28 protein-coding genes and 1 riboswitch (1 of these 29 running past the window's edge) are annotated in these 57,671 nt (G+C 37.2%); of the genes, 27 read left to right on the top strand and 1 reads right to left on the bottom strand.

The window, feature by feature from the left end; genetic code table 11:
* The 19 genes from LHV68_11290 to LHV68_11200 all read left to right on the top strand — a co-directional run.
* Positions 1 to 26,314: the 3' portion of a GNAT family N-acetyltransferase gene (locus tag LHV68_11290; GenBank protein MCB4792450.1), read on the top strand. The gene continues 9,317 nt to the left of window position 1, outside the view; 26,314 of the gene's 35,631 nt are visible here — the last part of the coding sequence; its start codon lies off the left edge, out of view; its stop codon occupies positions 26,312 to 26,314.
* Positions 26,315 to 26,543: 229 nt separating this feature from the next.
* Entirely contained in the window at positions 26,544 to 26,834 is a 291-nt protein-coding gene (locus tag LHV68_11285; protein ID MCB4792449.1) for a PilZ domain-containing protein, read from the top strand.
* Between the two features lie 113 nt (positions 26,835 to 26,947).
* Positions 26,948 to 27,922 (top strand): NAD-dependent epimerase/dehydratase family protein, encoded by a 975-nt coding sequence (locus tag LHV68_11280; GenBank protein MCB4792448.1) that lies wholly within the window; start codon positions 26,948 to 26,950, stop codon positions 27,920 to 27,922.
* Positions 27,923 to 28,031: 109 nt separating this feature from the next.
* A complete protein-coding gene (locus LHV68_11275) occupies positions 28,032 to 29,339 on the top strand; it encodes an aminotransferase class I/II-fold pyridoxal phosphate-dependent enzyme (GenBank protein ID MCB4792447.1) in 1,308 nt (435 codons plus the stop codon).
* A 4-nt stretch (positions 29,340 to 29,343) separates the two neighbouring features.
* Complete coding sequence (locus tag LHV68_11270; protein ID MCB4792446.1) at positions 29,344 to 30,453, top strand: hypothetical protein; 1,110 nt, start codon at positions 29,344 to 29,346, stop codon at positions 30,451 to 30,453.
* Positions 30,454 to 30,537: 84 nt separating this feature from the next.
* Positions 30,538 to 30,939, top strand: coding sequence for a hypothetical protein (locus LHV68_11265; GenBank protein MCB4792445.1), 402 nt, complete (start codon positions 30,538 to 30,540; stop codon positions 30,937 to 30,939).
* 102 nt (positions 30,940 to 31,041) lie between these two features.
* Positions 31,042 to 31,263 (top strand): hypothetical protein, encoded by a 222-nt coding sequence (locus LHV68_11260; GenBank protein MCB4792444.1) that lies wholly within the window; start codon positions 31,042 to 31,044, stop codon positions 31,261 to 31,263.
* A 201-nt stretch (positions 31,264 to 31,464) separates the two neighbouring features.
* Positions 31,465 to 34,932 (top strand): chromosome segregation protein SMC, encoded by a 3,468-nt coding sequence (gene smc / locus LHV68_11255; protein MCB4792443.1) that lies wholly within the window; start codon positions 31,465 to 31,467, stop codon positions 34,930 to 34,932.
* Between the two features lie 8 nt (positions 34,933 to 34,940).
* A complete protein-coding gene (locus tag LHV68_11250; protein MCB4792442.1) occupies positions 34,941 to 35,711 on the top strand; it encodes a WecB/TagA/CpsF family glycosyltransferase in 771 nt (256 codons plus the stop codon).
* Between the two features lie 58 nt (positions 35,712 to 35,769).
* Complete coding sequence (locus tag LHV68_11245) at positions 35,770 to 36,492, top strand: metallophosphatase family protein (protein ID MCB4792441.1); 723 nt, start codon at positions 35,770 to 35,772, stop codon at positions 36,490 to 36,492.
* A gap of 121 nt (positions 36,493 to 36,613) precedes the next feature.
* Positions 36,614 to 37,741 (top strand): DUF362 domain-containing protein, encoded by a 1,128-nt coding sequence (locus LHV68_11240; protein ID MCB4792440.1) that lies wholly within the window; start codon positions 36,614 to 36,616, stop codon positions 37,739 to 37,741.
* Between the two features lie 5 nt (positions 37,742 to 37,746).
* The gene (locus tag LHV68_11235; GenBank protein MCB4792439.1) at positions 37,747 to 38,628 is read left to right on the top strand and encodes a lysophospholipid acyltransferase family protein; all 882 of its coding nucleotides are present in this window, start codon (positions 37,747 to 37,749) and stop codon (positions 38,626 to 38,628) included.
* Positions 38,629 to 38,765: 137 nt separating this feature from the next.
* Entirely contained in the window at positions 38,766 to 39,263 is a 498-nt protein-coding gene (locus LHV68_11230; GenBank protein MCB4792438.1) for an NYN domain-containing protein, read from the top strand.
* The gene (locus LHV68_11225) at positions 39,254 to 40,429 is read left to right on the top strand and encodes a hypothetical protein (protein ID MCB4792437.1); all 1,176 of its coding nucleotides are present in this window, start codon (positions 39,254 to 39,256) and stop codon (positions 40,427 to 40,429) included. The genes LHV68_11230 and LHV68_11225 overlap by 10 nt, the downstream gene beginning before the upstream one ends.
* A gap of 2 nt (positions 40,430 to 40,431) precedes the next feature.
* On the top strand, positions 40,432 to 41,166 hold the full coding sequence (locus tag LHV68_11220; protein MCB4792436.1) for an RNA methyltransferase: 735 nt from the start codon (positions 40,432 to 40,434) through the stop codon (positions 41,164 to 41,166).
* A gap of 104 nt (positions 41,167 to 41,270) precedes the next feature.
* Entirely contained in the window at positions 41,271 to 41,717 is a 447-nt protein-coding gene (locus tag LHV68_11215; GenBank protein MCB4792435.1) for a transcriptional coactivator p15/PC4 family protein, read from the top strand.
* Positions 41,718 to 41,938: 221 nt separating this feature from the next.
* On the top strand, positions 41,939 to 42,739 hold the full coding sequence (cysD, locus tag LHV68_11210) for a sulfate adenylyltransferase subunit CysD (protein MCB4792434.1): 801 nt from the start codon (positions 41,939 to 41,941) through the stop codon (positions 42,737 to 42,739).
* Between the two features lie 7 nt (positions 42,740 to 42,746).
* On the top strand, positions 42,747 to 43,961 hold the full coding sequence (locus LHV68_11205) for a GTP-binding protein (GenBank protein MCB4792433.1): 1,215 nt from the start codon (positions 42,747 to 42,749) through the stop codon (positions 43,959 to 43,961).
* Positions 43,962 to 43,978: 17 nt separating this feature from the next.
* Entirely contained in the window at positions 43,979 to 46,429 is a 2,451-nt protein-coding gene (locus LHV68_11200; GenBank protein MCB4792432.1) for a sulfatase, read from the top strand.
* 60 nt (positions 46,430 to 46,489) lie between these two features.
* Here the strand turns inward: LHV68_11200 and LHV68_11195 are convergent, their stop codons facing one another.
* Positions 46,490 to 48,355 (bottom strand): alkaline phosphatase family protein, encoded by a 1,866-nt coding sequence (locus LHV68_11195; GenBank protein MCB4792431.1) that lies wholly within the window; start codon positions 48,353 to 48,355, stop codon positions 46,490 to 46,492.
* A gap of 342 nt (positions 48,356 to 48,697) precedes the next feature.
* Between LHV68_11195 and LHV68_11190 the strand changes: the two genes are divergently transcribed.
* The 8 genes from LHV68_11190 (at position 48,698) to LHV68_11155 (ending at position 57,649) form a co-directional block, all read left to right on the top strand.
* Positions 48,698 to 49,447, top strand: coding sequence for a sulfite exporter TauE/SafE family protein (locus LHV68_11190; GenBank protein MCB4792430.1), 750 nt, complete (start codon positions 48,698 to 48,700; stop codon positions 49,445 to 49,447).
* Positions 49,448 to 49,470: 23 nt separating this feature from the next.
* Positions 49,471 to 51,909, top strand: a complete 2,439-nt coding sequence (locus LHV68_11185; protein MCB4792429.1) for a sulfatase — start codon at positions 49,471 to 49,473, stop codon at positions 51,907 to 51,909.
* 85 nt (positions 51,910 to 51,994) lie between these two features.
* A riboswitch (FMN riboswitch) is annotated at positions 51,995 to 52,176 on the top strand.
* 139 nt (positions 52,177 to 52,315) lie between these two features.
* Positions 52,316 to 53,407, top strand: a complete 1,092-nt coding sequence (gene ribD, locus LHV68_11180) for a bifunctional diaminohydroxyphosphoribosylaminopyrimidine deaminase/5-amino-6-(5-phosphoribosylamino)uracil reductase RibD (protein ID MCB4792428.1) — start codon at positions 52,316 to 52,318, stop codon at positions 53,405 to 53,407.
* Complete coding sequence (locus LHV68_11175; protein ID MCB4792427.1) at positions 53,407 to 54,033, top strand: riboflavin synthase; 627 nt, start codon at positions 53,407 to 53,409, stop codon at positions 54,031 to 54,033. Before ribD ends, LHV68_11175 begins: the two co-directional genes overlap by 1 nt.
* A 107-nt stretch (positions 54,034 to 54,140) precedes the next feature.
* The gene (locus LHV68_11170) at positions 54,141 to 55,352 is read left to right on the top strand and encodes a bifunctional 3,4-dihydroxy-2-butanone-4-phosphate synthase/GTP cyclohydrolase II (protein MCB4792426.1); all 1,212 of its coding nucleotides are present in this window, start codon (positions 54,141 to 54,143) and stop codon (positions 55,350 to 55,352) included.
* Between the two features lie 88 nt (positions 55,353 to 55,440).
* Complete coding sequence (ribE, locus tag LHV68_11165) at positions 55,441 to 55,899, top strand: 6,7-dimethyl-8-ribityllumazine synthase (GenBank protein ID MCB4792425.1); 459 nt, start codon at positions 55,441 to 55,443, stop codon at positions 55,897 to 55,899.
* A gap of 27 nt (positions 55,900 to 55,926) precedes the next feature.
* On the top strand, positions 55,927 to 56,625 hold the full coding sequence (locus LHV68_11160; GenBank protein ID MCB4792424.1) for a TIGR00730 family Rossman fold protein: 699 nt from the start codon (positions 55,927 to 55,929) through the stop codon (positions 56,623 to 56,625).
* Positions 56,626 to 56,632: 7 nt separating this feature from the next.
* Positions 56,633 to 57,649: a bile acid:sodium symporter family protein gene (locus LHV68_11155; protein ID MCB4792423.1), complete on the top strand. Its 1,017-nt coding sequence runs from the start codon at positions 56,633 to 56,635 to the stop codon at positions 57,647 to 57,649.
* Positions 57,650 to 57,671 lie beyond the last annotated feature (22 nt).

The raw sequence follows: 57,671 nt of genomic DNA, 5'->3' as shown, positions 1-57,671 counted from the left end.
CGGGAAGGTAGAATTCCTTAAATTGGTTGAATTGATAAACGAAGGAATAAATAAAGGCATTATAAAAGATATAAATAGCATAAAAGGTTTATTGCAATTAAATCCAAAGATAGCAGGCGAGTTCTTGTCCTCTTCGAAGGAAGGCAAGATCTTAGGAGCATATATTGCAAATAAGTCTGCCTGGATAGAAAAAATGAACAAACTGAAAGCAGACTCGTTCATTATTTCGATGACCGGCGAGGAGAGGAAAGAGAGGGTAGCGAATTGGAAAAACTATCCACCCAACAATTTTGACGATTTCCTGAATTATTTAAGAGATACAAATAACACTAAGTCACTGGAGAAACTGGAGGGCCTTATAAAGAACGATTTCATGGTCTTTCTGGAATACAGGGATTTTATGGAAAGACTGTTGGAGGTAAGGCCGAAGCTTAAAGCCAATATCTTATACAGGATAAAAGAAATAATAAATATATTGCTAAGGAGAGAAAACCTTCTTTTGGATAATGTATTGAATTATATACCGGATGATTATCAGGGTTTATATATTTTCAAGATGATGTATGCAGATTATGCAAAGCGTGGATTTTTTATATTCAGTAAGGATAGGCGCAGAAAAAATGACGTTTTGGATGCATTGCGTTTATTGCGTAAAGACAAAGAGAATTTATCTGTCGAAGGAATAAAAGTAGATGTTTATTCCTATATTTTGGGACAGAAGTTGAGATTTGAGATAGTTGACGAGATAGAAGCCTCCGGGAAACAAAAAGATTACCAGATAGATGCACAAAACAGCAGGATTTCTATTTCAGCCAGGAGCATAGATAAATTTAATGTCTGGAAAGTAAAGAATTTAATATTGGAATCAATAAACGCTTTATTAATTCAAGAATATCAATTAGGAACTCTGTCATCTCCTGTAACTGAACAGCCAGCTGCAAGATCAAAAACAAGACAAAAACTAAAGAAGCCTGAAAAAGCGACTGCGGTCGGGGAAGATCTGAACAGACTGCTAAAAGCTGCAAAAACCACAGTTTTTCTAAGCCTATTTATTTCTAGTATTATCCATAAAGGATCAGTAATCCTTGCAAAAAAACTCATAGAGCTTTTTAGGTCAGGAAAGAATGTCACGGAAGATTTCGATTCAGCCCTTAAAGAGGTTAACTTGCCAGATATTAATAAACTGGCGGCATCTCTTAACACGCATGATATTACCGATATAGAAATATGGGACAGCCCGGACTTGATCCTGGATGAGAACGCTTATGCCCTTGCTACCATAGAAGACAATAAGCTCCTTTTAAATTCTGTCCTTGCATATTCACTCCTTCGGGCGCCTCCTGAAGGACAAACTATAGAAGACGCTCTAAGAATAATCGCTCAGCATGAGAAATTAGAATTTGATGGCATAAACGAACAATCCTCTCTAATATACAAATCATTCTCGGAATACCTATTTCAGCCAAAGATAAAAGATAACAACAGAACTCCAGATAACTTCCACAAATTCCTTTATTTTGTTGCCAATTCAAACCAGCCTATACAGGGCATCAGTAAGGAAGATGCTCAAAGTAATATCAATCTCTTAACTTATGCCAAGGAACTTATTATTGCCAATCAGGCCAAAGAAAATAAAGAGAAGCCTATACCGATGACAATCGCCAAAGCTATTGAAGCCATTAAATCAGGGGAATTTGATAATATCGATCAATTCATTTTCGATTATGACCATACCCTTTGGGAAGGCACTGCAAAAATGTCAGATAAAGAAACGGATTTACTAAAAGTATTAGCCGAGGGCAGACATTTGACAATTTTAACTGGCGGTATATACGAACATAAACTAAACGGGCTAAGGCCGCTTTTGGAAAAATTAGATGGGAAATCTATAAGACTTTATGAATTGAACGGGCTTAATGCTTATGAATTCACAATTGGAACAGATAAAAAGATACACAAAAAAGTTATTTATAAAAATAAATATTTGCCTGGATTATTAAAGTTTTTATATGTTTTATTAAAAATGCGCCCAAGTAAAAAAGATACAATAGTGAAGATGGCTAAATACTATGATTTCCCGTTAAATAAAGTTGCTTATGTTGGTGATTCTTTCGGCATGAAAAAGGTAGAAAAAAGTGTAATAAATAAAATAATTGAAGGTGAAACCACAAATGATTTACCTGTAGCTGATTTGATACCAGAAGGGGCAAAGGTCATCTGGACTCAAGGCACTGAAGACACAATACAATTATTGGATGTTTTAAATGAACGTATCGAAAAAACTTCTTCAATACCATCTATTGACCACGATCAAGCATCTTCAAGAGACGGTCATCCCAAAGAAGATATTTCATTAAAAGATGCAACACTTATTAATGATTTTAAAGAACTTGAAAATGCTTCAAACGGAGATTTACCCGACCTTGTACTTGTAATGACCGGGAATAATAAACGAATGGAAAACTATTATAGAGACTTTATTAAATCCGGCCTGGATCCATCCTTGTCAAATATTCCGTTTGATGTTGTACCAAGCGCACAAACTGGAGACGGCATAAGCCTTATAGATGCCTTAACCTATCAAGACTCTGAAAGAATGGAAATATTAAGAAGACAATATCCGCAGCTTGCCGGTAAAGATATTACTAAAATGAGAATCGTTGTGCTTAACATAAGCGAATCTGAGCCCAGTAGAATAACAAACGAACTGCCTATACAAATCAAAGGCAAAAAAATAACACCCTTAGAGCTCGCATTGCTTAGAGGGGTCAGGGAAACTCAAAGGCTCAAAGACAAAAACAGGTACGGCATTGTAGTTAAAGACCCAGGCAATATAGTCCTGGGCTATATGAATAGAGTCGGAGACGTAACCTGCGAACTGGCTAAAGTAAGCGATGACCAGATGGATGAACAAAAACATCCTACTGTGTTGAAGAACGGGAATGCAAGGATACTAAAATTATTTCCGGATTATGATACCGAAAAAATCGATGAAACCATAGAAAAGAGTCAGATGCCGCCAAAACTCAAAGACCCAAAAGTTGAACAAAACTATGCTTTTACAGGCAACCTGACAATCAGTTTTGAAGACACTGAAAAATACCTTTTCTTCCTTAAGTCGATGAAAAAGCTAAAAGCTGCTGCAACTGCAGGTTACGTCAATAGGTCGCCGCCGAAATTAGACCTTGTTAAACATATCTTAATACCTCTTGTAATGTTATCTAACAATGAAGACCCTTTCACCTATTTAATGCTATTTAGAAAAACTCTAAAAGGCAACAAGGATTATTACTTAAACATTTTCAGATTTTATAGAAACTTATTCAGAGACAGCCATTTCAGCAATTTTTCTTTGACTTCTTTCACTCCCGAAGCATCCCTTATTACCAGAAGCTATCCTGATACCGAGGCTATTCCTTCCAGTTGCAAAAAACAATTAGAAACATTCCAAAGAATATCAGAAAAGCCAGAGTATCCTTTAAGCGCAAAACCAAAAGATTCGATTCTAAAAAGAATTAGAACAAAAGTGTCATTAACATTATTCCGTTTAAAACCAACGATGGGCAAGGAAATTGATGAAGAATTGACAGCTGATATTTCGCAAATTGATCCCAAGTCAGGGGTAATATTTAAATCAGCCAAGACTTATTTGGATGAATGGGAAAAAACTCTTGAAGAATATAATACCACCGGTGATTTTGTAGGGCTTGAAAGAATTTTTGAAATTTCAAAAAATTTTATATCAATAACAAAGTTTTCAAATAAAATGTTTGGGTTTAATGCCAAATCCTCTGCACAGCTCTACAAAAAATTTACCGAATTATCTTTAAAAACAATAGAAAGTATTGATAATCAAACCATTGAAACAAATGCTAAATATATTGGATCAGAAAACCTGCAATTAACCTTATCAGCGCTTAATAATTTCAAAAATCGTTTTATTCCCTTGTCCTTGTATGGACTAGAGTACCTCCGCGGGCTTGATTTTGCCAGGAATCTGGATATTATGTCAGGCTATATTTTTAATAAGAAATCCTTTTTTGAGCGGACTGGGATCATGCCCTTGAATAGACTTGTATTTGGCATGGGATACGGCATCAGGGTTTCGAAAAATGACCTTAGAAAGCAGATAGATAAAATATCCGGTTTGGGGAACATGATTTTAGAATCGTTATACAATAATGAAGAACTAAGGTTAGATATAGAGCACTACATAAAGGATATGGAAAACCCGCCTGAACAAATCGCACTTGGAATGAATAAAGCATGGAATCAGAGAAAAGCTCTGCAAAGAACCTTAAATCTTTTAATTTCTTTGCAGTCAATCATAGCCACAATTGTTTGGAGTATCGGTTCGAATTATGTATCTACTCAATTAAGCACAATTATTCTATTATCTTTTATAATACCTTTTGTAACAGGCATTGGCTTATCCATGTTCCTGCACTGGACATTTATTATTATTGGCAGAGATAACTATTTTTATGACAGCCGCATCAAAACGATCAACGGTTATATAACGCCGGAATTAAAAGAAAATATAAGCAAAGCAATAACTAAGGCCGATGAAATAAAAACACTTATTGATTCGTCTATCAGCCTTATTGATAAATTATATCAGGCTAATAGATCAAACAAACTTGTTCTTAAAACAATAAAATCAGCAAAAGAAGATATTATTCGTTTATCCCATGCATTGATGAAAGCGCTGCATAATGCCGATGAGAAATTGGCTATTACTGCCTTAGATTCCATATTAGAGGCTGTCAAAAGACTGGAGAATACTAAAGATAATGAAGGTTCAAAGGATGCAACTAAACAACTAAGCGATAATAAAAATAAACTTGAAAAGATTATTTATGACTCTAAAATCCGCTTCCAAAACAAGATAAAATCAATAGAAAGTGAAACATATAACCCGGCAGATGTATTTGATGTATCAAACCATTACATCGGGCACTGGTATAGCGTCCTGGGAAATAATCAAAGCCTGTCAAGTGATGATATTGATTCTATGAGAGACGACCTTAAAAAAATTATAAAGATCACTCCTATTTCATTTAAAACTGAAGAAATTGCGCACAGAGACAAGATTATGAACCTCTACGGGCATCTCCAGATACTTTTAGATTTAACGTTTGATAAAATATCTGAACTAAATAGTGAAGAGAGTGTAAAATTAAATCCTGAGATCAAAGCCTTGGCTGAAATGTACAGCTATGTAATCGCCTATTGCAAAATCCACGGTTATATTAATAATATAGAAATTCTTTCAAAATATGAGATATCAAAAAACAGCACTTGGTATTTCTTGGAGAAAACACATCTGATGGATTTAGTAAGACTGATATTTGGCGTAAGCGTCGGCTCTGCCTTATCAAAGAGATACATATTAAAACTCATGCAAAATATTATTAATTCCGGGAATTATATTATCCTTGGTTTATATAATAAAGAGGAACTTGACAAAGAACAAGAAACTTATTTCAGAAGTAAAAATAGTCATACATATTTTGAACTGGGCATGTCAGAAGGGTGGAGAGTAAGAAGAATGCTTTCAAGGTTTTTGCCTTTAGTCCTGCTTTTAAAGCCCTTTGTAATATATTTTATCTGGGGTACCAGTATAACTGCCGCTGGTTTTCTTTATTCTTTTGTTACAGGAGTAGGCCTGTTAATTCTTTTCCATTGGACACCGATAATCCTGGGCTTGTTTACTAATAGTTATAGAAAAGGCGGCAAAATAATTAAAAAATATAAAGCTATGGGTGACAAAACCTCAACCGCAGCACCTTATCATAATGATATCCTGGAAAATGAGTGCGAACAACTAAACGAAGCAGTTGATGGCGAATTACCGGATTTAGTTCTTGTCATGACCGGCAATAATGCATCTGACACTGAATATTTCAACGAATTGTTTGAAAAAAGAAATCCAAAGCTGAAAGATACCCCTTTTGAATGTATACCAAGTGCCAGCCTGGGCAATGGGATATCGTTTTTTGATTCATTTTTCATAAATAATTTGACATCAAAACACCCTGCACTTCAAGGCAAAGACCCCAGCAAACTTAGAATAGTAGTACTTAATTGTGACGGTATAGACAGAAATATTTTAAATTCTAAATTAAATATTAAGATAAGAGGAAAATCTGTAACTCCGCTTGAATTGGCGCTTCTTAACGGTATAAAAGCCTTACAGAATTTAGGTTCTACAAAAGATGGTCCAAGAGGCGGCCGGGTAGTCATTGACCCGGGTTATGCTTATTTGGGGAAAATAAAGCGTACCGGCAATATTACACTAATAGGGTCAAATGTAAGTTATAGTCAAACAGTTTCACAATCTTTATCTATTATTATGCAAAATGGCCGTCTAAACAGGTTATTTCATAAGTTTAATACAGGATCTGATCTAGCCAATCAATTGACAAAACGGTCAGTAATAGGCTTATATGATTTTAATAACCCGGATATTAAACAAATACAGGCATATACAGGAATAACTCTTTTTAGTTTTGACGACCCTGCACAGTTTAGTTCATTCTGCAGCGTTATTTCAAAACTAAAAAATCAAATAGTCCAAGAATCCTCTGGAAGGTCCCCGCCCATGCTTGAAATGATAGCTCACTTCTTGATCCCGTATATCATATTATCGAATAAAGAAAATCCTTATACATTTTACGCCAAATTAATGAATTTCATGGAACAAAACGGAGAAGCGGAGCTGTCAGCACAAGACCAGGATTTTTACTGGACAATTTTCGATTCTTTGAAGTCTTTGTCAGGTGAATCAAGATTTCAAAAAGTTGAAGTTTATACTCCTCCTGAATCTATATTTACTTCCGCAATAGCCGGTACCCGAGACAATGCCGAGTTTGAAGGACAGATGAATGCCTTTTCTGATATATCTGAACAAGCAAATAAAAAACTCTATGATAATACAAGAATAATAGAATCTATCCCGATAAAAGAAAGGCCGATAGAAGACTTGCCTGTTGATTTTACGCCCACTGAAGTTGTGCCTGTTGATCTGAGCCAAGAAAAAACACTATTAAATGGTAATTGGGGTGTAATAGCAAAAGATGGAGATATTACAACTACTGCCATGAACCTGCCTACCAACTGGGAATTAGCAGAAGGTGTCCATAATTATGCAGGTGCGATGTTGTTCCATAAGAAGTTAAATATAGCCTCAGTACCTAAAGACAAACAGATATTGCTGCATTTTGACGGTGTTGATTATTTTACCAGAGTTTATGTTAACGGCCGCCTGGTTATTTCACACGAGGGATATTTCCAGCCTTTTGAAGTTGATATTGCTCCATACTTAGTAGCAGGAGACAATGATATTGTCGTAGAAGTCAATTCGCCGAATGAACAAGCAGGCTATGCACATACTTATTCGACAATCTGGCCTCAGATGAAAAGACTGCTAAAAGGTATATTCCAAATATGGGATTTAAGGCCTGGTTCCAGGTTGGTTCCATATACGGAAGACTGGAATCCCATGGACGGCCAGGATATGAATACCGGAGGTATATGGAATGATGTCACTCTAATTGTTAAAGATAAAGTAAGAATAGAGAATGCTAAGATTACTACTAATTTAAATAAGGGGCCAAAGGGAGATGCCAATATAGCTATTGAGATAAACGGAGAAAATAAGCTGGATGTAAACCAAACTGTTATATATGAAATAATAATCAGAGACCCGGATGGGAACATTTTAAACGAGGATGGGAAACCATTAACTCCACGTGAGAAAATATTTGAACCATATACTAAAAAAGTTACACTAGAACTTGTTCCGGGACAGAATAAACAAATAGTTGATGTCACTATACCGGACCCGCAGTTGTGGTGGACTTGGGATCTCTGTGACCCGGGTCATAAACCGGCTTTATATGATGTTGAGATAACTCTTTCTCAAGATTCTAAAAAACAACGTTTAGATTCTTACAAAAATCAAGTTGGCATCAGAGAAATTAAACAGGCTGATGACGGCACCTGGTATCTGAACGGAAGAAAAATTAAGCCCAGAGGAACAAGTTATGTTTCCAGCCTGATGCTTAGCCAGAGCAAAGGTTTTTTTGAAAGAGATATAGAACTATTAAAAAAACTCAATATGAACCTGGTCCGGGTCCATGCCCATGTAGAGCCGTATGAATTTTATAAGTTATGTGATGAAAATGGAATAATGGTCTGGCAGGATTTTACACTGCAATGGCAGTATTCTGATTCAGAAGAATTCAGACATCAGGCTGTAAAGCAGATAGCTGAAATGGTCAATATGCTCTATAACCATCCTTCAGTAGTATTATGGTGCTGCCACAATGAACCTGCCTTGTCCGGCCAGACAGATAAGTCAAAAACCTTAGACCAGCTGATGTTTGAAAAAGTCCGCAGATTAGACAGGTCAAGAATAGTAAAAGAGTTTTCCGGCCATGATGAACATATTTATCCTGAATGGTACATGCCTTCATTTATGTATCGCATATATAATACGGTTTTTCCATCTGAATTCGGGGCACAATCCCTGCCCTCAGAAGAGATGATAAGGAGAATGCTTGTAGGTGTAGCGGACGACAAGGATGAAGAAAATAACTGGAATATAATAAAACAAATGGACTGGAGAAGATTAAAAAACTACTATAAATTAATGAAATCGAAACCTGATGATCTGTCTCCAGAAGACCAGCTGGCAAAGAAGGTTCTCAAAAGGCTGATATATCATAATTTCCAGCCGTATTATATGTTTGGCATGGCAGGGGTTGAGCCTGCCAAGACCTTATCCGAATTTATAGCAAATTCGCAGGACTATCAGGGTAAGTTGATAAAAAGGTATACAGAAAAATTCAGGAGAGAAAAACATTTTAAAGGCCAGATAATGTTTACCTTTAATGATATATGGAATTCTATTACCTGGTCTGTGGTGGATTTTTTCAGGAATGAAAAATCTTCTTTCGAGCTGATGCGGTTGGCCAACCAGCCTTTAATGGCGTCTGCAGTTACGAAAAATCAGGACGAGAAAAGAATACATAGTCACTGGTTTGAAGAGCTGTGGCTGGTAAACGATTTAAACATAGTACCTAATTCAAAATTGAAGATAAGCATTTTTAAAGTTGACAAAACATCCGGAGCTAGAAAGGTTATAAAGGAAAAAACGATGGATGTTGTTATACCTTCAAATGATACTACCAAACTATCCCTAGATAAGTCAGCTTGGCAGATCGGGGATGACATAGAGGCAGGTGATTATGAGATCAGGTTAGATATAATTGATGGAAGCGGTAACATCATTTCAACCAACAAGGAAAGTGAAAAAGTAATAAGGCCGACATCTATGGAAGAAATAGAACTGCAGAGAAAACACTATCTACATAAATTGATACAGTACAAGATGACAGCAGACTGGATGATTTATGCTGTTGAAACATGGATCAATTTTACTGTTATGTTAGGACTTACATTTAAAACTGCAAAAAGGTTCTTATTGAATTTTATTAGAGACTGGGTCAAGAGAGCTGATTCTGAAAATAAACCGCTTAATTTATTAGCGATAACAGATGAAAAAATTTCTATAGAATTTAATGAGAGAAGGCTTGCGGGAAAAGAACTAAGAAAAGGGACTAACCTTGGCAAAGAAATTGATCTTAGGCTTAAGAATCCTGAACCCTTAAAAACCGCAAAAAATGTGACCCTGGAATGTGACATTGACAGCTATGATGATATAGTAACAATAATATTAGTTGCAGACATGTTGAAACTATATGCAAAAAAATATGGAAATAAAGATTTCAAAGTCATATTAAAATTAAGGAATGTGCAGGAATTTAAAAACGGGGTTGACAGGCTCCTAAGCCAGCATTGTGACATCATTTATAAACATTATGGAGACAAGGAACATGTTATTGAAAAGCCTATTGTACCGCTAACTCCTGATAAGAGAAAAACCTCTGTTGTATTGCAGGATGTTCTCTATGAACATACAAGACTGCGGTCTGATGCCGACATAGCAGCAAAAAATTTAAAATCAATTCAAAGCGAATGGATGACAGAAAACAAACGTTTCTTTGGCTTTTTAAGTGATGTACCCAAAAATGCGGAAAGGATTATAATAGAAAATAAAGACGACCAGAACCCCCTTAACTGGGTAATTAAGGTACCAAAGGATATAGCCGGAAAAAATATTGTTTTAATGCATAGTACTGAAAACAATAAGGATATTATGGAACTGTGGCTTATCCTTGTTGCTTTACGTGATGCGGGCGTAAATAGTATCAGCCTCATCAATGAATACGAAAGCTATGCCAGGCAGAATAAAGTGTCCGAGGATGAATTCGGGCACAGCGGCCTAGCGGCCGATACAATGCTGACAATGATAGACGCCTTGGTTGATACGCATGTGGTTTTAAACGCTCCTTATGGAAATGGAAAAAGCGGCCAGGTTACTTTTATGGGGCATGTTTTGTATAATTTGAATGCTTTTGTCCACGTTGCTGAAAAACAATTTGAATTACTTCTTAATTCGATCCCGGAATTAGAATTGTCCGAAGAACAGAAACAATTCCTTAAAGACGGCAAGAGCCTGACTCTGACTAATGAACAGAAAGTCAATATTTATCAGCATTTAAATTCTCATCCTTTATTATTGTTATCGCCGGATATGGGGTCTTCAAGCTATGCAGAAGAAGCAGCGTTATCGCTTAAAGACAGCATCGCTAACAGGTACGGCCTGGATATACCCGTTGTAATAGAAAGCGGTTTTTTAAATAAGGACAAATTAGCGGAATACAAGGACAATAAAATTTATCAAAAATTTCCTGCCGGCAGTAAAAAATTGCCATATAAGCTGTTCGGCTGGTTGTTAATAGACGTTCTAAAAATAAACTGGTTTGCAAAATATGTGGGAGTTATATTAGAAATTAACGGGGTACCTATAAGCAATGCAACTGTCTTCCTAATTGACGATGAAATTTCAACGGGTACTACCTTAACTGCTGCAAAAAATATTTTAGTAAAAAGAAAATTTGGTGAAAAACTGATATTCCGTGGAGTTGTTCACGGCAAATTTTCTGATAAAATAAGCGAAGAGGACTCCGATATAACATGCACTAATTCAATGGATATACCTAAAAATTATGATCCTAACAGGATAGCCAACATCGGGGCCGTACTTAAATACGTAGTCAACAACCTTATAGGTATCAGCTTGTTAAGGATCTCAGGAAAAACCGTAAGCATAAACGCCATAGAATTAGTGTTACAGGGGCATAAAATATATATTACAAGAGGACTTGGCCTAAAGGGTCTGGGAAATGTCGTGGCTTATGAGGTCACGGATAACGGCATTAAATATTTAACATCCAAGGACGTGAAAGAGTATCTGGCTTATACGTCTTATGACTTAGCCTATACAGTAAAAAGCATTATATCTAATAAAGGCGTATATAAAGGGGAACCGTTTGAAGCAGAATTAAAAAGCTCAGCTGACCTGCGGACTTCTTTAGCTGAAGTTATAAAAAACCTGGTTAAACAGCTGGAATCCAAGGATGATGTTATACAGACTCTGAAGGATAAAACTATTGTTCTTTCATCTGCCATTACAGAAGAAAATAAAACTCAACCGGATTACAGGATTGAAGGGATAAGACAAATTGGAATCCTGATGCGGCAATTCATTGATTTACGAACAAGTTCCTTGACAACCAGGTACAATATAATATCAAGGTTAACTAAAGAAACTTTGAAATATCTAAAATATTTAAATGAAGCCCTAAATGAGACATTTTTAGATTTTAACAAGGATGAAAACATTATTATTATGCCTGTTTTGAAAGGCGGCGTGGTATTACAGCAGGCTATCTATGATACTTATCCTAAGGCCAAAGTATGTCCTGTAACAAGTGAGCGATCTGCCAGCGGCCCTGTTCTAAATTATGGGATCGACTGGAAAGATAACCCGGGTAAACTTCAAATACAAGGGGGCAATATAATACTTGCCGACTCTCTCCTTGTAACCGGGAATACAATCATAGATATTATTGAAGATTTACTCCCGGAAAATCCAAAATCAATAACTATCCTTAGTATTTACGACCTACCTGACGGGATGGAATCAATAGCAAAAAAAATAAAGGAATGGGAAGACAGATTCCCTGATACTGATATCAGGATGCTTGTAGCTTGCCAGGCCGATGTCTCAAACGCGGGCAATGTACCATACCCGTATGCAGGAGATGTAGGAAATGAATTCAGTAAGGATGCTACAGATATCCTGCACAAGCTCATGGATGGTACTGGAATAGCAGGAATTATAAACGAATTTCAGTCCAAGTACACAGAAAAAAGAAACGAGCAGCTAAAAAGAGAGATTATAGTCAGACATCAAAAAACCCGGTTATTAAAGGAAAATGTTTTTACAGTTGATTTTTGGAACATTAACTTTAGATCTAACCTGGAGCAATTGATTGCTGTTTTGAGTTTAATAGGAATAAGTTTAGCCTTGGGTTCATATTTTACATTTGTTTTAAATAACGTTTTATTGATTATAACTTCTTCTGTTTTCTTTTTAACATTTGCCGTACTTCTATTAAAACCGATATATTCATTAATATCAAATATGTCGCTTGCGATAAATTCCGAAATAGCTTTAAGCCGTATGCCAAAAATTAATATACCTTCAACAATAAATGAAGTCTCCCTTGATATATACGATTCATCTAACTTGGACGGAAATGAACTTGTTAAATGGATTCAGGAACAGTTTAAACGCCAAATGAAGTTAGATGACGAAGGCTGGGATAATCTATCTTTAGATATTTTCCGTTTAATGGAATTCGTTATCAAAGCAAGGAAATCAGGTGTAAGAAAAATTAAGTTCAATGCTTATACGGCTAAGCCGACAATATTCAAGAATTTTACCGAATTGAGCCTGTCAGGAACATTGAAATGTTCAGTAAATATCTTTTTTAAGATGAATCAAAACCGCAGCGATATTGCAACAATTAACAAGATAACTGATTCAATATTGATAAAGGCAAGGCATAAACTAGCTTTCAGCTATAAGGCCTATATGTCAACAACAGATATCGTAAAAAATCACATAATAACGCATGACTTTAGCCGGAAAGATGAAGAAGCAAGAATGAGGGCAGAAGCTGATATTAAAAATTTAGCTGAGGAATTATCTAATTCAGCAGATATTTCAGAACAAGGTAAAGGAAAGTTATTTAGAGAAGCCATAGATTTAATTACTGAATATAAAGAGGGTTTTAATATTAAATTCTTTACTCCGGATAATCCGTTAAAATCAAATATAATGAATCCCTTTACTGACTCAAGTGTAATATTCATAGATCCAAAATTAGATGAAGGCAAGTACACCGTTTATATAGACCTTGATTTCTGGAATAGCTCTATTCTAGGCAAAGAAGATGAAAAGCGAAACGAGAATCTCAGGATTGTTTCTTTATTGGCTAATATTTCCAAACAGATTCATTACATGGACGTTATGCATCTTAGTCATTACCTTGATGCTAAGCGGTTTACATACGACGAGCTATCAATAATGGCAAGGATGAAATTAGTCACAACGATCAGAGAACATGTTTCCCAACAAACTAAAGACCAGGAGCAGTTAGGCCTTATAGAATTAGGAAGGATGAACAGAGAAGGAAATATGTATACCGCAAGTGTATTTGGCCCGATTTTTAACAGGTCTATTGAGGAATATATTCAGAAGACGCTGATAGAATCGGCTGACAAGAACCTGCTGATCACTTGTCTCCGGGACAGAGCTACACCTTTTAGGAGACTGATATTCGAATTTATCCAGACTAATATTGTAACAAGTATATATTATCTATTAAATAAGTTAAAGATTATGAATTTTATTTATTTTATAATAGATTTTCATAATAAGTTTTATTTCGCGCATAAGGATATAACGAAAACAATAGAAAAAGCTAAAAAGATTGAAACCACCATCCAAAGAATATCTTCAAGTTATTCTAAAGGCGAATCTAACGAACTGATACAAATGAGGTTAGGCGATGACTTCAGTAAACTTAACGAAAACCTTTTAGCCTTAAGAAAAGAATTGAATGGGCTGATGATACCTCTGGCTGATTGGCTGTTCATAAGGTCCATGGGAGAAACGAACTCATACGGGCTTACGGGTGAAGAACGTAAAATCTATGTTGAACAAATAAGCTTTGTGCTTCTTTGCCAGGTTATAGCACAGATAGAAGATGTTTTAAACAGTAAAGATACTGCTATAGATATAGAGCAATTGCAGATAAAACTTCAGATCTTAATTAGCAAACTAGAAACAGTTAATAAATTGGTGCAAAAAAGCAGAGAAAAAGACAAGCCTTCTCAGGTTAAGACAAAAATACCGGTATTGAAAAACATGCCCAATCCATTGGCTAAACAAAAAAAGGAACATACCGCTTCTTCTCCCGAACAACTTATTGAAGAATCTAAAGAGAAACTTTTCGATGAAGGCATTCTATCTGCAGTAAATCCAGAACCCGGTATTCTTTCGCAAACTAAAAAGAAAAGAAAAGATAATTTGGGTAAAGGGCCTGTTGAAGTTGCTCCTATACTATTACCCGGTACTGCCGCAGAAATTGTGGACCAAGCCGTTTTAATTAGTAAAATACGATACCATATAATTATAAAAGGGGTATTAAATAGCCTTAGGAATGAAGACCTTCCCTGGCCCAAGTACCTGGTAAACAGGACGTTTTCTGAACTTTACAAAGAATTGACAGATTATTTAGACACTGTTGACCTAAAGGACCCGGCTGTAAGAGGCGGGATTTCTATCCTGTTTAAAAAACATCTTAGACAATATGACTTCTTCAATGATCCTTTTATTGAAAGTATTACAAAAGGTATACCTGATAGGGCCAATAATCCTAATTTTCTGCCATTTGAAAAATATGACAAGGACAATGCGCTGGAATTTGTTAACTTGCTGGGGGTCGGAGGAAGTTTTGCCAGGATATTAGTTAAGGATAAAAACGATTCTTCCAAATTAAAAGTCTTATTAATCCCATTAAATGGAAGCAAAGAGGCCGTTAAAGGACTAAGGATTATATTACAGAAATTGGCTCCAGTTAAAAGAGTTTCACAAGAGGACCCGCAAAGTCTTGATAGATTTGAGGATCAAGCCTTATTATTGGAATATTTCGAAGGGAAAAACATTTTGAGCGAAGATGTTTATAACTCTTTAACAAATAAATCTTTTATTGAGCTAACAAATATTGTCGAAGCTGCACTTAAGTGCGGATTTTACCCGGTCGACATATATAACAGTATACTATTGGGGAATGATGGTTTACCCTTTATTATAAATGTTGCAGATTTTGATCCTTTAGTTCAGCCAGTGACAGATTCGGAAATAAAATCTGCCTCTTCCTTCGTAATCAATCAAATAAGAAGAGATATAATTACAGATGCCCTGAAAATAATCCCGGTATGGCCGTTAGATGATTTTAGGGCCAAACGGGTTAAAAATATTGAAACTATGCTTGATAATAAACCAGAGCTAACAATACAAGAAGCAATTGATGAAACAAAAAAAGGAAATTCTAACCCTCTCGTGTCATCAATAACAACGCTAAAAATAAGGTCAATTCCAATATTAGGTTTCTTTTTTAGGAACCTAGACACTGATCTTGCCATATTCCTAGACACTTTCAGGGTTTCAGCTGCTTTATGGGTGGCGGCAGTAATATTTGCACCCATTATTGAAGCTAAAGAATTAATGGGTATTTTTACCGGTATTGGTATGGAAAGTTTGACGTATGCTTCAGTTAACAAACTCCTGAAGTGGGAAGATATTGAAAAGAATGAAAAACTGGATAAATTCTTAAAAAAACACCGCAGTTATGACAGTAATCGGGATATCCTCGTTTCTGGAGTTAAAAGTATATATGATGCCGTTAATTCTTCTTTAAACAAATCAATATTCTCTATTTGGTTAAGCAATATAATCTCCCATGCGCTGCATAATAATACCGCTCTTTTATATTTAAAAGCTCCTCCTATAATTGAATCAACATCTGATTTAACCGTACGAACAAACAAAGGGGCCTTATTAAGATTTAATGTAAGCCGTTTTCCCGGAAAAGAACTTAAAGAAGGAACGGAGCTTGGCCAGGAGATAGACTTAAGGATAAAAGATCCGGAATATTTAAAAACCGCAGAATATGTGACAATTGAAACCAACATTTATAACTATGACGATGTTGTAAAAATAATAGCTGCAGCAGATATGTTAAAACTGTTAGCAAGTAATTTCGGAAACACGCATTTGATAGTCAAATTAAAATTAATAAATGTCAACAAATTCAGCAATAGTATAGACTCTCTTTTAGCCCTTCATTGCGATGAGATTTATCTAAGCTCGGCTAATTATGAAAAACCATACCGGATCGAAAAACCTATTATACCCTTGAATGACTCTAGCAGAAAATCATCTGTTTGGATACAAGATGTTTTATATGAACATGGCAGATTAAAAGATGATGCTGATATGGCAGCGAAAAATCTAAAAGTAGAAGGCAGCAAAAGAATAATTATAGAAAACAAGGAAGATGAGAACCCTCTTAATTGGGTAGTTAATGTACCGCAGGCTATAGCAGGGAAAAATGTAGTTTTAATCCATTCTACTGAAAATAATAAAGACATATTGGAATTATGGCTTATTTTAGCTGCATTGCGCGACGCCGGTGTAGCCAGCATAAGCTTAATTGATGAGTATGAAAGCTATTTAAAACAGGATAAAATATTTGTTAATGAATATGGCTATAGCGGTATAGCTGCAGACACAATGCTGAAAATGATAGATGCCTTTGTTGATAACCATGCTGTTTTTAATGCACATTTTGGCGATGAAAGCGGCCGAACTAGTTTTATGGGGCATGTCTTATATAATTTAAACGCATTTGTACAAGTTGCTGAAAAACAGTTTGAAATACTGCTGGATTCAATTCCAGAATTATTGTCCGATAAAGATAAAAAATCTCTCAAAGACGGCAATGGCCTGACCCTGACCCCTGAGCAGAAAGTTAAGATTTTGCTGTATTTAAAATCTCATCCGTTGCTTCTGTTGTCACCTGATGTCCGGTCACCGAATTACATAGCCGAGGCAGTTATAGGACTTAAAGACAGCATTGCTACCAGATACGGGTTGGATATTCCAATTCAAATAGAAAGCGGTTTAGTCTATAAAAATAAAAACATTACTGCGAAAGTTAGTATTAATGAAAATATTTTTAGGAAATTGCCTGTAGGCCATAAAAGGTTATTATACCTTTTATTTGGCTGGTTGTTCATAGACATCCTAAAATCAAATAGTTTCGCCAACTATGTGGGTGTTATTTTAGAAATTAACGGTATCCCTGTTAACAATTCAACTGTTTTCATAATTGATGATGAAACCAATACCGGCGCCACATTAGATACTGCAAAAGAGATTTTAAGCAAGTTGCATTTTAAGAAAGAAATGATATTCCGTGGAATTGTCCACAACAAATTTTCTGAAGACATGAGCAAAGAGCACTCCGATATAATATGTACTAATTCAATGGATATTCCCAAAAATTGTAATAAAGACAGGATAGCTAACATAGGAGCCATATTGAATTATGTAGTTAACAATCTTATAGGTATCAGCTTGTTAAAGATCGAAGGAAAAACCGTAAGCATAAACTCCATAGAATTAGTGATACATGGGCATAAATTATATATTACAAGAGGCCTTGGCATAAAGGGTCAGGGAAATGTTGTAGCTTATGAGGCCACGGATAATGGCATTAAATATTTAACATCGGATGAACTGAAAGAATACCTTAAATATCTGCCTAATGATAAAACCCTGGCGCTTTCAGTAAAAAGCATTATATCTAACAAAGGCGTGTTTACCGGCAAATCGCTTGAAACCGAAATAACAACCTCGTCTAATCTTCGTACTTCTATGCTAGAAGTTATAAATAATCTGGCTAAACAACTGGAATCCAAGGATGATGCCATAAAAACCCTCAAAGATAAAGCCATTGTGCTTTCAACTGCCCTTACTGAAGAGGATATGCCTGAGGCAAAATACAGGACTGAAGGAATAAAAAAAATAAGTGTCTTGATAAGACAATTTATTGATCTTAGGGAAGGCTCTTTAACAACCAGGTTCAATATAATATCAAGATTAACAAAAGAGACATTAAAATTTTTAAACCTGAATAAGGATGAAAGAGTCATTATTATGCCTATTTTAAGAGGCGGTGCTGTATTGGAGCAGGCTATCCATGATACTTACCCGGATGCCAAGGTATGTGATGTAACAACAAGAAGAAGCGATGCTGGCCTCATTTTGGATTATGGAATCGACTGGAAAAAAGAACCGGACAAACTACAGATAGAAGGAAGCAACATAATACTTGCCGATACCCTGCTTGTAACCGGGAAAACAATCATAGAAACTGTCGAAGAATTACTGACGACTATACCTGAAGGACAAAGAGTGCCAATCAAGCCGAAATCAATAACAATTCTTAGTATTTACGATGTGCCTGATGGGATGGAATTAGTAGCAAAGAAAATAAAGGAATGGAAAGACAGATATCCTGATGTTAATATCAGGATGCTTATAGCATGCCAGGCTGATATATCAAACACGAGTAAAAGTCCATACCCGTATGCCGGAGATGTGGGAGATGAATTTTTCTTAGATAGAAAGACAAGAAAGCAAACTACTGGGTATGAAATCATGCACATGCTCATTGATGGTAAAGGAATTGTAGGAATTATAAACGAATTTCAGTTCGAGTACACCAAGGAAACAAACGAGAAAAAAAGAGAACATTTTATATATAAAAATCAAAAAATACCTTTTCTGAAAGAAAAAGTCTTTTCAGTTGATTTCTGGAAAGACGAAATAAATTCGGATCTTAAACATTTGATCTTTATGTCAGGCCTTGCAGGTATAAGTGCGGCTTTGGGGGTATACCTCATTCTTATTTTGCATAATGTTATTTTATTTATTGCATCAACTGTTTTCGTTCTGATATTTACGGGGCTTTTAATAAAATTCACATATTCATTACTGTCGCACATATCCCTTAGGATCAATTCTGAAAAAATATTAAGCGCTACACCCAGGAACATTCCTGTGTCAATAAATAATGTCTCTCTTGATATCTATGACACCTACAATCTAAATGCTAACAACCTTTCCATCTGGCTGCAAGAACAATTCAAAGAGCAGTTGAGCCTGAACGACGACGACCTTAAAAAACTATTTTCTTACTATGATTTTTACCGTTTAAGGGAATTTATTATTGAAGCAAGAAAGGCAGGAGTAAAAGAAATTAAATTCAATGATTATCCGGACGGCTTGAAAGCATTAAAAGGTTCTACTGAACTTAGCCTTTCAGGAACATTGAAATGCCCTGCAAACCTATTTTTAAAGCCTTCTATTGTAAAAGACCCTGACCATTATATTTTAATTTCCAATAAAATAATATTAATGGTATTAATAAATATAAAAAACAAACTCCATCATATTCATAATGCAGAAATGTCCGCAAGGGATATCATCGATTACCACATAGCGGATGAATATCCCCTAAGCACGGAAGAGGGAGACCTAATCTTAAAAGCAAAAACAGAAATTAAAGACTTCGGGCAAGCCCTAACCGATTCAAACGACATTTCCGAACAAAAAAAGGGCAAGACTTTCAATGAAGCAACAAACCTTATCGATAACTATTTGGGCGAATGTGAAATTATGTTCTTTGACCCGGATGAACAGGTAAAATCGTATTTAATGGACCCATTTAATGTACCTAATTTCGTATTTGTAGACCCTCAGTTAAATGAAAGCGGAAAGCCTGTTATCTATATAGAACATGATTTCTGGGAACAGTCTATTATAGGCAAAGCAGGAGAAGAAAAAGACAGTAATTTAAGGGTTGTTGCTTTATTAGCCAATATAGCCAAACAGCTTGAGGTTATGAAACTTAAGCCTCAATTAAGCCTCAGGGAATTAAACAACATAAAAAGAGAAGGAAATACGTATGCATCCAGTGTATTTGGCCCGGTCCTAACCAGATCTATCCAGGAATATATTAAGACTACATTAGTAAAGTCAGATTATAAAAACCTTTTGTTCGCTTCTGTAGATAATAGGGCACCGCCGTTTAAGAAACTGCTATTTAACCTTATGCAGACAGATATTTCCACAAGAGTATATTATTTGCTTCATAAAACAAGAATCCTGGATTTTATTTTTTCAATTGTTGACAGCTATAACAAGTCATATTTTGCCCATAATAATATTTTAACTGCGATAGACAAATCCCGCAAAATAGAAGATACCCTCCGAATAGTATCCTCAAGCCTTGCTAAAGGCGAACCTTATGATCTGATCAAGTTAAGATTAGGGAATGATTTTAATAAAATGCCCGATGACCTTATAGCCTTAAAAAATGAATTGAATGGTTTAATGATAGGTATGACAGAGTGCCTTTCTCTCAGATCACTTGAAGAAAATACTGCATATGGGCTCAAGGGAGAAGAACGCAAAATCTATATGGAACAAATTAATTTTGTACTCCTCTGCCAGGTTATTACACATATCGAAAATATTTTAAACGGCAAGGATACAGCAATGGATTTGGAACAATTATATGCTGAGTTAAAACTTCTAACAACATCGTTACATAAAGTATATGAATTTATACAAAATGGCACGAATGAGTCTCCTTCTTTTGCTGAAACTCAAAAAACAGAACCGCTTGAAGATACAAAAACAGTTACGCAGAATACTGAACCTAATAAAGAAATTACTATGATTGACCAAGCTGATACAATATATAAAATCCGATACCGCATAATTATACAAAGGATGTTATACAACCTTTTAGATCTAGAAGAATTTATGTCGTGGCCTAAAGAATCTTTAAAGGATATGTTTTCTGAACTTTATAAAGAATTGGTAACTTATTTAGACAATAATGGTTTTGATAAAACAATTTTAAGTGAAGAAGTCCGTAATATTTGCATGGAACATCTTGGAAAATTCGGCCTTGATATTTCGATGATAATTCATAACATGAATTCTATTAACAAACAAGTTAAAGATGAAGATTATTTGCAGTTAGATAAATATGACAGTTCTAATGCTCTCGAATTTGTCAAATTGCTTGGGATAGGGCAAGATTTCGCTGGTATTCTGGTAAAAGATAAAAATGACTCATTAAAGCTTAAAGTTTTATTAATTCCATTAACTAGAGGTTACGTTATAGTAAAAAACACAAGAGAAATTTTGGAAAATTTGACCACGGTTAATGGAATTGTCCAACTAGACCTGCAAAGTTTTGACAGACTTGGAGATAAAGCCTTGCTTTTACAATATATAAAAGGCGACAATATTATGCATAGATCTATAGCCGAAAAATTAAATGGTAAATTTTTCGTTGAATTGAGAAATATAATCAAAGACATTTTAAAAGCTGGGTTCTATCCGAAAGATATACACCAAAATATTTTAGTAACAAATAATGGTTTACCCATGGTTATTGATGTTGCAGATTATAGATATAGTAAACATGTTGAGCAATTGTCAGATTCAGAAATAGAAGCAGAGGCTGATGAATTGATAAACAGCATAAAAAGAGAGTGTATTTCGATTTCATTTGGGTCTTCAAACAATCAATTGGAATCTGACATAATAGCCTGCCTCGATAAAAAACCTGGAATAACAATAAAAGAATCAATTGATGAAGTAATAAGAAAGGACCTGTGGTTCAATAGATTTAAACAGATATATGAACCGATCTATCAGGAGTTTCTTGAAAATATTGATCAGGAAGGTTTTGTAACAGGTACAGAAGAATTCTTCAATGAACTTAAAGGCAAGGATGTATACCTGGCAGTTGCTACAGCCACATGGAAAGACATTATGACTAAAGCTCTGCTGTGGATTGCCAGTGCCGGACACAGCCTGCCCATAAGAAAAATGTATTGTGCAGGACAGGGAAGCAGAAATGATTATCCCTATCTCAATAAAACAGAAGCTATAAAACAGGCTTTGAAAGACAGCGTCAGAAAAGCTGACACTGCGGTTATGATAGGGGACAGCCCTGATGATATAAAGGCAGGAAAACGGGCCGGAGTCTTCTGTATAGGTGTTTATAACAGCGAGGAACGGAAACAAGAGCTTATCAAAGCTGGTGCAGATATAGTCATTCCAAACTACAATCCGGATGTACGTGGCTACCTCCTGTGGTGGATGAGGATAAATGATGACGACAAAAAGCATTCTGAACCTGATGGTGTTATTGTATGCGGCAACAGGCCTGAAAAACGTATTACATTATATGTCTCAGATTGGGACGGTACCATAGTAAATAAACCAAAAAAGTATTCCTTTACCAATGCTTTTGTCACCCTATGGAAGGAAATGCTGGATGCGAAAACAACCAGTTTATCAACCGCTGAAGTTCGTGCGCTTAAGATTAAAGGTGAACAGCTTATCCAAGACACCAAAGGCATGTCTGAGCCAGAACGCGTCAGTGCATTACTTCAACTCCTTAAGGATTCACTTGAAACAAGCGGCCAAACGGCCTCAGCCTCACAGGCAGCCGTAGGCTATTGGGACGGTGCGGTGGATGCGGTGCTCGAAAACTTGCAGGCATCAACAACGCTCGGTTCCTTAAAGGATTCAACTGATGCCATAGCTTCCGAGGTAAAGAAGGCAATTTTGGCAGGTGCTACACCGGTTGTTGATAAAAAAGATATAGACTTAAGGTTTGAAGAATTAGCACAAAAAAAGCTGGCCGTCTATCCCTCATTGGCTGGTCTGACTATAGAAGTTGAGAGGCATAGGCCCAATGAGATGGGATTAATAGAGATAGGTAAAACCAAAGATGGTAAAGCTGTCTATGGTCACTGCGGTATAGCTCAAGACGGAACCAGGCTAAAACTCCTGGTGTCTAAAGTGTTTTATGATATTTACAGTAAAGACGAGTGGGCTGACGTCATAGATACTGAGCTCCATGAGTTTTCAGCCATAAACATACAAGGCAGTGCGGAATATGAAGTGTTAAATAGTTATATTTCTGGCACATTATCCCGTCAGGAATCCTGGCACAGGATGCTGGAACAAGCGCCGGACGGAAGCCCCTACACGAAAGACAAGGAAATCCATCAGCGCTCAAGAGAGTATATCCTTTCCACTCCCTTGCCGCAAACAACAGCAGCTAAAATAACAGAGTTCGTTCGCAGGGTATATCCCGGCGCACAATTTATAAAAACACTCAAAGACATTAGTATCAACGCAGCCCGTGCACTAGGACCTGAGGCAACTACATCCCCCGGTTCTCTAATTTCTTCAATAGAAAAAGCAGAAATTATTAGAATCCTAGATAAATATGGCTATTCTGGGCTATTAGATTATATTGATAAAAACCCAGATACTTGTTCTTATATCTTGAAAATAGCTTCATTATTAGCATTATTACATAAAAAATTGCCTCAAGATACTTATGAAGACCGGTTACGTGTCTTAGGTCCTACTGTAGAAAACATTGTTGACTATGCTACCTATATTTTAAATAATTATAATACATTTGGTGGAGATCTATTATTATTTGTTGGTAGAGGTTCTATACCATTAGCTGAAGCTGTAAAATCTCTTGCGCCAAGATATAATATCAATCCTAAAAATATAATTATTTTGCCAGTATCTAACGAAAGTGAGGGAGTTTATGATAAAGATATTTTATTTGGTTATTTAAAGAGAATTATTGAACAGCAAGGTATTCGTATTGATTGTGAGCACAATATAACTATTTGCGAAGAACGGAGCACAGAACGTTCACTATCAAAGATAGTAAACAGTTTACCAGAAATGTGGCATGTTCAATGCTTCCCATTCGGAATTAAGAATCCTTATCCCCAAAGTTCCTCTTATCAAAAATTGAGTGGAAAAGACCAAGAAATAACCGATTCATCTGTAATACTAGATACACTGGCTTCCCATGCGCCAGATAGCATAGTTGCCAACATTGAGACTGCACTAATTCCCAAAATAGAAGATTATGCAAGATATTTTGTCGATGGTAGAGGTATTATAGTAATTCTTGATATTTTAGAATATATTGTACGGTCAGAGAACTCACGCACTGTAAATAAAACTACTGCGCCGAATACTGCTATGTCAGCTACATTTATCTTAAATGTATGCAAAAATATTGTCCAGCCTTTACATATGATAAAGCAGTTAGTTGATGATATTACAGGAAATTCAGTTATTGAGGACCGTTTTAAAATATTGGCAGAAAAAGCAGGGAATAGAGAACTTGCAAGGGATTTAGTTTCAAAAGTAAGCCTTCTGATAATCCCGTCAGCTATGCCGCCGGATCAAATAAAGAATTTAATAGATAAAAGAAATGAAGCTGGCGTAAAATCCTTGCCGATAACAGCCGGCAAAGTAAAAGAAGATGCAAAGAATTTTGTACTGCCTGTTTGTATAGGTACAAATACAGAAATTTATGATGATAATAATTATATACTTATTAATTTGTCTTATTATGACGGTATTCTGCATTATAGTATTATGCCAGAAGATTCTAAGAAAGCCGGCCCGGACATTGAAGCAAGAATAGGCTTAACCCTTACCCAGCAGTTAAATGAAAAAGGATTAATATCAGTTTCAGAGTTCGGTATGCAGGCCTGGGCAATTGAATATCCAAGCGAACTATCCGGTCCGGTAGAAAGCCTTTCTGCCAAAATGTACCCTGAATTAAGAAAAGTTGTAAAGCGTTCGTTCACTTTAGCTGAAAAAGAAACCGATGAGCAGCATATACTTGCAAATATCGGATTGTACCAGATGGCAAAGAACTCAACAAATAAGGGCGTAATAGGAGTTACCCAGGTTACGTTGAAAACCCAAAGAGAATCAGGTTTGGTTAACTATGCTAAGGATAATCCAAATATAAGCAGTATAATAGTTGATATAAAAAATCCTAATGAAGCAGGCGTCATCGAGAAATTGAATACTGCAAGTAAAGAACTCAAGGAAATGGGCATCCAATTGATAGTCAATATTAAAAAGGAATGGCTTGTTGAGCAATCTTTACCGATAAACTTTGATATTTATGTAGATTTGAGCGCTTCTGAAACAACCGACTTAGATACTCTTAATAATAATATTACCGCTAATAAAAATAAGGGCCTCATACCGTTAAATTGCAATATTCTGGTTTTAACAAAAAATAATGTTGATGCTGCCGCAGTCAGAAGACAATACGGCTTTGAAGTAATATATAGTATTACCACTGAAAATGAAAATCTCGATGAGGCAAGTTCATCTGTTAAAACAGCTGTTCAAAACGGTGCATCAATATCTTTAAATATAAGCGATACTATTGAAAATCCTGAACAGTTAAAACCCCTATGTGAAGAATCTATGAAGGCCAGAAGGCTGATAATAGATGAATCATACATAGATAAGAAACCGCAGCCAGGAGTATTTAAGATCGGTCTCTTAAACATGATCTGGGGAATGATACCTAAGAGCAATATCCTTTCTGAAGATGTGCGCCAGGCTGTTGCAAGAAATGAAACCTGGGAAATTGCAGATAAAATGACAACCAAAGAAGACGCTGAAAAGTTATTTATTAGGCTCAAACCTATTTTTGAAAAAATAGAAGCAATAGATACTATTCTTTTAAGAATGTCAAAAAATGAAGTTGTCAGTAAAGAAGAAATATGCACTGCCATTAATAATCTCTATGGCCAGATAGATGCAGCAGACAATATTAAGAAACTAATAAAAGTACTTATAGATAATAAAATTAAAAGCCTTATAGAAAAGATTAAATCAGAAGAAGACCCGAATATTATCAGGATTTACCTAAGTGAAGCAAGGGCTGCAATTATAGGTTATATGGGAGGAGTTTCCTTTGGCGTAGTTAACTCCAGAATCGCTGATTTTGATACACTTGCAGGCACTTTAAAACTTGATGAAATAAAAGCCATCATTAATAATATTGAAAAAAGCAGAATTAATCCTTCTATAAAAATGCCGAATAACCCTAACTTAATAGCTTTAAAAGATAACCTAAAAAGTATATCTTTTTTAGTTGGCAATGAGGCATCTTTTTTAACTGACGATGAGGCATGGACATTAATAGGAGAAATGCTCCAGTTCTATACTAAAGACAATGATCAAAAAATACCTTTTAAAAAAGAGATACAAACAGGCATAGTAATCGGCACTAAACAGATATTAAGCGCCGCATAAAACCGACCAAACAAAGCAGACAAAAACGCACGATACTTCCAAAATATGGCCGCTATTACGGACTCGAAAATCCCGGGAACTCTTTACAAATCGATAAATAGGTGCTAAAATACCTGCATTGGAAACAGGATGAAGTGCCGGGATTTTTTTATTAGATAAATTGCGGACATAAGAACACAAAATAAACGTATTTTATTAGTTCAAAGAAATGACGTTTAAAGGAGCAAGCATGAAAACTTACGAACGTTACAAACTTAACGTTCCGATTGAATTCAGGGATGATATTGCCGAGCTTCACAAAGGACTTCTGGACAACATCAGTAGCGGGGGAATGTGCTTCAAATCGATGAAGCATTTAAGTGAAGGGAAAAACCTCTACATCACTATCTACAAGAAGAATAACCCGATAAAAACAGCCGGCAAAGTTGTCTGGTGCCAAAGAAGCACAAAGTGCTATTATGTAGGCGTAAAGTTTTTGGAAGAAATCCAGTTCTTGGAAATACAAAACGAATTTTTCTAGAGAATAATAGTAGAATTACTAATTAAATTCAACTGATCAGATTCATTTAGTTCTCAGTAGAAAATCTGCTGTGCTCTATAAACTAACCCCAAGCCTGGTAATCCTTGATTAACATGAAAATTCTTTTGACAGGAGCAAATGGTTTCGTAGGAAGTAATATCGCTGAGGAGCTTATTGAAAACGGCCATGAAGTATTAGCGCTGGTAAGACGGACTAGTTTCCTCGGTTTTTTAAAAAACCTGCCTATAAAATATTATTACGGTGATATGTGCACTCTTCAATCCCTGGTAGAACCTGTAAAACATGCCGATGTTATCATTCATAATGCAGGCGTTGTACGTGCTTTCAGTAAAGATGCCTATTTTCAGGCAAACCAGACCGGAACGAGAAACCTTGTAGAAACAATCCTTCAATACAATCCAAAGATCAAAAAATTAATATATATCTCATCGCAGGCAGCCATGGGTCCCAGCACAAGTGCATTACCGAAAACATTGACCGAACAGGAAACCCCTGTTTCTGATTACGGAACAAGCAAACTGGCAGGAGAAAAAGAAGTTGAAATACTGAAAAACAAAGTGCCTTATACGATCTTAAGGCCGTCATCCGTGTATGGGCCGAGAGACAAGGATATATTCATTTTTTTTAAACTGATAAACTATCACCTGCGGCCTTACCCGATAAAAAAAAGTTATTTTCAACTCGTTTTTGTAAAAGACCTGGCAAAATTTGCGGTTGATTCTATATTAAATAAAAAGGCCATAAATAAGACATATTTTATAAGCGACGAAAAACCCTATGCTTTATTTGACGTCGGCAAAGTCATAGCCGGATCAATCGGCAAATTTACATTTCCCGTACCGGTTCCCAGCATTGTTTTTCATTTAACGGCTTTTTTTTGTGAGACTGCTTCAAAAATAACCGGCAGACCTGCCGTCTTGAACAAACAGAAAATACGTGAAATGGAACGTAGTTTTTGGCTTGCAGATAACTCTCAAACAAAAAAAGATTTCAGTATAGGCTTTACAAATCTTGAAATAGGTGCTAAAATAACATACACTTGGTATAAAGATAATAATTGGCTTTAAAAAAGAATGACAAACAAAACAAATCCCATGACATAAAAATATTTTTTGATTTTTAAGTTTTGGATTTATTCAATTGGGATTTAGTCATTAGCTTGTTCAGGAGTTCATTATGCATCAGGATATTTTTACTAAATGTGTAAAATTTACGACTGCCCGGGAAGTAATGGCTGCTGGAGTATACCCTTATTTCCATAAAACAGAGTCAGAGCAGGGACCTGAGACTATAGTCGAAGGCAAGAAAAAGATAATTATCTGTTCAAATAACTATTTAGGGCTTGCAGGCCATCCTAAAGTCAAAGAGGCCAGCATTGAGGCTATAAGAAAGTACGGGACATCTCCTACAGGCTCGCGTTTCCTTAACGGAACCTTTGACCTTCACGAAATAGCCGAAAGAAAATTTGCGCGGTTTGTAGGAAAAGAGGCCTCTATCTTGTTTACAACTGGGCACCACTCGAACCTAGGCGCTATTTCAACGCTTGTAGGAAAAGGCGATATAGTAATTACAGATAAGCTTGACCATGCCTCCATAATTGACGGGTGCAGGCTGTCCTTAGGCGAAATGGTGCGTTACAGGCATAACGATATGGATGACCTGGAACGCCAGTTGATCCGCCATAAAGACATGGGTAAATTAATAGTTGTTGACGGCGTGTTCAGCATGGAAGGAGATATAGCAAACCTGCCTAAAATAATAGAACTTGCACGGAGTTACGGTGCACGGGTAATGTGCGATGAAGCGCATTCGATAGGCGTCTTAGGTGATAACGGGCGGGGCACAGGCGAACATTTCGGCATCGAATCCGAGGTTGACGTAATAATGGCAACAGCATCAAAATCCCTTGCCTCCATCGGAGGTTTTATAGCCGCAAGAGAAGAAGTGGTACATTATGTCAAACATCTTGCCAGGTCATTGATATTTACAGCAAGCCTGCCGCCTGCTCAGGTAGCTGCAATTATTGCAGCTTTGGATCTAATAGAAAAAGAACCTGAACGGAGAATAAGACTTTGGAAGAATACTAAAAAAATGAAAGAAGGATTTGAAGACCTCGGATTCAATACAGGCACCTCAGCGTCCCCCATCATTCCTATAACGGTCGGCGAGGACATGAAAGCTTTCCAGATGTGGAGGATATTGTTCGACGGAGGTATATTTACTTCGCCAGTAGTAAGCCCGGCTGTTCCTGAAGGCCACGCCATAATACGAACAAGTTACATGGCAACGCATACCGATGAACAGCTTGACTTTGTCCTTGATTCTTTTGAAAAAGTAGGTAAACAGCTTGGCATCATACCCGGTGCTAGCATGAGAAAGAAAAAACAGGCGGAAAAAACCTGGAAATTCAGTTTTTCAAGAGAACAAATGCTTAACGCAACAAAAAAATGGATAAAGAACCTTTGGTGGCTCAATAAACAATAGCTCTATGGAAATAAAAATAGTAAAAACTGAAAGCGAATTGATGGAGTTTATTAAATTTCCGTGGAAAATATATAAGAATGACCCTAACTGGGTCCCTCAATTGATAGATGACTATAAATTTACATTAACTGAAAATCCTTTTTGGGAACATGCAGAAAAAGAACTTTACCTAGCGTATGATGAAAACGGCAGGTGTATTGGAAGGATAGCCGCTGTAACTGACCAGAATTTTATAAAATTTCATAATGAAAAGACAGGGTTCTTTGGCTTTTATGAATCAATAAACGACCACAATGCAGCAAAAGCCTTATTTGACAAAGCTATTGTTTGGCTGAGATCAAAAGGCATGCAGAAGATGATAGGACCTACGAATCCTTCTACGAACGATGAGATGGGTTTCTTATGCTCAGGTTTTGATACGCCCCCGCGTTTAATGATGCCCTACAACCCGGACTATTACCTGTATCTTGCAGAAAAAAGCGGCCTATCCAAGGCAAAAGAGCTCTATGCTTATGATATGGATGTGTCCGGCGAAAATCTCGAAAGGCTGGAGCGTCTTTCACAAATAGCTTATAAAAAAAATCCGGGTTTGAAAGTAAGAAAACTGAACATAAAGGATTTTGAAAACGAAATAGCCAGAGCGGTAGAAATATACAATGCAGCCTGGGAAAAAAACTGGGGTTTTGTACCCTGGACGCAAAAAGAGTTCTATACTATAGCAAAACGGCTCAAGGATCTTCTGCTCCTGGATACGACGCTACTTGCTGAAATAGACGGAAAACCTGTAGCGATGCTGATCGCCGTACCTGATTATAATTTTGTAATGAAAAAAATGAACGGAAACTTGTGGCCTCTCGGTATTTTTAAGTTTCTTTATTACAAAAATAAAATCAATGCCCTAAGGCTTATGATAATGGGCGTAGTAAAAGAAAACCGCCAACGCGGGATTGAGGGGGTGTTATATAATGAGTCACTGAAAAATTCGCTTAGGCTTGGATTTAAAAAGTGTGAGTTTTCATGGATTTTAGAAGATAATATAATGACGCAAAGAGCTTGTGAAATGATGGGCGGTAAACTATACAAGAAGTATAGAGTATATCAAACAAGCGTATAGCGCACAAAATGCAGCGTGGAGCGTATAGGAGAAAGTCAAAGGCTTTAACTATCCGCTAAACGCTAAATAAAAATGGAGGGTAAAATGTCACCAAGAAAAGCAGCAAAAAAGACAACAGATGCATTAAAGACGAAAATCGCATCAGCTGTAGCAACTATTTCGGAAAAGGCGCCGGCCTCAAATCAGGTCAAACAACAGGTTAAGGAAAGCGTCCAGGCGCCAAGCGCTTTTGTTGTTATAGACCATCCTGTCCAAAACGAAAAATTGTATCCGCCGCATTATGCTATGCGGCTGGGCGCTTCTGACGGTATTGCTGAGATACAGATAAATAATTCTTCCTGGATGCCTTGCCGTCATACAGCCGGTTATTGGTGGTTCGACTGGGTAAATTTTGCACCTGGAAAATACAAGATAACTGCAAGAATAAAAAACAGCGATGATAAGGTCTTGGCAAAATCAAGCATAGTTAAGGTTGAAGTTTTATAATAAATCTATGGCAGCATCAAAAGGTAAAGGGTAGGCGTATAGAAAATCAGCGTTTACTTTTTGCCTTTTGACTGCCGGATTTTATTGATAAAGGGGAAAGAAATGGAGCTTACACCACAACAGAAAGAAGCTATTTATCTTGAAGAAAAATCTAGAATGTGCGATAACGGCGGTTGTTCAGCTGAATTATTATTTGTTTTTAATGTCATAGCTGCAGCAGCTCTTGCAGGCATTTATTTTGTAGCAAAAACCCCGAAAAAAAGAATGATTTCTATTGATGCCATCCATAAAGCCTATTCAGGCCTTTCACCCGATGAGTTTTAATACGGACCATTAGAACCCTATTTTGCCCTAATATATGATGCAGATAACACCAACCCTTAGTAATATAATCTATTTTTAAACTACATTTAGTATACCCCTTGACAAATTAAATATAATTTTGTATCTTTTATTTGTTATCATTTATAACTATTAGATAATAGATGATAACAATAAATAATCTATGGAAAAAAGGATGAAAAAATGTATCTAAAGAAGATTGAAATTTGTGGTTTTAAGTCTTTTGCTGACAAAATAAAGCTTGATTTTGAGCAAGGAATTACAGCCATAATCGGCCCAAACGGATGCGGAAAATCAAACGTTGCAGATGCAGTCCGCTGGTGCCTCGGAGAGCAGAGCGCTCATTCCTTGCGCAGCCGCCAGATGATGGACGTAATTTTTAACGGGTCACAGTCGCGTTCTATAACAGGTATGGCAGAAGTATCTATTACCTTTGACAACTCCCAAAACCTTTTACCCATAGATTATTCAGAAGTTACGGTTACGCGCAGGCTATTCAGGAGCGGCGAAAGCGAATATTTTATGAATAAAACACAATGCCGTTTAAAAGATGTCCGCGACATGTTCCTTGATACCGGCATAGGGACAGAAGGTTATGCTGTAATGGAGCAGGGGAAAGTCGAATTCGTACTTTCCGCTAAACCTGAAGAAAGGCGCGAACTATTTGAAGAAGCCGCAGGAGTTTCAAAGTATAAAGTAAGAAGGGAAGAGACATTAAGAAAACTCGAGAAGATAGACATAGACATGAACAGGGTCAACGACATGCTGGCGCTTCTCAAAGAACAGATCAGTTCTCTTGATGCAGCTGCAAGGAAAGCAAGGCAGTATAAAAAATACCAGGAAGACCTGAAGAGGTTTGAAATAGCGAACCTCGTAAAGAATGTAACTTCGCATCAGGCTGAAATAGATAACATCAATCTGGAGCTAGTGCCTAAGACAGAAGAATTTGAGAAATTCAACACCAGTCTTAACCAGATAGATTCTGAGATTTCACAGATCAGGCTCTTGCAGACGGAAAAAGACGAAACCTATATCAAGCTCCAGGATGACTTTTCGAATATAAAATCCGATATCAGCCTCTCGGATGAAAGGATACAATCTGCCGATGCAAGAGAAAAGGAACTCCTTGAGCGCCAGGCTGATTTAAAAAATGAAATAAAGAATTATTCTGAACTGATAAAAAAACATGAAACTGAGATAGCCTCCATAACACGCCTTTGTGATGAGATCAATGAGCAGGTAATTAAGCTTGAGAAAGAATACAAAGAAAAAGAAGCCCAGTTAAATGAAATAAGGAGCGTCCTTTTTAACGCAAATAATGAAGAGAACATATTCAAGAACAGGTTATTCGAGCTAAATACGGAAAAAAGCAAGAACCATAACGAACAGAACAGGCTTAATTCATATCAGTCTCACTGCCAGGTACAGATACTTTCCCTGCAAAAAGACTTAAATAGGTTTAATGAAAAACTCACCCCTGTAAAAGAACAGATAGCCCGGTTCGAGAAGGACCTTTCCGAGAGCGAAGCGGTAAATTCTCAGACGTTAGAGATGCAGGAAAACCTAAGAAGTAAAATGACAAAACTTGAAGATGAAAGAGCCAAAATAGCTAACACTATACTTGCCCTTAAAGAAAGTATAGTTTCAATAGAATCTAGAAGACAGACGCTTTTAGAAATAGAGATGAGAGACCCCAGAAAATCCGCAGCGCGTTCTGTTTTGTCTATGGGGTTTCAAGGTCTACGCGGGCCTATCCGTGATTTGATAACTATCGATGATGTCTATCAGGATATAGTTATTGAAGCTCTTGGCGAAAAACTTGATTACCTGGTTTCGGATACAGTGGAATCGGCGAACGCAGCTATAAAATACCTGGAAGAAAATAACCTGGGAAGAGTAACATTCCTAGTGCTTGAAAGGCTGCCTGAAAATATCCATACAAGCACGGTTATCCATCTTCCAGGAGCACGCTCTTTAATATCCATGATACGGTACGACCAGACATTAGAAAAAGCCCTTACGTTTTTATGCGGAGAGACCCTGGTCTCAGGAAATACGATCTACGGATATGCGGTTCTTCAGGGCGGCGGGCAGATAAACCTTGATGAAACTTTAAAAATAAACACCACTATGGTCAAAGACCTTGAAAAAGAACTTTTATCAAAAAAGAATGAACTGGATAAACTCATTGATGTAACCAAAAACTTAAGCTGTGAAATCGAGCAGTTAACGGCACAAATGAAACAAATTGACACTAATCAGCAGAGGCTCGCCTTTACTCTTGAAATGCAGAGAAAGCAGATCGGGACCATAAAACAGGATGAAGAGTACATGGAAAAAGAAATACAAATCACGCGGGAAGAATTGAGCAAGAATGAGAATGAGGAATCTAAAACAAAAGATAATTTAAAAACCTTTGTTGAGAGCCTCTCAAACATTGAGAATGAGGAAAAAGAAATAAAATCAAGCCAGCAGCAGCTTCTTAACAGGCTGTCCGAACTTAACCGTAAAGAAAGTGAATTAGCTCCGATCCTGACAGAGTCAAAGGTCGCTTGGGCGACACAGGTGAACGAGCTTACTTCAAGGAAAAGAGAAGATGAAACATTAAAAGAGACTTTAGTAACGGTAAAAGAAAGGCTGGGCCAGTTTCATAAAGAATTCGAAGCGAATAAGCTAAAACTGGAGGAACAAAAGGATGTACAAGCTAACGAAAGCGATAAATTAAAGGAGTTCTATAAAAAGCAGGAGAAAAAAGAAAAAGAAGTACAGGCAAGCTTGATAGAACGGCAGGAACTCCTCAACAGTTTCAATGAAAAAAACAAAGTCCTTCATGAATTAAAAAATCAGACCGAACAGCTAAAACAGGACATTCATAAATACCAGCTTGAAATGAGAAGCTCGGAACTAAAAAAGCAAGCTTCAATTGCCAGATTAAAAGAAGAATATGAATGCGCTTTTGAAGAAGTAAAAGACGAATACGCTCAAGGGGCGGTTCAGGAAGAAGAGATACTGCGCTTAAAAAGGAGGATAGAAGCCATAGGACCTGTTAATATGGCAGCGCCTGAAGAATATGCGGTGTTACAGGAGCGCTATAATTTCCTCCTGACACAGCAGCAGGACCTGGTTAAGGCAAAAGAAGACCTCCACCAGGTTATAGTAAAAATTAACCAGAATACTTTGGAAAACTTTAAGAAAACTTTCTACGAAGTGCAGAGTAATTTCAGAACGATCTATAAACAGCTGTTTGAAGGAGGGGAAGCAGACCTTGTGCTTACAGATGAAAATAACCTGCTTGAAAGCGGAGTTGACATCATTGCCCAGCCGCCGGGAAAAAAGTTCCAGAACATCGCACTTCTTTCAGGTGGAGAAAAAGCCCTTACTGCGATAGCTTTATTGTTCGCCTTCTTCATGGTCAGGCCTTCCCCTTTCTGCATAATGGATGAAGTCGATGCACCGCTTGACGATGCCAATATCGGAAGGTACATTAACATGGTAAGATCCTTCTCTTCTAAAACCCAGTTCCTGGTGGTTACCCACAATAAACGCACCATGGAAATGGCCAATATCCTTTACGGCGTAACGATGGAAGAACAGGGGGTATCAAAGATTATATCTGTACGCTTGCAGAGGGAATTGGCTGCCACAGCATAATCTCTCCTATGAACCGTATAAACTTTGGCCCGGGTTGTCTTGATATTACAGAAAAAGAGCATATAGAGGGTATAATCCGTAATTTAATAAATAAAAATATACCCGCTCAGATAGTAACCTTGAATGCCCTGATGTATAATCGGGCAGTTAAGGATAAGATACTTTCAAAGACTATACAGGATGCAGCATTCGTAATACCTGATTCGATAGGCATTGTGTGGTCGGTACATTATCTTTTCGGCAAGAAAATATCGCGTTTTGCCGGCATAGACATAATAGAAGATATCTGTAATCTTTCCAATGAAAACGGATACAAAATATTTTTACTGGGCTCAAAAACCGATATTTTGGAAAAGGCGTCTAAGAGCCTGTTAATTAAATACCCTGACCTAAAGATATCAGGAATTCACCATGGATATTTTAAAAAGGAAGACGAAGAAAAGGTTATTGAAGAAATAAAAAAATCTGCGGCTGATATCCTTCTTGTTGCCCTGGATGTACCGCGTCAGGAAATATGGATATCGAAAAATCTCAACAGGTTTGGCATAAAGCTGGCTATGGGCGTAGGAGGAAGTTTTGATGTGCTAAGCGGCAGCCTAAAGAGAGCGCCTAGGCTCATGCAAATAGTAGGGCTTGAATGGTTTTTCAGGTTAATTCAACAGCCAAAACGATTCTTTCGTATCTTAGGCCTATTTGTTTTTGTAAGCAATATTATAAAGTTAAAAATAACCAATAACCAAGAAACAATAACCAAACAATTACCAAATTCCAAAGTTTGATTGGTTATTTCAATTTGTCTGAAACCTGTATCTTGGTAATTGCGATTTAATAAAATCTATGAAATACGGAATATTATCTGATATACACGCAAACCTGGAAGCGCTTGAAGTGGTTTTGGCTCATTTGAAATCTGAAAATGTTGACGGTTACCTTTCCTGCGGCGACCTGGTCGGCTATGGGCCTAATCCAAATGAGTGTGTATATAAATTGAGAGACCTGTTCCCTTTATGGGTAGTCGTAGGGAACCATGACTGGGCTGCCTGCGGGCTTAGGGACATAACATGGTTCAACGAGTATGCACAGAAGGCAATTATATGGACGCGCCAGCAGCTCACAGAATCAAACCAGATATACTTATCGGAACTCCCAAAAACCGTTTTTCATTCGGATTTTACTCTGGTACACGGTTCATTGATCGATCCGTTAAGCGATTATCTGCTGACACCGGCTCAATATAAAGAGAACCTGGCACTGCTGAAAACACCGTTTACTTTTGTAGGGCACAGCCATATACCGTTCGTTATGGCTAATACATCGATCCACATTTTTCGCAATACCGAATCAACCCGCCTGAATAAAGATGAAAAATATATCATAAACTCCGGTTCTGTAGGCCAGCCAAGAGACGGGAATTTCAGGACTTCCTGTTCGGTCTACGATACGAATACAAATGAATTAAAGGTATGCAGGCTTGAATATGATCTAGCTTTAACACAGGAAAAAATGCATAAAGCCAGGCTTCCTGCGTTCTTAATTGAAAGGCTTTCGTGGGGAAAATAAACTAAACTAATTAATTACAAAATATAAATCGTGAAATTGCAAATTGTAAATTGAAAGACAATAATCTTTTACGTCGGGAAATTTGCGCTTTGCAATTTTCAAGGTAAATACATATAAAAAAATGAAAGTAAGTTTAATTAAGTGCCAAAGTTATGACAGTAACGAAGTGTCACAGTCCGTAACCAGGGCTGTTGAACTTATCGGGGGAATAAACAATTTTATAAAACCGGGTGAAAAGATACTTGTCAAACCGAACCTCCTAAGCGCAAGGTTGCCTGAGCGTGCAGTAACGACCCATCCTGAGGTAGTACGCGCTATCTTGAGGCTTGTAAGAAATGCTGGAGCCATCCCTCTTTTAGGGGATAGTCCCGGCGGCGCAGTAAAAGGGGTAGAACGTGTCTGGACAGAAACCGGGATGAAAAAGCTTGCAGATGAAGAGAATGTGCAGCTTGTAAATTTTGAAACATCGGGAGCGGTCTCAAGGAATATCAATCATCCTACCATCTCAAAAATACACTTGGCAAGTATAACTCTGGATGTTGACGGCATAATAAACCTTCCAAAATTAAAAACACACGGGCTAATGATTTATACCGGTGCCATAAAAAATCTTTTTGGCTGTGTCCCTGGCATGCGCAAGGCAGAGTATCATAAAATGGCCCCTCATCCCGATGATTTTTCACATCTCCTTGATGAGATATATCTAGTCTATAAAGAGAAAATACGCTTTACCCTTATTGACGGAATAATGGGGATGGAAGGCAACGGCCCAAGTTCAGGAGACAAAAGGAAACTTGCTATGATAGTTGCATCCAAAGATGCTGTTATCCTTGACCTTGCAGTAACACAGCTTTTGGGACTAAAACCTGCACATATTGAGTCGATCAATTACCTTGCTAATAAGCAGAATCTGGAAAAAATAGAATGGGCCGGTAACAGCCATTCTGATTTTAATTTAAAGGATTTCAAATTTCCGTCAAACTGGTATTTGAAACTTATTCCGAAATGGCTGATAAATATTATCGGAAGCTATCTATGGCTTAAACCGTTCATAAATAGCGAGGTGTGCACAAACTGCCAGATGTGCGTTGATTCGTGCCCTATAAAAGCGATAAAAAACGTTCCCGGTGCCAAGCCGGTGGTAATTACTGATGAATGCATAGCCTGTTTGTGCTGCCATGAACTGTGCACTTTTAAGGCTATTGAACTAAAAAAGAGTCTGCTGGCTAAAATACTTATACGACACTAAAACCTATGAAACGAATACGGCATTATTTCGAGTACGGTTTCTTAATAGCCATGGGTTTTATCATACGGCTGCTACCTTTAAGCACGGTTAGATATTTAGCAAGGAGGCTGGCTGACCTTGTTTATTATTTTATTCCTGTAAGAAAAAAAGAATCGATAGAAAACCTTACACAGGCCTTTGGGGATTCTAAAACAAAAAGCGAAATAAGGCATATAGCAAAAAAGACTTATGAGCAGTTCGCACAAACGTTTTTTGAGCTAGCTTATTTTCCGAGGCTTAGCAAAGAAGATATCTTGAAAATGGTAGCTTTCCAGAACCTTCATTTTCTTGATGAAGCTCTAAAAAACAATAAAGGGTGCATACTTGTCGGTTCGCATTTCGGGAACTGGGAACTTATGGGAATCGCCGTTGCGGCCCGCTACCCTTTGACTTTTGTGGTCGGAGAACAGACCAATAAAATGACTGATGACCTTTTAAACTCCTACAGGAGGGCAAAAGGCGTTACTGTTATACCTCTAAAGTTCGCATTAAGAGGTGTAATGAAAGCTTTGAAAAAAAACGAATTTGTCGCCTTGGTCTCTGACCAGGATGCACACGAAAATGGGACGTTTGTAGATTTTTTCGGCAGGCCTGCTTCTACGCCTAAAGCAGCTGCACAGTTTGCCCTAAGGCAGGGATGCCCGATCATCACAGGGCATATTATCAGGATGAACGGAAATTTTCATATAATATTCAATCAGGTGCCTAAGCCCGAAATTATCGGCGACTTGGAGAAAGATATTGAAAATTATACTTCTTCTTATACAAAAATAATTGAGGATTATTGCCGCAGGCACCCTGAACACTGGTTCTGGATGCATAGAAGATGGAAAACAAAAAAGCCCTAACTGAAAATGCAAAATGAAAATTGTAAAATGCAAAATTGTTGTATCCCGCCAAGGTATCAATTTAAATAAGTCCCGCAAAGCGGGACACCTTAATTTTGCATTTCTCATTTTGTATTTTGAATTATTAAGTTAATAATATGTCAATAGCTTATATCCTTGACGGTTATAATATTATAAAATCCGATAATACCGGAAAACTCAATACCGGTTCCCTGGAGCAGCAGAGAAACAGCCTTATAGAATTTATAACGAAGGCCAGACCCCAAGGGAGCCTTAATAATAAAATAACGATTGTTTTTGACGGGTTATCTTCAAATGAAGACGCATTCTGGGGAGGCAATTATAATAAGTCAGTAATAAATGGAATTACCGTTATATTCAGCCTAGTGGAAAATGCTGACAGGCTAATCGAAAGAACAGTCAGCGAGCATAAGAATACTTCAAATATAGTCGTAGTTACTGATGATAAAGGGATCAGGCATAACCTTGGGCGTACAAATGCAAGGTTTATGTCTACGGCAGATTTCTGTAACAAACTATTTAAAAAAAATATAAATAATTATCAGGCAAAGAGCCAGGCCGAGCTTGATAACATGGATAAGATAAATGAAGAGTTTAAAAAAAAATGGCTTTAAATAAAATGAATAAAACTAGGGCATTAATTATTTTTATTGTTTTGTCTGTAATGCTTTTAACAGCCTCCTTGCTTCATTCAGAAGCCAGTACTGATGATGAAAGAAATACCGATAAGGCCGCAAGTTCAGAGCTGAACAGAGCATTGACTGATAAATTTTTTAAGGTAGCCCTGGATTCCTTTAATGAAAAGGATTACACTGCAGCTAAGAAACAATTCGAGGCGATCCTTTCGGTCTACCCGGGACATGCACCATCAAAAAGATATCTTGAAAAAACTTATTCATATTTAAATTCAATAAAAACCAAGCAAAAAAGCTCAAAAGAGATTGCTAAGCTCCTAAAAAAAGCTATAACCTGCAACGATAAGGGAGACCATGAAAATGCTAAAAAACTCTTTAACCACGTGCTGGTGATAGATCCGAACAACGAAACAGCATCTTCATATCTCGGGAAAATCGATAATTCTATAAACACAATAGCAGCTGCTCATGTGAACGAGCTTTATACGCAAGCACTTGAACTCTATATAAACGGAAAATATGCCGAAGCTATAAAATATTTTGAAGCTACTACTATGGCTGCTTTAAAATACTTTGATGCCGTCATACTTGACAATTCTCAAAGGCTTGATACCCTTGATTTTATAAATGATTCAAAACAAAAGATCAAAGAAGATGCTGAAAGAGTGGAAACACTGGCTAAAGAAAAGGTTAGAGAAAGAGTACTGTCAAATTACTCTAGAGGAGAGAAGTTCTTTACCAGGGGCTATTATAAAGCTGCTTTAGCAGAACTTGAAGAAGGCCTCAAGATCGCATCTACGTACGGTTTCAAAGACGAACTAAGCCAAATAGAAAAAATGGCATCCGAAACCAAATCCATACTTGCCAGCGATACCTTTAAGGCTGCTGAAAAACATTTTGAAAAAGGCGAGCTTGAAGACGCCTACGAATCATACGCAGAAGCTCTTAAGTACAACCCTGAAAATTCAAAAGCCAAGTCCAGATACGAGAAACTTAAAGAAACATTGGCCCAGAAATATTACGAGAAGGGCATGGAGCTAATGATGGACGATAAAACGGACAATGCTAAAGAATATTTTAAAAAGGCCCTCGTTTACCAGACGGACAAAAAAGAAGTAATCAGGGCTTTGGAAAGAATAAAATAATTATGTATAATAAAATAGATTCTGCAGATAATGTCAGGATAAAGCACTTAAAAAAGTTGTTGAGTGATAGAGATTACAGGTATTTGTGCAGAGAATATGTACTAGAAGGCTTAAGGGCGCTTGATACTTCAAAAAACATAGAATATCTATTTGTAAGAAAAGATAAAAAAATACCGGACGTAAAATGCAAGCAGCTATTTTTGGTTTCTGAAGCCGTATTCGATAAAATATCCGATACTGAAAATAGCCAGGGTTTTCTGGCCCTGACAGCCTTGAATATATCGGGCAAGGAAGAGATAAGAAAAAATGCAAGGTACGTACTTTTGGATAAGCTCCAGGACCCGGGGAACCTGGGTACGATAATCCGGACAGCCTGTGCTTTCTCTATAGACGGAATAATAATAACTCCGGGTTGTGTGGACCCGTTTTCACCCAAGGTAGTACGTTCGAGTATGGGTGCGCTGGAGAAGATAAAAATTATAAAGATAGGTTCTGTTTCTGAAATCAAGGATTTTACAATCATAGCAGCGGATAAGGGGGGGGTGAGTATTGACGGTTTCAGCTGGCCGGGATATTTTATTCTGGCTATAGGGAATGAAGCTAACGGTTTATCAAAAACACTAAAGGATTCTGCAGTAGCGGTAGTTTCTATTCAGATTTCAAATAATATCGAGTCTTTGAATGCAGCCATAGCTTGCGGAATCCTGTTAAACCAGGCAAGGCAAAAGAGTAATTAGGACCAAGTATAGAGTATTTAAATCCCTATACTAATATATGGCGTAAAACGACTGTTTGTTTTTCGGCACCGCAATATGCTTTACGCTAATAAAAGGAGATAAAAATGGCTTTTAATGACAACTCAATCTTTCAAAGCAGCAAGCTGATAACTAAGCTGAAGAAAAGTGCTCTTGAAGAACTGCGCATCTCGATTTTAAAAAATAATATGGTTGATTTCCGGATCCATATGTTTTTCCCGAATGAAACCGAGGCTAAACCAACAAAAAAAGGAGCCTGGGTCCCGTTCGATAACCTTTCTGCTATAATAGAAGGATTTGAAGAAGTCCTAAAAGATAACGATAAACCCTTAAGCCTTGAATTCGATAAACCGCGGTCAACAGAAAAACTTAGAGTATATGTGGCTGACTTTAAGAATAACAGGCTTGTTCACATCCGGACCTATTTCACTAAAAACGGCGAACTTGTTCCCGGCAAAGGGATATCTTTTCCGATAGTTATGCTAAAGGAAGTCTTAGACGGAATCAAAGAAGTAATGAAGCAAAAGCCCTAGTTCATATTCAAATAATGCGGCCTAAGGCTTTTAATACAGGTTTGTAAAAAAAGATCCCTGCAAGTTTCATTGTTTTATTGCCTCTATCGTTATATATTTTCCTTATTCAACTAATACCTATGATTTAGTATGCCCTTTCTGTCTGAATATCAACCTAACTAAATATATCGTGTGAATGAAATATTGCAGTAATATTTAGTCATATTAAAGGAGTATTAAGCTTGGACTATCTTGATTCGCTGGAAAGTAAAACTATTTATATAATCAGAGAGGCGTATGCGCAATTTAGAAAACTTGGGCTTCTGTGGTCTATCGGCAAGGATTCAACCACGTTGTTATGGATGGCCCGCAAAGCTTTTTTTGGAAAAATCCCATTTCCCATTATACATATAGATACAGGCTACAAATTCACAGAAATATATAAATTCAGACAGATGTATGCAAAAGAATGGATGTTGGATGTAATCATAAGCAAGAATTTCCGGCAATTAGAAAAAGGCCTGTGCCCGAAAAACAATAAATTCAGGTGCTGTAATGCTTTAAAAACCGAGGCTTTGAAACAAACACTGTTAAAACATGGTTTAAAGGCCCTGCTTTTAGGTATTAGAAGGGACGAACACGGTGTAAGGGCAAAAGAAAGGTATTTTTCACCAAGGAACCAGAACTTTAAATGGGATTATTTGCACCAGCCCATAGAATTATGGGACTTATTTTCTTCTTCAATAAAGGAGAAAGAGCATTTTAGGATACACCCCCTCCTGCACTGGAGGGAAATAGATATCTGGAGATATATTAAAAGAGAAAAGATTCCCGTAGTAGGCCTTTATTTTTCAAGATTTGGAAAAAGATACCGCAGTATAGGCTGTGAACCTTGTTGCAAAGCTGTGCGTTCAAAGGCAGATACCATAAATAAGATCATAAAAGAACTGAGCACGACAAAAATAAGCGAAAGGTACGGCAGGGCCCAAGACAAAGAAGATCCAAATACGATGCAAAAATTAAGAAGTTTAGGCTATATGTGATATACAGATGAACCCATTAAAAATAGTATTTATCGGCGACCACGACCACGGAAAATCAACCCTCATCGGCAGGCTCTTGTACGACACGGGCTCGCTAAACAGGGAAAAACTTTCCGAACTCCTTGCTTCCTCAAATAAATATAAAACATACCTCAATTATTCTATAGTCACAGACCAGCTGCTCGAAGAAAGAAGGACAGGAAACACTATAGACTCTGCCCATATACCGTTTAAAACACGCAAAAAAGAGTACATAATCATAGACACCCCGGGACATCTCGAATTCATAAACAGCATGATCTCCGGGATGGGCTATGCAGATATAGCGGTGCTGGTGATTGACGTCACAAAAGGCGTAACAATAAAAACAAGGCTTGAACTATTATTGTTAAGCCTTATGGGAATAGATAAGATTATCCTAGCTGTCAATAAGATGGATAAAGTTGATTTTTTATCTAAGATTTATGAGCAGGCTAAAAAACAGATCCTCGGCCAGTTGTCCCCTATTCCGTTCAAATATACTGCCGCTTTCCCCATATCAGCTGCCTACGGCGACAATATATCAAAACTATCGCCAAGAACGAAGTGGTATGCTGGTTGTTCTCTGGTCAAGGCACTGGATGATTTAAAACCGTCCAGACAGTATAATCCCCGGGCTTTAAGGTTCCCTGTGCAGGATGTTTATACCCTAGGCAAAATAAAAGTACTGGCAGGGATTATAATATCAGGATCAATAGGAAAAGGGCGGGAAGTTATTGTATTCCCGTATTTTAAAAGATCCAAGGTGGAGCTTTTAAAACCCGGAGCATCAGCTAAAACCCATGAAAATGTAGGCCTGGTCTTAGCCACAAATATTCCTGCTAAAAGAGGTGATTTAGTCCTCGATATTAATAAACAGCCTGTTTTTTCAAGGTCGGTATCTGCTAAAATATTTTGGCTCTCAAATAAACCTCTCAGGATAGACAAAAATTATACAATCAAGACTGTTTTTCAGAAAATAAATTGTGCCGCCTGCTCAATTACAAATAAAATTCAGCCAAATTCTTTTAACCTTATTGAAAAACCGGATTCTGTCTTAAGAAATGAGTATGCGACAATTAACCTAAAAAGTGATAATCTATTTGTCTATGAAACATTTAATTCTCTTAAACACCTGAACAGGTTGCTTCTCATAAACAATAACGAAATTACCGGCATAGGGTTTATTATATCTCATCCATAAAACAAAATACAATTTATATGAATAAATTCTTTAAATACTTTATTTTATTAATCCTGTCATTCGCTGCACTGATTACAATTGCCATAGCCCTTAATACTCTTTCGTATGGATTAAACTATTTTGGCTTGTCAAAAGCCATGAATTCCATAATTAAAAGGCAGCAATTGATATTAAACAATTCCGCACAATTTGACAAAGCCAAAATACTTAAAAACCTTAAACCAAACCCCATAAATTCATTTTATTACATGTTTGACGAGCATCTTTCAGATGCAGAGATATCCGTGCCGAAAAACAAGATAAGCGCACCAGGCGGCGATGTGCGTTCCTATCTGATTAAGTTTGCCCCTGATAAAAAATCATTTTCCGGAAGCTATAAAGAAGTATATATTTCCTCCAGCCAGCTTACAGGTTATTTTAAAGGCGGCAAGTACGTTAATATAAGGAAAGATCTAAATATACCGCTTGAAAACATCAAAGATATTGAAATTAAACTAAAAACAAACAGGAACAACAAAATGATGGTTTATTTAAGCGACGAAACTGAATTTGACTCCAACAAGATAGATACAAGCATCAAAGGGCAGAACATAGATGTTATTCCTGACGGAAATTATCATACTTATATAATCGACCCTTTGTTGTTGTGCTACTACTCGAAAAATACTGTAAAAAGCATGTGTTTGTATTTCAGGGTTGAAGACAATATAGATATTGAATACATAAATTTTGTCCCATCAAAGAATAAATACTATAAGACTGGTTTTGGTAATACTTACGAAAGCAAGAACGATATTATAAAAATGGCGCTGTATTTCGCAACCCCGGGCAAAGCCAGGTATTCTCTTAAAATCCCTAAAGGCAGGATATTTTTTAAATCATCAATAGGAGTATTGAAAGATAATGACCCTGTAAAATTCAATGTTATATTCAAAAACAGCATTAAAAACGAAATAATTTATTCCAAAACAATAAGCAATCCCTCAAACTGGTTCGATTTCAAGATAGACGTCACTAAATGGACGGACAGTCCTGTAGAACTTATCCTTGAGGCCTTTAGCGACGGAGGAAATATAGCTTTTTGGGGAAATCCCGTTATTTATGAACTGCCAAAAGAACGGTTTAATATAATAATATGGCTTGAAGACACATTAAGGCCGGATAAGATGTCTTGCTACGGCTATAAAAGGAATACCACTCCAGTCAAAACATCTTTATTTAAAGACGGTATCATCTTCTTAAATGCCATTTCACAGACTACAGAAACGCCGACATCCTGTTCTTCATTTATGACTTCGCTTTATCCTTCTTTGAACGGGGTCTGGTGTGAAGGAGACCTTTTAGACGATAAATTCTTAAGATTACCTGAAATAATGAGAAACCAGGGTTTTGAAACAGCAGCGTTTTCCCAGAATATGGGTTCTTCCAAGATGTCTAACCTGCACTTGGGCTATAGCATGACTTCAAATGAAGAGCATTTACGCAATATATTGGACCCCGATACATCAAATATCCTGCTCGGCTGGCTTGACTCTAATACTGACAGGAATATTTTTGTTTATGTACATCAATTAGACCCGCACGGCCCTTATAAAGCACCCAGGCCTTTTGATCTCTGGTATTTAAATAATAGAGATACAAAAACATCTAAAGTTGAGCAAAGACACGTCTGGCTTGATCCTCCCTACATAAGCACACCTACATTACAGGGCAGGCGCGATCTCTATGACGGTGCAGTCAGGCATAATGATTTTGTTTTTGCCAAGCTGGTGAATAAGCTAAAAAAACTGGGGATTTACGATAAAACATTAATAATTCATATAGCTGACCACGGAGAATTTTTAGGGGAACATAATTTTTGGCAGCATCAGCCTCCGAGCTACAGGCAGGTTATTAAAGTACCTCTTTTAATTTATTATCCGGATAAACTGCCTAAAAACCTTAAAATCAAACAGTCTGTCCAGCTTTTGGATGTAGCTCCGACAATTTTGGACCTCGCAAATATAGACACATCACCCTTCATATTGCAAGGCGATTCCCTCTTGTCGTTGATTTTCGGCAAAGATAAGGATTACTGGAATAACAGGTTATTAATTTCCGAAGAAATTACAGCTAAAAACTATTCTGGGCCTTTGAACAATACCGACGCGTCGCTGATTTATAAAAGGACGCATATCCTTTATTCAAATAGTGTTACGAACGATTTTTTGTCATGGTTACTACAAAAGAGTAAGGCAAACTGTCATTTATTAAGGTTTTTTAACTTAAATACCGATAAAACAGAGGAGGGCTATTTTAATAATTACCTGCCTAATTTGTTTCTTTATAGAAAAGTCAAAAAATTCCTTTATGACTTTCAGGCTAACAATTTAAAGATATTTGAAAATATAGTTAAAACAAAAAAGCCGCAGAATAAGTTGACTCAGGAAGAAATAAAGACATTGAGATCCATGGGGTATTTACAGTAGGGCAGTAAAGCAGGACAAAAACAAATATATTTCCTTGTAGTGGAACAGGTAAGGCATTTTTCATTGCTCCGTAAATAATGAGGTTCCATCCAGATCATACTCTTTTATTTTCTTATCGCTGATGCCTATCATTTTTAATATTGTAAAGGCAATATCGTAAATAGACGGATGTTCTATTAAACCCTTTTTATTGGACAAAAATACTCCAGGCACCAGAGATGGATCGAACAAATGTGAACCCGACCATTTTTTTATGTTGTCTTCAACGAGTTTATCTGGTACTCCTCCGAGTGCGGTTTGCCAGGAGGACTGATAACCGATATTAAAGCCTATATAAAGGTCGGGCGCCTCTTTTAGATAAGGGCCTTTGAAAATATCCTCTTTTTTATATACCTTGTGTATTATTTTATCATTTGACCTGCCGTCTGTCCATTTTTCCATTTTTTGTATTATTTCATCTATTACCGTATCAGTTTCTTTTCCGGGCTTAACTAGGCCTTGCTTTTCTCTGCCTTCCTGATTGATGTAAACAGACCCGAAACCTATTGCATAAGCTTTTGTTTTTGACCAGTCGATATTATTTAATAATTCATTTCCGGCGAATTCATTCTCATTAACAAGTTTTAAATAGCCGTTCTTCATAAGCCAGGTATTTACATGTACGCTTCTTCTGTAAGTATTAAATCCATGGTCGGATAAAACCAGGATAGTATCTTTGCTGCCCAGGTTCTTAAGAATCTTGCCGAGAGTTTCATCCAGTTTTATATACCAATCCCGGATCATATTGCCGTATTTCCGTGCTGCAGTTTTATCATACAACGGGTGTTTGGTATCCCTATAGCGCCAGAACATATGCTGGATTATATCTGATGATTCAAAATAACAGAACAAAACACCTTTCTCAAACCTGTTCATTTCAAAATCAAGCATTGCATTTTTTTCTTTAAAAACTTCGTTGACCTGTTCTATAAAAGGTTCTTCTGTGATCCGATTTTCATTGACCGCCCAGGTATCCATGGGCATTCCCTGGGTATAATAAAGGCCGATAGCTCCTGCCAGTTCTTTGCTGTAACCTTTGGGGTAAGATATCTGGTAGAAAGGATCTCTTGGATCATAATTTATAGGGCTTATATAAAGGTTAAATCCCTGGCTTGTGTCAACCAGGTAGAATTTAAAAATACCTTTTAATTTCGTTACCCAGTCAATTTTAAACTCCACTTCCTTCCAGCCGCTCCATTGGCCCTGCCTGAGAGTAAATTTATCATTTTGACATTCTATCTCTATGCCGTTTTCATCTTTAAGGGCCTTCACTTTAAAAGGAACCTTTACGTTCTCTGATTGCTTCGTAACGGTATTTACCTTCGGCCCTATGAGGTCTAGCTCCATTTCGGAAGCCATTTCTACCTTAAAGACATTTCCTCCGATAAATTTGGATTTATCCAGCTCTTGTGAAGTGTAGAAAGTGAATGTGCCTTCAGTCCCAAGTATGTCCGGAACGCCTATGCCTGAAAGCATCCTGCCGTAGATCTTATCTGGAGGAAAAGTTACCGGGCAGGTAATAATAACTGTAGGTATTTTAAGCTCTGAAGTATAATCCCAGAATGCTTTTGATTGAACTATCTTGACAGGTTTGCCGTTTTTCATATTTGAGATAGATAGGTCCAATGCGTAAGTTTTCGGGTCCCTCACGATAAAATCAAATATTGCGGTTTTGCCGGGATTTTTACCGGTAGCAAATGAAGACCAGGCAACCGGGGATTGCGACGGGTTGGTTGTAGACAGCCTGCTGTAAGAACCTTTCTCTTTAAGGTATGAAAAATTAGGAAGTCTGCCTTCCTTCATCATTGGTTCAAGTATCTCCGGGCTTAAGCCGTCAAAACCCAGGATCACAAGTTTTTTTTCAAAAGTCGATTTACCTTTATTCATAATTACTCCTAAGGTACAAATTGATAGAATTATAAAAATAAGGATAATTATTAATAATTCATAATTATTTTTTATGAATTTAAATATACGCTTAATATATAATAAAAATACCCCGAATATACTAATTAATAACCCCAGTATCCAGGTAAAAGAACTAATTATAGTGTAACCGGTTCCGGTGTCAATGTATCCAAAAAACAATTGCAGCCTCCATTTGTGAATAAACTATCAAAATTATAGATAAAAATCAATTAAAATCCTCATTTAGCCTAGATTCCTTGACTTGTCCGGCCTAGTTTGTTAAAATCAAATATTAAATTTAAGCGGCTTGTCTCAGAATTTATGAATCCTTTAGTAGGAATAATAGCATTTATAAGCGAGTATCTTGACTCCAGCCTGGGCATGGGGTACGGGACAGCTCTTGCCCCTATCCTGATCATCTTAGGATATAACCCTGTATACGTTGTTCCTGCCATACTAATATCACAGCTCATTACGGATATCGCTGCATGTTTATTGCACCACAACTTATCAAATGTAGATCTTAGTATGAAGTCCGATGATTTTAAAGTAGCATTGTATCTCGGTATTATAAGTTCGCTTGGAGCAATAATATCCGTTATTATAGCCTTAAAGGTCCCAAAGTGGCTGTTGATCCTCTATATCGGTATTTTAGTTACTGCAATGGGTTTATTGATACTTTTTTCCGTTACTAAGCCCATGGCATTTTCGTGGCGTAAGATAATGGGTATTAGTTTCCTTGCTGCTTTTAACAAGGGTATATCCGGAGGCGGATACGGCCCTCTTGTGATGGGAGGCCAGATACTTTCAGGTGTAAGCGCAAAAAATGCAGTAGGTATAACTGCTTTTGCTGAAGCCGTTACCTGTCTGGTTGGGTTCCTTGTCTATATTGTCATGGGAAAAGCTATAGACTGGAAACTTACAGGTTTATTGATCCTGGCAGCTGTTCCTGCTGTTCCCTTTGCCGCTCTTACAGTAAAAAAAGTCAATGTTGTTAAACTTAAATTATATGTTGGGGTATTCATAACTTTTTTGGGCGTTTCTACGTTATTTAAGATAGCTTCCGGCTGATAGATTTTATTATTGGCTCTTTTATGAATAAAATATTAAAATATCTTTTCCTATTAACCTTATTAGCCGCTGTGCTGATTTCAATTGCCTTAGTCATTAATACTATTTCATACGGGTTGAATTTATTTGGTTTATCAAAAGCTATGAGCTCAATAATTAATAGGCAGCAATTGACCCTAAAGAATTCCTCACAATTTGATAAAACCAAGGTACTTAAAAATCTTAAACCAAACCCCCTTAATTCCTTCTATTACCTGTTTGACGAACATCTTTCGGATGCAAAATTGGCCATCCCAAAATCAAGAATAAATACACGGGGAGACAGTTCTTATTTAATTAATTTTGACGCTGACAAAAAATTGTTTGACGGTAAGCTTCGCAAAGTATATATTTCCGCCAATAAACTTAAAGATCTTGTTGAAAGCGATAAATACATTAATATTAAGAAGGATTTAAATATACCTTTTAAAAATATTAAAAACATTGAAATAAAACTAAAAACAAACAATAACAATAAAATGACACTTTATATGACAGATAAGGCTGAATTTGATTTTAAGAAAATAGCTATGGATCCAAAAATAGCAACTATATTGAATCTAGACATAATTCCGGACGGTAATTATCATACTTACATAATTGATTCCTTGTTATTTAAGGAATCTGAAATGACGGTAAATAATATATGCCTTTACTTTAGAAGTGAGGATAAAATCGAAATAAAATATATAAATTTTATTTCATCAAACAATAAATACTCCAAAGCTCTTTATGGCGATACTTACGAAGCCAAGGATGGTATTATAAAAAAGGCTATGTATTTTCTAACCCCTGCAAAAGCCAAATATACTCTTAAGATCCCTAAAGGCAGGATGTTTTTTAAATCATCGATCGGGGTACTAAAAAATACTAATCCTGTAAAATTCAATGTTACATTTAAAAACGGCGGTAATAATCAAGTAATCTATACCAAGACAATAAATAATTCATCAAATTGGTTTGATTTCAAGATAGATGTAAGTAAATGGTCGGACACCCTGGTAGAAATTACCTTTGAAACTATCAGCTCCGGAGGCAACATCGCTTTTTGGGGAAACCCTGTTATTTATGAACCACCAAAAGACCGGGTTAATGTAATAATTTGGCTTGAAGACGCGTTAAGAGCCGATAATATGTCTTGTTACGACTACAAAAGAAATACTACTCCTGCTAAGACATTTTTGCTCAAAGATGGTATCCTATTCCTTAATGCCATATCGCAAACCACAGATACAGCAACTTCGTGCTCTTCATTTATGACTTCACTTTACGCTTCTTCAAACGGAGTCTGGCGTGTGTTTGACATTTTGGATGACAAATTCCTCAGACTGCCTGAAATCATGAGAAACCAGGGTTTTGAAACAGCTGCATTTTCCGAGAATACATTTTCTACTCACGCTACAAACCTTCACCCCGGATACAGCTTTACTGCAGATAAGATTTCAAAGGGACCTATGAATCCGGGCATCTTATTTGAATGGCTTGACAATAATACCGATAGAAATCTGTTTCTTTACGTGCATAAAATAAAACCACACGGCCCCTATCAAGCGCCAAAGCCTTTTGATGCCTGGTATTTAAATAATAAAGATACAAAGATATCTATCGCTGAGAAAAGAGACCCGGAATTTGATCCGCCCTATATAAGTTCGCCAACTTTACAGGGAAGGCGTGACCTGTATGACGGTTCAGTCAGGCATAATGATTTTATTTTTAATAAACTGGTAAATAAGCTAAAAAAACTCGGAATGTATGATACTACGGTAATAATTCATATCGCTGACCATGGAGAATTTTTGGGTGAACATACTTTCTGGCTGCACCAGCCGCCAAGCTACAGGCAGGTTATCAAAGTCCCATTTTTAATTTATTACCCTGATAAACTGCCAAAAAACCTTAAAATCAAACAGCCTGTCCAGCTTCTGGATATAACTCCGACAGTTTTAGACCTGGTAAAAATCGACAAGTCATCTTTTTTATTACAGGGAGATTCACTGCTGCCGTTAATTTTTGGCAAAGATATGCCCTACTGGAATAACAGGGCATTGATTTCGGAGGAGATGACCAATAAAGAGTATTCTAGCCCTCTGAAGGATAACGATGCTTCGCTAATCCATAAAAATATGCATATTCTTTATTCAAAGAGTGTTGAGGGCGATTTCATTTCGTACTTGTCTAAAAAGACAAAAACGAATTATTATTTATTAAGGTTCTTTAACTTAAATACCGATAAAACAGAAGAGGGCTATTTTAATAATTACCTGCCTAATCTTTTTCTTTATAAAAAAGTCACAGAATTCCTTCATGAATTTCAGGCTAATAATGTTAAGATATTTAAAAATATCGTTAAAACAGGTATGTCAGAAAACAAGCTGACTCAGGAAAAAATAAAAACAATGAAAACCCTGGGGTATTTACAGTAGGGCAAAAAAGGCGGCAAGACGCAGCGTGATAGACGCAAAAACTTGACATATCTCTAATTTTTTTATAAATTTGTATAGAATTTAAGCATATCTTCGGGGAAGGGTGAAAATCCCTATCGGTAGTAAACTCCGTATCTTTAATTTAAAAAGCGTTTTAGCGGAGAAAGCCTACGTGTCCTAAATATAAAGTTCAGGACTGAATCCGTGAAAATCGGATGCCGACGGTGATCCGCCTATGGCGGTAAGTCCGGATAAAAGAAGATTGAATAATATTAATTAAATAATTAATTTATTAAATAAGCTAAGTCCCCGAAGAAATTATCTTTTCGAGGACTTTTGATTTTATCTCGCCGCATCACGACTTGACGAGATAGGAGATGAAGGTTGTAATGCCGGGGGATTCCATATGGAAAAGCAGGCCTTAGACAAAAAATATATGAAAATAGCGTTTGCTCTTGCAAAACGCGGGGCAAGCCGTGTTCATCCAAACCCAATGGTCGGATGTGTTTTAGTTAAAGATAATAAGATAATCGGCAGAGGGTATCACGAGTATTTTGGCGGTCCACATGCAGAAATAAACGCTTTAAAACAGGCAGGCAGGAACGCTTCAGGTTCAACTTTGTATGTTACCCTAGAACCATGCACACATTGGGCAAAAACACCGCCTTGCGCAGAAAGTATTGTAAAAGCAGGGGTAAAAAGGGTTGTAACATCCATTGAAGACCCGAACCCGGAAGTTTTTGGAAAGGGAATAAAATATCTTTCAAAGAAAGGAATAAAAGTTACTACAGGTGTTTTAAGTCAACAAAGTATGCTTCAAAACGAACGTTATTTGACCGGATTAAAGTATAATAGGAGCCGTGTAGTGCTTAAAATGGCGATGTCAGTTGATGGTAAAATAGCTGCAAGAACCGGCGACTCCAAATGGATATCAGGCCCAGAGTCCAGGGCATTTGTTCATAAGCTTAGATCTAAAATGGACGGCATCTTAGTGGGGGTAAACACTGTATTAAAGGATAATCCTGAGCTTTCAAGCCATGGATTTGGTTCAAATCCGGTTAGAATAATTATTGACCCGGAGCTAAAGACACCTTTAAACTACAAAGTAGTTGACGGCAATATATCAACCATCATAATATATTCATCAAATAAAGTTAAAGCAAAACTTGAAGCTTTAGCTAAAAGACCTGGCGTTATACCTGTAAAAATGCCATCTGTGAAAGGATATATTAACTTTAAAAATATATTGAAATTGTTAATGAAATATGGAATATATAATGTATTGCTTGAAGGTGGAGGCGAAACAGCTGCAAAGGCATTAGAAGACGGTATAGTTGATGAAATTATTTTAGCTGTTTCACCAAAGATAATAGGCGGCAGGGATGCCAAAACTCCCATTGAAGGTACGGGTGTAGCTAAGGTTTCAAAGGCCATAAACCTGAAAACTTTCCATGTTTCAAAACTGGGTAAGGATTTTATCTTGAGGGGCAGAATATAATGTTTACCGGGATAATTGAAGATTTAGGCAAAATTGAAAAGATAACAGGCAAAAACATTGTTTTAAGCACAAATCTTGACAATATTAAAACAGGCGATAGCGTATCTGTAAACGGAATATGCCTTACTTCTACAAAAACAATTGGAAATAAGATAGGTTTTGATGTCAGCCCTGAAACTGCAAGAAAAAGTAATTTTTCTAAATTAAAAGCTGGGGATTTTGTTAACCTTGAAAGAGCCATGTATGCAAATTCACGTTTTGGGGGTCATATTGTTTTAGGTCATATTGAAGGCACAGGCAAAGTAACAAAAATTACTCATAATAATAACGATTTCTTTGAATTCTATATTGAAATTAATCGTGAATTAATGCCTTATATTGCCTTAAAAGGTTCAATTGCGGTTGATGGAATAAGCCTAACAATAGCTGAAATCAATGAGAACTCATTTATGACTGCTATAGTACCTCTCACATTTAAGAATACCTCGCTTTCGCATAAGAAAATAGGTGACTTAGTGAATATTGAAACAGATATATTAGCAAAATACATTGAAAATATAGTAAAATATCATAAAAAATATAATAAATTAACCGCAAATTTTTTAAAAGAGAACGGATTTATTTAGCGTAGAGCGGATAGCGTTTAGCGTATAGGAAATGCTAAAAGTCCTTAAAGATTTTGACTTTTCTATCCGCTATACGCTCTACGCTAAACGCTTGAGTGGGAGCTAAAATGAATCAATTTAAATTTTCAACTATACCGGAAGCAATTGAAGACATAAGAAAAGGTAAAATGATAATTATTGTAGATGACCCGGGCCGTGAAAATGAAGGTGACCTTGTCTGCGCAGCAGAAAAGGTCACACCGGAGATAATTAATTTTATGGCAAAGTACGGCAGAGGCCTTATCTGCCTTCCGCTTATTGGCTCACGGCTTGATGAACTCAAGATCCAGCGCATGGTTGAGCGTTCAGATGAAGTAAAAGACGCTTATTTTACCGTTTCAATAGATGCAAAACACGGTACGTCTACAGGGATTTCCGCACATGATAGGGCAGTAACTATCAGGACAGTTTTAAATCCAAAAACTAAGCCGGCCGACCTCTATAAGCCCGGGCATGTATTCCCGCTCAGGTATAAGGACGGCGGGGTTTTGGTTCGTGCAGGCCACACAGAGGCATCTGTTGACATCTCCCGCCTGGCAGGCCTTTATCCTGCCGGTGTCATCTGTGAAATAATGCACGAAGACGGTACGATGTCAAGGGTTCCGGAACTTATAAAATTTTCCAAGACTTACGGCCTTAAGATAATAACCATTAAAGACCTTATAGAATTCAGGCGTAAGAACGAAAAACTTGTAAAAGAACTTATTTCCGTAGACCTTCCTACGAAATTCGGCGATTTTAAACTTTACCTTTACGAAGATATCCTAAAAAAAGAAACTCATATAGCCCTTGTAAAAGGTAAAGTTAGTGGTAAGAAGAACGTTTTAGTACGGGTTCATTCATCCTGCATCACGGGGGATATATTCCATTCTTTAAGGTGCGATTGCGGCGGCCAGCTTGATAAAGCTATGAAAATAGTGGACAAAGTAGGCACGGGTGTAGTACTATATATGCTTCAGGAAGGTAGGGGAATAGGTCTTGTAAATAAGATGCATGCTTACGAACTCCAGCAGAAAAAGGGACTCGACACAGTGGAAGCAAACCTTGCTCTTGGATTTCCTGCGGATCTAAGGGACTACGGAATAGGAGCTCAGATATTAAGCGATCTTGGCTTGTCCACTATACGGCTTTTAACGAACAACCCGAGAAAGATAGTAGGCCTTGAAGGCTACGGCTTAAAAGTCACTGAAAGGATACCCCTTGAGATAGCCCCGACAAAATCAAGCAAAAAGTATCTAAAGACAAAGAAAGAAAAGTTAGGCCATTTGTTAAATATATAAAACCAGGGATAAGGATTAAGAAAGAAGGTTTTTCTTACCGCTTACAGCTTAGAACTTAATACTGAAGTTATTGGAGGTTTTCATGGCAATGGTAATTCAGGGCAAAATGGATGTGCTCGGCAAAAAGTTCGGGATTGTTGTTTCGAGGTTTAATGAGTTTATAACAAGCAAACTTGTTGATGGTGCGCTCGATGCGTTGATAAGGCACGGGGTAAGGGAAATGGATATAGATATAGCCTGGGTCCCGGGTGCTTTTGAGATACCTCCTGTTGCAAGGAAAATGTCAAAGAACAAAAAATATGATGCAGTTATCTGCCTGGGCTGTGTGATAAAAGGAGATACTCCTCATTTTGACTATATCTCTGCTGAGGTTTCAAAAGGAGTTGCCGCTGTTGCTCTAGATAGCAATATACCTGTTATCTTTGGAGTGCTTACAACCGACTCGATTGAGCAGTCGATTGAAAGGGCAGGCACAAAATCGGGCAATAAAGGCGCCGATGCCGCCATGAACGCGATGGAAATGTTGAATTTGTATAAATTAATTTAGTGACTGCACAATAAAAAAGGAGAGGCTATGCCAAAGAAATGCGAAGAAAAGACAAGCGACATTCATAAACAACATACTCTTTACCACGAGGACCCCTGGAGGGTCTTCAAGATAATGTCTGAGTTTGTCGACGGTTTTGACTCTCTTTCTGACATAGCGTCATCCATTACTATTTTCGGGTCAGCGCGCAGTAAAAATTCGAGCAGCGATTATAAGGTGGCAAAAACCATAGCGTACGGGCTTGCCAAAGCCGGGTACACTATAATAACCGGCGGCGGCCCGGGTCTTATGGAAGGCGCCAACCTCGGAGCGAAGCTCGCCAAAGGGAAATCCGTCGGCCTTAACATAGAACTCCCCATGGAGCAATGCATCAACCCTTACGTTACGATGCCCGTGGGTTTCAAATACTTTTTTGTAAGGAAGGTCATGTTCTTAAAATACGCTTCTGGCGTTATAGTTATGCCCGGGGGTTTCGGCACTATGGATGAGTGTTTTGAGGTCCTTACCCTGGTTCAAACCAACAAGATAACAAAGATACCTATAATCCTTTACAACTCAAAATACTGGAAAGGGTTGATCGAGTGGTTGAATAACACAATGGTCAAGTGGGGTATGGTAACAAAACCGGAACTTTCAATATTTAAAGTGATGGATGACCCTGCCCAGATCGTAAAAGAAATAAAAAAGAACGTAAAGATAACTTCCCGGGCAAAAATAAACTTTTAGGGTGTTCATGTTCAACTCTTTTTTCGATAGAATATCCCGTTCTATGGTTGTTCTTGTTATCTTTGCAGGTTTAGCGGGATATTTTTACCCGCCGTGCCTTTCCTGGCTGAAACCGTACCTTGAATGGCTGTTTGCCTTAACCATGCTCGGTATTGGCATGGTTACTAACCCGATAGATTATAAACCAATGATAACGAGCCCAAAGCCTGTGCTTTTGGGCGTATCTGCCCAATTCGGGATCATGCCGTTAGCTTCTTTTCTTGTTGCAAAGCTTCTTCAACTGCCGCCGGAACTGGCGCTCGGGCTTATCATTGCGGGTTCGGTCCCGGATGCTATGGCGTTAAGCGTAGTTTCATACGCTGCACGCGCCGACGTCCCCTACTCAATAGCTCTTACCAGTGTAATAACACTCCTGGCTCCTATTTTAACACCTACATTCACGTATATTTTCGGCCATGTATATTTAGATATTCCATTCCTCCCTATGGTAATAAGCATATTAAAAATGGTCATCATTCCGCTTGCTATCGGCCTCACTATTAAACATTATTATAAATCTCATATAGAAAAATTCAAAGCTATTTTTCCTGCTATCTCAAGCATATTTATTGCCTGCATTTGCGGCCTTGTAGTCGCATTAAACAGGGATTACATTTTAAATATAAGCTGGATAATTCTCGCAGCTGTTTTCTTGCTCAACACTACTGGGTTAATTCTGGGTTACTGGGCAGGGATACTATTCGGTTTTGACATACAGCGCCGCAGGACCGTTGCCCTGTGCGTTGGTATGCAGAATGCAGGCCTCGGCGCAGTGCTTGCCATCAAACATTTCGGCGCCCAAGCCGCAGTTCCCAACGCCATCTTCGCCACCTGGTGCATAATCAGCGCCTCTATTCTGGCCTGGTACTGGAACAGGCAAGACAGGATACAAGGAACAATTAGTCAAAAGATACAAATACACGTGAAAATAGGTGTTAATGAACACATACAGATCAAGAAAACAAACCAGATTAAAAGGATATGATTATTCTTTGGACGGGTATTAT

The organism is Candidatus Liberimonas magnetica, assembly GCA_020523885.1.
Classification (GTDB): Bacteria; Elusimicrobiota; Endomicrobiia; order Endomicrobiales; family JAFGIL01; genus Liberimonas; species Liberimonas magnetica.
Note: the sequence above shows the minus strand (reverse complement) of the source record. Positions and strands in the feature narration are given on the sequence as shown.

Coding starts and splice junctions, on each gene's coding strand:
- ribD (MCB4792428.1), top strand. CDS start 52,316: ATGGAAAAGCAGGCCTTAGACAAAAAATATATGAAAATAGCGTTTGCT.
- LHV68_11220 (MCB4792436.1), top strand. CDS start 40,432: ATGTATAATAAAATAGATTCTGCAGATAATGTCAGGATAAAGCACTTA.
- LHV68_11240 (MCB4792440.1), top strand. CDS start 36,614: ATGAAAGTAAGTTTAATTAAGTGCCAAAGTTATGACAGTAACGAAGTG.
- LHV68_11175 (MCB4792427.1), top strand. CDS start 53,407: ATGTTTACCGGGATAATTGAAGATTTAGGCAAAATTGAAAAGATAACA.
- LHV68_11205 (MCB4792433.1), top strand. CDS start 42,747: ATGAACCCATTAAAAATAGTATTTATCGGCGACCACGACCACGGAAAA.
- LHV68_11195 (MCB4792431.1), bottom strand. CDS start 48,355: ATGAATAAAGGTAAATCGACTTTTGAAAAAAAACTTGTGATCCTGGGT.
- LHV68_11185 (MCB4792429.1), top strand. CDS start 49,471: ATGAATAAAATATTAAAATATCTTTTCCTATTAACCTTATTAGCCGCT.
- LHV68_11250 (MCB4792442.1), top strand. CDS start 34,941: ATGAACCGTATAAACTTTGGCCCGGGTTGTCTTGATATTACAGAAAAA.
- LHV68_11260 (MCB4792444.1), top strand. CDS start 31,042: ATGGAGCTTACACCACAACAGAAAGAAGCTATTTATCTTGAAGAAAAA.
- LHV68_11230 (MCB4792438.1), top strand. CDS start 38,766: ATGTCAATAGCTTATATCCTTGACGGTTATAATATTATAAAATCCGAT.
- LHV68_11155 (MCB4792423.1), top strand. CDS start 56,633: ATGTTCAACTCTTTTTTCGATAGAATATCCCGTTCTATGGTTGTTCTT.
- LHV68_11265 (MCB4792445.1), top strand. CDS start 30,538: ATGTCACCAAGAAAAGCAGCAAAAAAGACAACAGATGCATTAAAGACG.
- LHV68_11235 (MCB4792439.1), top strand. CDS start 37,747: ATGAAACGAATACGGCATTATTTCGAGTACGGTTTCTTAATAGCCATG.
- LHV68_11285 (MCB4792449.1), top strand. CDS start 26,544: ATGAAAACTTACGAACGTTACAAACTTAACGTTCCGATTGAATTCAGG.
- LHV68_11160 (MCB4792424.1), top strand. CDS start 55,927: ATGCCAAAGAAATGCGAAGAAAAGACAAGCGACATTCATAAACAACAT.
- LHV68_11245 (MCB4792441.1), top strand. CDS start 35,770: ATGAAATACGGAATATTATCTGATATACACGCAAACCTGGAAGCGCTT.
- ribE (MCB4792425.1), top strand. CDS start 55,441: ATGGTAATTCAGGGCAAAATGGATGTGCTCGGCAAAAAGTTCGGGATT.
- LHV68_11275 (MCB4792447.1), top strand. CDS start 28,032: ATGCATCAGGATATTTTTACTAAATGTGTAAAATTTACGACTGCCCGG.
- LHV68_11225 (MCB4792437.1), top strand. CDS start 39,254: ATGGCTTTAAATAAAATGAATAAAACTAGGGCATTAATTATTTTTATT.
- LHV68_11270 (MCB4792446.1), top strand. CDS start 29,344: ATGGAAATAAAAATAGTAAAAACTGAAAGCGAATTGATGGAGTTTATT.
- LHV68_11190 (MCB4792430.1), top strand. CDS start 48,698: ATGAATCCTTTAGTAGGAATAATAGCATTTATAAGCGAGTATCTTGAC.
- LHV68_11170 (MCB4792426.1), top strand. CDS start 54,141: ATGAATCAATTTAAATTTTCAACTATACCGGAAGCAATTGAAGACATA.
- LHV68_11280 (MCB4792448.1), top strand. CDS start 26,948: ATGAAAATTCTTTTGACAGGAGCAAATGGTTTCGTAGGAAGTAATATC.
- LHV68_11200 (MCB4792432.1), top strand. CDS start 43,979: ATGAATAAATTCTTTAAATACTTTATTTTATTAATCCTGTCATTCGCT.
- LHV68_11215 (MCB4792435.1), top strand. CDS start 41,271: ATGGCTTTTAATGACAACTCAATCTTTCAAAGCAGCAAGCTGATAACT.
- smc (MCB4792443.1), top strand. CDS start 31,465: ATGTATCTAAAGAAGATTGAAATTTGTGGTTTTAAGTCTTTTGCTGAC.